The organism is Serratia sp. PL7, assembly GCF_945957435.1.
Window position 1 is genome coordinate 1,874,367 of sequence record NZ_CAMFLB010000001.1, and the last position, 54,139, is coordinate 1,928,505.

Genomic DNA, 54,139 nt, shown 5'->3' on the forward strand with positions numbered 1-54,139 from the left:
TTTCCTGTTCTCCGGCAAGCCGCAATAACCTTGTCCCCTGTAAACCTGACCGTTCGCAGGGGTTTTCTGTCATATTAACGCCGCGCAGAAAGCCTATACTGGTCGTTTGCATACAGAGCACACATTGCTCAGCCTGGCGTCGCCCGTTAGGGCACAGTGATACGGTAGCATAGATTACCTAGTCGTTATAACTGCAATGCATAAGTAAAAATCCATATCCCTGCCTTACGGTAGTGATTGGGCTCGACACCCCCGAAGGGCTGCGCGATCGTTTAATTCATTCGATGGCGTTAGCTGCATCTCCCTTCCGTCACGACAGAGAGGATTTTGAATGACCGATAAGAACACCCCGGCTCAGGAAGCCGTAGCGGAAAACGCTACCCTGCTGAAGATCCTCGGCAGGCTGCTGTCCGCGCTGGACGCCTCAATCAGCGGCAAAGAACGCAGCGTTTTGGTCGCTGAGCTCTCCAACTTTAATCTCGACGGCATTTCTGAAGCGGAAAGCAAGCTGGCCACCGAGCTGATCAAACGGGCGCTGGAATCGCTCGACCACTAACCCTACCGCGCCTGCAAACCATTAAGCCTGCCTGCGCGGGCTTAATGGTTTTTCCTCCGAGCCGCTCGATCATTGTTGCCACAGCAAAAATACAGCAGCCTGATAATGTTGGATAAAAGGCAGAATTTCCCCTCTTCTCCTCACTTTCTTAGTTTAATCGTACCAAAGGGCAATAATTGATCGATTGTTTTCACAATCAGCCTTGGCGTTTTACCCACTAAACACGTTATCATCGGCACACGCGCAGTGCCCCCTATCCCCAGCCTCAGGAGAGCGAAATTTTGGATGCCAGCACCATTAACAGCTTGTTCGTCATCGGTGCCGTGCTGGTGGGGGCAAGCATTCTGCTCAGCTCATTTTCTTCCCGACTCGGCATTCCGATCCTGGTGATCTTCCTGGCGATCGGCATGCTGGCCGGCGTCGACGGCCCCGGCGGCATCGTCTTCAGCAATTACCCGGTCGCTTATCTGGTCAGTAACCTCGCGTTGGCGGTGATCCTGCTCGACGGCGGCATGCGCACCCGGGTCAGTTCGTTCCGCGTGGCACTGTGGCCAGCACTGTCTCTCGCCACCGTCGGCGTGGTGATCACCGCCGGCCTAACCGGCATGGCCGCCGCCTGGCTGTTCAACCTCGATCTGCTGCAGGGCTTGCTGATCGGTGCCATCATCGGTTCCACCGACGCCGCCGCAGTCTTCTCGTTGCTGGGCGGCAAAGGGTTGAACGAACGCGTCAGCGCTACGCTGGAGATCGAATCCGGCAGCAACGATCCGATGGCGGTATTTCTCACCATCACGCTGATTGCGATGATCGCCGCCGGGGAAACCGCGCTAAGCTGGACCTTCCCGCTGCATCTGATGCAGCAGTTCGGCATGGGCATCGTCTTCGGTCTCGGCGGCGGCTGGCTGCTGCTGACGCTGATCAACCACATCAAGCTGGCGGACGGTCTCTACCCGCTGCTGGCGGTGAGCGGCGGCATTCTTATTTTCGCGCTGACTACCGCGCTGGACGGCAGCGGCATTCTGGCGGTGTACCTGTGCGGTCTGCTGCTGGGCAACCGTCCAATCCGCAACCGTCACGGCATCGTGCAAACCTTCGATGGCCTGGCCTGGCTCAGCCAGATCGGCATGTTCCTGGTACTCGGCCTGCTGCTCAACCCGCATGAGCTGCTGCCGATCGCCATCCCTGCCCTGCTGCTGTCGCTGTGGATGATCCTGTTCGCACGCCCGCTGTCGGTGTTTATCGGCCTGCTGCCGTTCCGCAGCTTTACCCTGCGCGAACGCGGCTTTATTTCCTGGGTTGGCCTGCGCGGCGCGGTACCGGTGATCCTGGCGGTGTTCCCGATGATGGCCGGGCTGCCCAACGCCCAGCTGTTCTTTAACGTGGCGTTCTTCGTGGTGCTGGTCTCCCTGCTGCTGCAAGGCACCACGCTGTCTTTCGCCGCCAAAAAGGCCAAGGTGATCGTGCCGCCGGCGCTGACGCCGATCTCCCGCGTTGGGCTGGACGTGCACCCGGAAAACCAGTGGGAACAGTTTGTGTATCAGCTTTCGGCGGAAAACTGGTGCGTCGGCGCCGCGCTGCGCGAGCTGAAAATGCCGCCCAATACCCGCATCGCCGCCCTGTTCCGCGGCAAAGAGCTGCTGCACCCTAGCGGCAGTACCCGGCTGCGCGAGAACGATATCCTGTGCGTTATCGGCCATGAGCACGATCTGCCGATCCTCGGCAAACTGTTTAGCCAAGCGCCGGCCGTGACGCTCGACGAACGCTTCTTCGGCGACTTTATCCTGCAATCCGACGCCCGTTTGAGCGACATCTCACAGGTTTATGGCCTCAACCTGCAAGACGACGTGGACGAGCAGCAGACGCTGGGGCAGTTCGTCATTCAGCTGATCGGCGGCGAACCGGTGATCGGCGACCAGGTGGAGTGGGACGGCCTGACCTGGACCATTGCAGAAATGGACGGCAATCAAGTCAGCAAGATAGGCGTCAGGATCGTGACCGACTGACGCTGCCGCACAGCGGCGCAATCAGATGAGGGAACTTCTGGCCTTAAGAACGTTCTTAATCACTATCACGATGTATGCGATTCGGCGCCGCTGAATTATATCCCTTTGATATAAAAACTTAACAGCGGCGCCCACAGGGATTAAGGGTGTGAACGGCAAGACTCGATTTCTTTCGGTGATGATGCTCATGGCGCTGGGTGTAGCGGCAGCCGATCTCAGCATCGCCGGTTTGGTCCATAGACTTTTAATTGGATAATTTTAACGTGACGCAGCAGGAACAAGAAAAAGACATTCTGGGGAAAATACTGGTGACGGTGTCCGCGCTTTGCCTGATTCTGGTGGCGGCGTTCCTGATCTGGGGATTCGTGCTGGATTGATGCCACGCGACGCTCAGACATAAAAAAAACCGCCGCGGCGGTTTTTTTTATGGGTCAGGCGATCAGATCTTGCAACCTTCGCAGTCCGCTTCGTCTTCGAGGATTTCAGGGACCTCTTTTACCTTCTGCGCCGCTTTTTCTTCGGCTTTCGCCAGTTCGGCATCGATATCAAAATCGAAAATATCATCACTCATCGCTTGGTCCTTATTCTGCTTCATGTTCAAACGCTGAGTATAATCGACAAGCCGCCGGCCGGAAACCTTTCAGTTTGCCGCCGCCAGCTGCGGTGGCTCATCCTGCGGCTTTTTTCCGTATGCCATATCGTACACGTCGTAGAAGTCGATTTCGCCCTTGTTGCCGATGATGACTCGCATCTTCTGTTTCAGCGCGGCGCCGATGGAGGGCTCATCCAGCAATTGCTGCACCGCATAAGGCGACAGCGCGCGCGTGAAGTACCATTCGCCATTGTAGCAAACCCGCAGATCCAGTACCCCGATGTCCTCGAAGCGGTAGACCGGCCGGATCTCGATCAGCAGCATGGCGAACATGAACAGCACGAAGGCGGTGAAGCCCAGGAAGGCATACACCCCCATGTACGGCACCTGATACATCACGGCGATCACCGCAAAGTAGCCGGCGAACATGGCAAGGCACAAATAGCGGTGAGTACGGGCGAATTCGCTGTTGAAGCGCGGCTTGCCGTCACGCCCTTCGCGCCGATTGATCTGCTCAATCTCTTTAACCAAGATGCTTTTAATCGCGTCCATCGTTACAACCTTATGCTGGAAACAGCATTGCCATCAAATCTCACTGCTAAAAGTAACACAAGTACAGTTTTGCCGGGTAGATCAGTTAGCCAACTTAATGATGGCAACTGTTATAGTTTGGCTTCAGCGCGGCTGAGCGGCCTTGCCTTGCGCAAACATGAACATGCGCTGGGCCACATCGTCAGCCTGTTTGATTTTCTGCTTTTGCGGTTCGTTGCTGCGCTGAATGGCGCGGGCGTAGGCGATTTCATGGGCCTGATCGATCATCGCGATGATCCGATCACGTTCGGTCTTCTCCATATTGCCTAACATGGTGGTGATAATCGCCTGATAAGCGTTGGACGCGGCGGTCAGCGCTTTCTCTCTCGCCTCGAGGGCGGCGACGCGTTGCAAGAGTTCCTGCAGTTGATCGGAGTGAGACATATCGACCTCCTGTTGCCGGGCAGCAAGCCTGCCTGATTACAGTTTAGCAAAGGATCGAAAGAGAAAGAGGAAGGAAAGCCAGCGGTTACGGTAAAGCACACCCGAAAATCCCAACGAGGAGCCGATAGTGCAAATCAACCCGGGTGCGCTTTACGGTAAGCGCGATGAGACGAAGGAAGAAAGCTGGCGCGCTATGCAGGACTCGAACCCGCGTCTATCAATTTTCAAGCCAAAACAAGCCATTATAAAACCAATCACTCTGCCAACTGAGTTAATAGCGCGTTCCTTCGCTTCGGGGCGCCATTATCCATAACAACATTATGGATTCAAGCTTTTTTAGCATAATGCCCTGACTTTACGGATAAATCTTAGGTTATCACCAGCATGATGGCCTTACGGCAGCTCAATAATCGGGTAATCGCCGGCGATGAGCGGCTTGCACAAAATCTTGTAGCCATCGCTGTCGAAATGGCTGGCCGCGCTCTGTAGCTGCTCCGCCTGCGCCAGATCGCCGACCGAGCCCAGATAAAACCAATTGTGGATCACATGGTACTGACGCAGCGTCTCGCCCTGCTCCTCCAGCGCCACGCGCCCGGCGAACGGCCAACAGGCGATGCGCAACTGCTCAAGCGCCGCGCCGAGCCGCAGCGCATGCTCCTGCGCCGACTCCACGCCACAGCAGGCGCCCGCGCACTTGCGCAGGCTGTAGCGGAAACAGGCTCGCCCTGCCGGCAGCTTGTCGATCCCCAGCTTGCCGTAACATAAACGATGCTCATCGGCGATGGCGCGCAGCTTTTCCAGCGCGGCGTGGCGATTGGCAAACAGCCCGTAGAGGTGGGGCGTGACGGCGAAGTCGATCTCTTTGGCGTGAGCAATCGTCACCGCATCTGCCTGCAAGCGCAGCGCGCACAGCTGTTTCGAACGCCGCAGACGTTTGTTGAACAGCGGCTGTTGCTGTTTGATCAATTGCGCCTCCAGCAGCAATGCCCCCAACTCGCCTGCGGTCTCGATAAAGCTGATGCGCCGGGTTTGGCGCAGCATTTTAGCCTCGTCCTGCGCGCGGAAGTGCGCCATCACCCGGCTGCGTATATTGACGCTTTTACCGATGTAAAGCGGCAGGCTCTCGCTTTGACCGTGAAACACATACACGCCCGGCCCTTTGGGCAACGGCGCCAGGCAGGCGCGCAGGTGCTCCGGGTATTGGTAAATGTCGAGTTCTGGCTCGAGGCGGTTTGGCATCATGGCGGTGGTGTTATCCTGCTGATGAATGAATACTGGTTTTTTACCCAGTATAACGCCCAACGCAGCCGGTTGCACACGTGGTGGATAATAACTCGCCGTGATCTTTAGCGGGAAAGCCTTTACTATCCCCTTTCCAGCGGGAAAGCGCCTCACGTTTAGCGCCAGTTCAAGCTGGCGCTGCCATGATGGCAGACTGGAACCGCCGCTTTTATCGTTATGGAAAACCTGGGTATGTCATCACTGAAACTCCCCTCCCGCCGTCTGGCGTTGATCGCCGCCATCGTTTTCATCGCCGTCGCCGTCGCGCTGGCCATTTTTTGGCAACGCCCGCCTCAGCAGGATTACGTTACCGCGCCGGCCCGCCTGGGCGATATCGAAAACGCCGTGCTGGCCACCGGGCGGCTGGATGCCATCGAACGCGTCAACGTCGGCGCCCGCGTCTCCGGCGAAGTCAAATCGCTGAAGGTCAAGCTGGGCGATCGCGTCACCAAAGGGCAACCGATCGCCGACATCGACGATCTGCAACAGCGCAACGATCTGCGCAACGCCGAGGCAGCGCTGAACGTAGTCAAAGCCAATATATTAGCCAAACAGGCCTTGCTGAAACAGGCGGAGTCGCGTTTTAAACGCCAGCGCCGCATGCTGAACGACGAAGCCAGTTCGCGGGAAGACTTCGAGACCGCCGAAGCCTCGCTCGCCACCACTCGCGCCGATCTGCAGGCGCTCAATGCGCAGTTGGTGCAATCGCAGATCGAAGTCGAAAAGAAAAAAATCGATCTGGGCTATACCCGCGTGGTTGCGCCGATGGACGGCATTGTTATCGCCGTGGTCACGCAGCAGGGACAAACGGTCAACTCCAGCCAAAGTGCACCGACCATCGTCAAGCTGGCGCGGCTGGATATGATGACCATCAAGGCGCAGATCTCCGAAGCCGACATCACCCGCATTTCGCCGGGACAAAAGGCGTACTTCACTATTTTCTCCGATCCGGATAAGCGGTACGACGCCACGCTGCGCACCATCGAGCTGGCACCGGAATCGGTGATGAAAGACGACTCGCTCGCCGGGACCAGCTCTGCTTCCGGCTCCGGCACCTCGAACGCCTCGGTCTATTACAACGCGCTGCTGGACGTGCCCAACCCGGAAAACCGCCTGCGCATCGCCATGACCGCGCAGGTGTCCTTGCTGCTCGGCGACGCGAAGAACACCCTACTGGTGCCGATCCAGGCGGTGCATAAAATCGATGGCCAAGAGCAGCAGGTGCAGGTGCTGACCCAAGACCAGCGGCTGGAAACGCGCAAAGTGACCACCGGCATCACCAACAACGTCGACATTCAGATCCTCAGCGGCCTGAAAGCCGGTGAAACCGTGGTGCTGTCGCAGCCCGCCGCCAAATCGGCTGAGGATGGCATCTTCCTGTGAACGCGATCATCGAACTAAAAGGCATCAGCCGAACCTACACCAACGGCGGCCAGGCGCTGACGGTATTGAAAGACATCGATCTGACCATCGCCGCCGGCGAGCTGGTGGCGATCATCGGCGCCTCCGGTTCCGGCAAATCGACGCTGATGAACATCATGGGCTGCCTCGACGTGCCGGATCGCGGCGACTACTACATCAGCGGCCAGAACGCCGCCCACCTGTCGCCGGACGAACTGGCCCGCCTGCGCCGCGAGCATATCGGCTTTATTTTCCAGCGTTACCACCTAATGCCCGATCTCAGCGCGCTGGGCAATGTCGAAATCCCGGCTATCTACGCCAACGCCCGGCGCGATCAGCGGCGGCAGCGGGCGGCGCAACTGCTGGCGCGGTTAGGGCTTGAGGGACGCGAAGACCACAAACCCGGCCAGCTTTCCGGCGGCCAGCAGCAGCGCGTCAGCATCGCCCGTTCGCTGATCAACGGCGGTGAGATCATCCTGGCGGACGAACCGACCGGCGCGCTGGACACCCAATCCGGCCAGGAAGTGCTGGCGATCCTGAGCGAACTGAATCAGCGCGGCCACACCGTGGTGATCGTCACCCACGATATGAAAGTGGCGCAACATGCGCAGCGCGTCATCGAACTGCAAGACGGCAAGATCATCGCTGACAGTGGCCGCAAGTCGGCGTCCGGCCCATCGTTGCCGCCGCCGAACCGCAGCCGGCAAAGCGGCTGGCAACGCCTGATCGACCGCACTCGCGAATCGCTGCACATGGCGTTGAAGGCGATGAACGCTCATCGTCTGCGCACCGCGCTGACCATGACCGGCATCATCTTCGGCATCGCCGCCGTGGTCACGGTAGTGGCGCTGGGCGAAGGCGCCAAACAGCGCACGCTGGAAAACCTCAAAGATCTCGGCACGAATGTGGTAAGCATCTATCCGGGCCGCGATTTCTTCGATGACGCCATCGACAGCATCCGCACCCTGGTGCCGGCCGATGCCGACGCGCTGGCACAGCAAAGCTTCGTCGACAGCGTCAGCCCGGAAGTAGACGCCTCCGACAGCATCCGTTTTCGCAGCAAATCCGCCACTGCCTCGATCACCGGCGTCGGGCGCGACTATTTCCGCGTTAACGGCGTCGAGCTGTTACAAGGCGTGACTTTCCGCGACGATCGTAATGCGCTGCAGGAAGTGATCATCGACGACAATGCGCGCCAGGCGCTGTTCGGCGATTTCGGCGTCGAGCCGCTCGGCCAGATCGTGTTTCTCGGCTCGGTGCCGGCCCGGGTGATCGGTGTGGCTAAAAGCAATCGCAATTACGCGCCCAATCGCATCACTGTATGGATGCCCTACAGCACTGTCATGTATCGCATGGTAGGCAAACCGACGCTCAGCGGCATCACCGTTCGCCTAAAGGACAATGTCGCCAGCGAATCGGCCGTCACCGCTATCACACAGCTGTTGACCCAGCGCCACGGCGTAAAAGATTTCCGTTTGTACAACTTCGATAAAATCCGAAAGTCCATCGAACGCACGTCAATGACTTTTAGCCTGCTGATCCTGATGGTGGCATCCATCGCGCTGGTGATCGGCAGCCTGGGGGTGATGAACATCATGTTGGTCTCGGTGACCGAACGCACCCACGAAATCGGCGTGCGCATGGCGGTCGGCGCGCGGCGCAGCGACATCATGCAACAGTTCATGATAGAGGCGGTGCTGGTCTGTCTGATCGGCGGCGCATTGGGCATCGCGCTGTCGTTCGCCGCCGGGTCGCTGTTCACCTCGCTGGCGGGCGGCATGTTCACCGCCATCTATTCCTGGCAAGCTGCCGCGACGGCGTTTTTCTGTTCAACTTTAATCGGCATGATCTTCGGTTATCTCCCCGCCCGTAAAGCGGCAAGGATGGATCCGGTCGTTTCATTGGCCAGCGAGTAACCCATGAAAATTTTATCTCCCCTGGCACTAAGCCTCGTCGCCCTGCTCACCGCCGGCTGCGGCAACGCCCTGAAAAGCGACTACCGGGCGCCGCAGGTCAACTATCCGACGAGCTGGCAGAACGACGCCCACAACGCCGCGCCCACGCCGTTCGACTGGCGCGATTTCCACGATCCTGAGCTCGATCGCTGGCTGCAACAGGTGATGGCGAGCAATAACGATCTGGCCGCCGCCGTACTGCGCGTTTACCGCGCGCAGCTCGAGGCGGAACGCGTCGGCATCAGCACCGCGCCCGGCATCAGCGCCTCATTAGGCAGCGGCATCAATCGCCCGCTGTCCGAGTCCTCCGCGTGGAATAAAACCAGCAACGCGTCGCTCACCACCAGCTATGAAGTCGATCTGTGGGGCAAGCTGGCGCGCCAGCGCGACGCCGCCGAGTGGAGCAGCCAGGCTTCCGTGCAGGATCTGCAGGCGGCGCGCCTGAAACTGTTGGCCGACGCCGCCACCAACTACTGGCGCATCGGTTTTCTCAATCAACAAATCAGCGTCAGCCAGGCGAGCATCGCCTATGCCAAAACGACGCTGCGGCTGGCCAACGCCCGTTATCAGGCCGGCAGCATCTCGGCGCTGGACGTAGTGAACGCGGAACAAAACTTGCTGGCGCAGGAACGCAGCCTGCTGGCGTTACAACACGATCGTCAACAGGCGCTGAACGAGCAGGCGGTGCTGCTGGGCGCACCATCAGGCCAGGCCACCATCGCGCCCGTGCGCCTGCCGACGACGGCGATGCCGCAGATCAACACCGGCATTCCCGCTAGCGTCCTGAGCCGTCGCCCGGATCTCAGCGCTCAAGAGCTGCGGTTGCGCGCCGCCCTGGCCAACGTCGATGAAAAACGTCTGCAATACTATCCTGCGTTCAGCCTGACCGGTTCACTGGGCGCCAGCAGCAGCGCGCTGCTGGAATTCCTGCGTAACCCGACAGGCAGCCTCAGCGCCGGCCTGACGCTGCCGTTCCTGCAGTGGCGGCAAATGGGCGTGGAGATCAAGATCGCCCGCAACGATTATGAACAGCAAGTTCTGGCCTTCAAGCAGGCGCTGTACAAAGCGATGGGCGATGTGAACAACGCGCTGTCACTGCGCACGCAGCTGCTGGCGCAGGAGACGCAGTTGCGCGCCTCATTGGTGTTGGCGCGTAAATCGGAACGGCTGAACGAGGTGCGTTACCGACAGGGCGCCGTCACCATTACCGACTGGCTGAATGCTCAGGAACAACGCCGTCAGGCGGAACTGTCGGTGGATGAAAACCGCTTCGCGCAGTACCAGAATCTGGCGAAAATCTATCTCGAATTCGGCGGTTCATCGGTACCTTAATCCAAACTGCCTGGCCAGTGGGTCAGGCGTTTTTTTTGACGGCAAACACATCAATTTTTCCTGTTTTATCTCCCGTACTCTCTATACTTAAAACATGACCAATTAGACGAAAAATCGTCAAATCGCACATTTATTAGACCATTCTCGCACCAAATCGGTGCAAACACTTAAGTTAAACTGCTGGATTTGATCGCCGCAAGATATAACGTTAAGCTATAGATGCAAAATAATTAGTCACCTAAATGACATAACCTCGGCATAAACGACGGTATTTTGTGATCCACATCCCAACTTAAATGTGGATAATGAATCGTCTTGAACCGCGATTCGATTAGCCGATTTGATAACTCGAAAACAACAGTGAACGGAGATTACGCTTTCACGAACAACGAATAATTCATTAAGGGATGATTATATGAAGTTAAGAAAAAAACGACATAAACCGATGCACATTAACGACATCACCATCATCGATGACAGCAAACTCAAGAAGGCGATCACCGCGGCGGCCCTGGGTAACGCGATGGAGTGGTTCGACTTCGGCGTATACGGCTTTGTCGCCTATGCGCTTGGCCAGGTCTTCTTCCCCGGCGCCTCTCCCGGCGTGCAAATGATCGCCGCACTGGCAACCTTCTCCGTGCCCTTCCTGGTGCGTCCACTCGGCGGCCTGTTCTTTGGTGCCATGGGCGATAAGTTCGGGCGCCAGAAGGTTCTCTCGGTCACCATTATCATTATGGCGGTCAGCACCTTCTGTATCGGCCTGATCCCGTCCTATGCATCGATCGGCATCTGGGCCCCGATCCTGCTGCTGCTGGCCAAACTGGCGCAGGGCTTCTCCGTCGGCGGTGAATATTCCGGTGCGGCGATCTTCGTCGCCGAATACTCGCCGGACCGCAAACGCGGCTTTATGGGTAGCTGGCTGGACTTCGGCTCCATCGCCGGCTTTGTGATGGGCGCAGGCGTAGTGGTGCTGATCTCCAGCATCGTCGGCGAAGCCAACTTCCTCGACTGGGGCTGGCGTATCCCGTTCTTCATCGCCGCGCCGCTCGGCCTGATCGGCCTCTACCTGCGCCATGCGCTGGAAGAAACCCCGGCGTTCCAGCAGCACGTGGACAAGATGGAGAAAGAGGATCGCAACGCCATCGAAAATCCGCCAAAGACCTCGTTCAAAGAGATCGCGGCCAAACACTGGAAAAGTTTGCTGGTGTGTGTCGGTATCGTGATTTCCACCAACGTGACTTATTACATGCTGCTGACTTACATGCCGAGCTACCTCTCGCATAACCTGCACTACTCGGAAGATCACGGCGTTCTGATCATCATCGCCATCATGATCGGCATGCTGTTCGTGCAGCCGGTGATCGGCCTGACCAGTGACCGCATCGGCCGTAAGCCGTTCATTATCGGTGGCAGCATCGGCCTGTTGGCGTTGGCGATCCCGTGCTTCATTCTGATCAACAGCAACGTCATCGGCCTGATTTTCGTCGGCCTGCTGGTGCTGGCGGTGCTGCTCAACTCCTTCACTGGGGTGATGGCCTCCATCCTGCCGGCGATGTTCCCGACGCACATCCGTTACAGCGCGCTGGCGATTTCGTTCAACATTTCGGTACTGATCGCTGGTGCGACGCCGACCGTTGCCGCCTGGCTGGTGGAAGCGACCGGCAACCTGTACATGCCGGCCTACTACCTGATGGTCGTTGCGGTGATCGGTCTTATCACCGGTCTGTACATGAAAGAAACCGCCAACAAGCCGCTGCGCGGCGCGACGCCGGCCGCCTCTGACCGCTCCGAGGCAAAAGAGCTGCTGCAGGAAACCTACGACAACATCGAACAGAAAGTCGAGGACATCAACGCGCAGATCGCCGAACTGGAAAAGAAAAAACAGATCCTGATCGACCAGCACCCCAAACTGGACTGATTCGCTCTGACAAGCAAAAAACCACCCATCCGGGTGGTTTTTTTTGCCTGGCGTGCAGAGAGTGGTAACTTGACCCGGCGGATGCCGAAGGAGAGATGAATGAATCAGTTTCAGGAGATGGCGACCTATATCGCCGTGGTCGAGGCCGCCAACATCAGCGCCGCCGCCCGCCGCTTGGGCACCACCAAGTCGGTGGTCAGCAGACGCATCCAGCAGTTGGAGACGCGCCTTGGGACTGTGCTGTTCGAACGCGGGAAAACGCTTGGGCTGACCGACGCCGGCCACCTGTTCTATCAGCGCGCCGTTCTCATATTAAGCGAAGTGAGCGATGCCGAAGAGTCGGTGCGAACACTGCACGGCCAACTGCAGGGCCCGCTGCGGTTAACCGCGCCGATGGCGTTCAGCATCCGCTATCTGGCACCGCTGTTATCCACCTTTATGGCACAGTACCCGAGCCTCAATCTGGACGTGGAGTACAGCGATCGCCTGGCCAATCTGAATCAGGAGAATTTCGATGTCGCCATCCGTATCGGCCCCTTGGCGGATTCCGACCTGATCGCGCAGCGCATCTGCGCCAACCGCCATTTGATTTGCGCCAGCCCAGCCTATCTTGCCCAGAAAGGCACGCCGATGCACCCGCAACACCTGCAACAGCACCAGGGGTTGCTGTATATTCAGCGCGAACCGACCGGCATGCTGCAGCTCCCCATCGAGGGCGAAATCCGGTCGTTTCGTATCGGTAAACGGCTGCGCACCGATAACGCTTTTCACCTGTTGGCGGCGGCTAAAGCCGGTTTGGGCCTCGCCATCCTGCCCGCATTTATCGCCGCCGACGCGATACGCGCAGGGGAACTGCGCATTGTGTTGGCCGCCTATTCACCCGACGGCGGCGACATTTCCGCCGTCTATCGCCGTTCAAAACGCGCATCCCCCAAGATCAAGGCGCTGGTGGACTTTCTGAGTGAACACATTGGCCATACGCCCAGTTGGGAAACCGCACTCTCCTCTTTCCTGACGTCAACCTGAAAGGTTCGCAGAACGCGAACCCGAGGTTCGAATTTCGCCTGCTTGTTGCTTGTGCTTCAGGGTTTTAGTCTGCAGAACACACACTTTCTGCCCGCTCTGGAGACTCTGCCATGAAAGACTTATCACGCCGTCAGCTGATATCAAAAACGCTTGTCGCTTCAGCCGCCGCCACGCTCGGCGCTTCCACATCGGTTTCCGCATTATCGGCGCAATCACAACCGGCCCAACGGACCAGAGAGACATCCCCTACTTTCGACGTAGTCATCGTCGGCGGCGGTTCCGCCGGCGCGGTGATGGCGGCTCGCCTCAGCGAAAACCCTGCGCGCCGGGTCCTGCTGTTAGAAGCCGGGCACAGTTATGCACCCTACGATTATCCGCGCCTCATCGCGGACAGCGACGTCCTCGGCGCCAATGGCAACCCGGAGTTCGAATGGGGATACCGGACAGAACCCGGCTATGTCAGCCACGCGATCGGCGCTATCCGCGGTAAAGTCCTGGGTGGCAGTTCAGGCGTCAACGGTGCCGTGGCGATCCGCGCCCGTCCGGAAGATTTCAACCGCTGGGATCTGCCGGGATGGGGCTATCAGGACCTGCTGTCCGCCTTCAAAAAACTGGAGACTCGTCATGGCCTGCACGACCGCGCAATCCATGGCGATAGCGGCCCTTTTCCCGTCGTGCAACTCACATTGGATGACATCACGCCAATGCAACGCGCTTTCGTCGCCGCCACGCGCGCCAACGGCTATGACGCGATTGATGATTTTGATGGCCCTTCAGCCAATGGCGTCGGCCCCTACCCGATGAATATCGTCAACGGCGTACGCGTTAACACCGGCATGGCCTATCTGGATGAGAAAACCCGCGCCAGAGACAATCTTACCCTGCGTGCAGATACGCTGGTCGACCGCGTGATATTTGACGGGCAGCACGCGATCGGCGTCCGCCTGGCCAGCGGCGAAGAAATCCATGCCGCTGAAGTGATCCTGAGCGCGGGAACCTACGGTAGCGCCGCCGTTTTGATGCGATCCGGCATCGCGCCTGCGCAACAGTCGAAGCGTCTGGGGATCCCCGTCGTCGCCGATCTCCCCGTCGGCGAAAACCTGGTCGATCACCCCTTTTATTACAATGCCTACGCCGCCCGCCCCGATGTCATCGGCAGCCAATCGCCGGTTATCGGTGCCAAGCTGTGGACCCACAGCAGCCAGGCGGAACCGGGAGAGCTCGATCTGCACATTACCGCGACGCATCTGTTTCCTCATGACCAAAGCCCTACCGGCGTCGGTTTTGTCTTGGCGGTGGCGCTGACTCGGCCACAATCCACCGGACGAGTCTGGCTGGAAAGCCGCGATCCAGCGGCAGCCCCTCACATTGACCTTAACTTCCTGGCGCAAGAGAGCGACCGCGTTCGCTTGCTGGAGGGGGTTAAACTGGCGCGAAAAATAGGGCAAACCGCTCCGCTGTCTACGCTTATCCACAGCGAGCTTGCGCCCGCTGCAGACAGCGACGAGGCCATTCTTGCCTCGATGGCAGCGACGTTGGATACCTATCATCACCCGACCTCTTCCGCGCCGATGGGAAATGCCGGCGAACCGAAGGCGGTCGTTGACCTTCAGGGCCGCGTACACGGCGTATACGGGCTTCGGGTCGTCGACGCATCCATCTTCCCCGACGTTCCCTCCGTCGCCACTAATGTGACGACGATCGCCACCGCCGAGCATATCGCCCGACACTACGCCTGACCGTTTGGCGGCAAGAAAGGCTGTTGAAACCCGGCCGGTCATCCTGATGGCCGGCCTTCGCCATTCCGCAGCGGCACAATCGAAATAACGGCGGCACATTTTATCCTGCCGGGAAACGATGTTACCCTTGTGGCCACCGTCACCTCTGCAAAACATTCTCATGGGCAAAATGGATCTTCCCGTCATCATCGGCATCCTGGTTATGCTAACCCTATGGCTCGGCGCGCTCTTCAACATCGGCGATCTCAGCCTCACTATTTCGCGCCTGTTTCACTGGTTCGAAAGCCAACGTGGATAACCTGGGTTCGCGATAACGCAGGCAGCGAGCAAACATCGGCTATGATTGAAAGACGTTACGTCATTTTCCGAGACTGTCGCTCGCGATAAAGAGGACCGCATCATGACCGACTATGGGTTCTACAATCAAATCCTGACCCGGCTGGCCGCCAATCACCCCGGCACGCTGGATGAGAAAACCTACGAACTGTGGAAGCAGGACGCCACCAGCCCGCACGCCTTCGCCGATCCCTTCGCCTATCTCAAAACCAAGGGGCTGATACAGGCCTATGTGATGAGCGACATCGACGAGAACAACTATGATATCGACCCGCATCAAACGCGGATCACCGCCGCCGGCCTTGAATTCATTCGCAACGGCGGGTTTAAATAAGGGGGATACGCGCCAACAAAAAACCGCCAGACGGCGGTTTTTTTACTCTAAAAGCATCCGGACCGGCTCAGGCGGGGAAAGGCCGATAAAAAATGCGCAGCACTTCGTTATCACCCTGGCGTAAAAAACCGCCTTCCGGCTGCCAGCGCAGATCGCGCGCCAGATTGAGATTTTCCCAGCCGACCGCGCCCCCCACGCCGATGCAAAGATTTTTATTGCCTGCGGCAAATCCCGCGCCGGTACCGATCATGGCATGCAGCAAACGGGGCGCAGCCGCGTCGCGCAGGGAGAATATGCCGATAAAACATCCCTGCGGCGCGCGCAGCATATCGGCCATAGTGCGGATCTCGGTATCATCCGGGCTAACGAAATGTTTGTATTGCTTATCGAACACCGTCTGCCACAACTGCTTGTATTTCGCCTTGCTGAGCGCGCCAGAACGGTGGGCACAAAGCACCACCGCATCCCAGCACATCTCCCCGCTGAGCGAAAGATACTCTTCCGTATCGGTTTGCGGCTTATCGGCGTAATGCCGTGCAAATTCGGCCGCATTCAAATGCGGCGGCACGGCCTGTTTGGCAACGTCACTCTTGTAGCGCTTGAAATTCAACCAATGCATGGGGACTGTCCTCTTCACCCTCTAGATTAATAAACCTGAAGCCGTGGATGAGACGAGCCATCAAATCCAGAGCGTCGTCGGCGATGGCGGTTTCGTCGTCATTCAGCCCCTGTTCCACCGAGCGCTCAATCGCGTTCATCACCGCCGGAGCGCTGGTTTCTTCCCCCTGCGCCACCACGTCTAATACGGCTTTGCCGATCGCCAGACAAAGCTCATGATCAAACTCAACCTCTTTATACGGCTGCATAACCACCCCGATAAATTTTTACCCAAGAATACTAGACCACAATGGCGTATCGCGCCTGTCATCGTAGCGCAGCAAGGTATGCAGCCGAAGAGAAATGCATCAGGCCCCGGGTTGATAGCCCGAAGCCCGATAAAGGCAGGTTATTGCGGGGCTTGATCGGTAGGACGAATGATAAAACACGTGGCGGTTGCCGAGGCCAGCAGCTTCCCTTCCGCCGTTTTGAGCGTGCCTTCGGCGAAAGCGACATTTTTCGACGCATAGACCAGACGCCCCTCGGCGATCAGATCACTCTCCTTTGGCACCGGGCGCAACATTTTAACCTGCAGATCGACGGTGCCATAACCAATCCCTGCGCCCAGCGTACTGTGCACCGCGCAACCGGTCACCGAGTCCAATACCGTAGCGGCGAAACCGCCATGTACGCCCCCCAACGGATTCAGATGGCGCCCGTCTGCTCGCGCCACAATACGGATATACCCCTCTTCAACCGCGTCCGGTTTCATGGGCACCGTTTCAGCGATTGAAGCCGGTGGAATTTTGCCGGCCATCGCAGCCTGTAATAACGCCAACCCCGTCATTTTTGTCGGATCCATTGCTCTCTCCTCTGGTGGTGAACCGGTTATATAGGAGAGGTCTGACCTCTTGACTTGCTTTTTCGTGCTGATGTCGTCAGCCGCCTGCTCTTCAGATTCTCTGAACGTGACCGCCATCACTCTTTAGAGTTAATAACCACAATTTTTTAGCGCCTTTAGATTTAAAACAACTTTCTGCTGTAAACGCCGCCGGAAACTGAACGCAGTTAAGTTCAACATTATTAAGGCGTATCTATCATGGATTTCTTTCTGCAATTAGCGGTTATATTGGCATGCTTGCTGTATGGGGCACGTAAGGGCGGCATTGCGCTGGGGTTACTGGGCGGTATCGGTTTGATGATCCTGGTGTTCGGCTTTCACCTGCAGCCCGGCAAACCGCCGGTAGACGTGATGCTGGTGATCATCGCGGTGGTGGCGGCCTCCGCCACCCTGCAGGCCTCAGGCGGGTTGGACGTCATGCTGCAGATCGCCGAGCGGATGCTGCGGCGCAACCCGCGTTATGTCTCGATCATCGCACCGTTCGTCACCTGCATTCTCACGATCCTGTGTGGCACCGGCCATGTGGTCTACACCATCTTGCCAATCATCTATGACGTGGCGATCAAAAATAACATCCGCCCGGAACGGCCGATGGCGGCCAGCTCGATCGGCGCGCAGATGGGCATTATCGCCAGCCCAGTCTCAGTGGCGGTCGTTTCACTGGTGGCGATGCTCAGTAGCTACACCTTCAATGGCCGCCATCTGGAATTCCTCGATCTGCTGTCTATCACCATACCTTCCACCCTGTGCGGCATTCTGGCGATCGGCATCTTCAGTTGGTTCCGCGGCAAAGACCTGGACAAAGATCCCGAGTTCCAGAAATTCATCTCGGTGCCGGAGAACCATCGCTACGTCTATGGCGACGCCGCTACCCTGCTGGACCGGGTATTACCGCGCAGCAACTGGATCGCCATGTGGATTTTCCTCGCCACTATCGCCCTGGTGGCGGTGCTGGGAGCCTTTTCCGACCTGCGGCCCAGCTTCGGTGGCAAGCCGCTCTCCATGGTCCTGGTGATCCAGATGTGTATGCTGATGGCCGGGGCGCTGATCGTCATCATTACCCGCACCAACCCGGCGTCTATCTCTAAAAACGAGGTGTTCCGTTCCGGCATGATCGCCATCGTGGCGGTGTATGGCGTCGCCTGGATGGCGGAAACCATGTTCGGCGCGCACCTGGCGCAGATAGAAGCCACGCTGGGCGTGCTGGTGAAAGAGTACCCTTGGGCCTATGCGCTGATCCTGCTGCTGGTGTCGAAATTCGTCAATTCGCAGGCCGCCGCACTGGCGGCGTTGGTGCCGGTGGCGTTGGCAATCGGCGTCAACCCGGCCTATATCGTCGCTTCGGCGCCGGCCTGCTATGGCTACTATATTTTGCCAACCTACCCCAGCGATCTGGCGGCGATCCAGTTCGACCGCTCCGGCACCACCCGCATCGGCCGCTTCGTGATCAACCACAGCTTTATTCTGCCCGGCCTGATCGGCGTCAGCGTCTCCTGCGTCTTCGGTTGGATCCTCGCCGCGGCGTTCGGTTTCTTATGAGTTGTACTTCGGAGCCCTGCGGGGCTCCCTGCAAGCAGGATGACAATCCATGGGGATAGGGTATGGCAAGAAAGGGCAGAATGCAGGTGTAATGCGAATTCCAGAAACAAAAAAACCGCCTCTCGGCGGTCTACGACATTACTACTTATTGCTTTGATTATTCGGTATTTTTATTCCCTGGTACCCGGGGCGGGACTTGAACCCGCACAGCCATAAGCCGAGGGATTTTAAATTCATCATGTTATTTATACATATCAATTAGTTAACTTTAAAATTACTAACATGAACAGGATTAAAAATCCGCTCGGGTGTTGTTATTAAAAATCCATGTTAGGAACATGTTGGTGAATAGCCAAGCGCTGATAACTACCATTACACTGTTTACAAATAATTATTTTATGCAAAAATTTATCAACAAGATGAAACACAGCATAAGGTTGCAATAGAAATAATGAGCACAATAAGAGAACAGATAGAGCGCGATGGATTTGTTGTAATTAAGGGGATGTTTACCCAAGAAGAGATGCAGCGTATGAATAGATCGATTAACGATTTCTTCAAACGCAAAGGTGTCACTTATCGGTATGGGCTAACCCAACCCAACATCGCGGTTGAAGAGCCCGAGTTTTCTTGGGTTATCAGTCATCCAAAAGTTATAGAGGCTTATCGTTCTGTTTTTGCACAAGACGATTTTGTCTTTACCTCACATGCTGACATCCATCACAACATGGGTTTCGGCTGGCATAAAGATGATGCTAAAGGTGCCTACTTCTCTGAACCTTACTTCACTCCAGATTGCCGTGTTTACAAGATGGGGATCTACATGAATGACCACTCAACTGATGGCAATGGAATGTCTGTGCGCGTAGGGTCCCATCTGAAGGATAACCTAACCGAGGGAGAGGCTGTAGCCCTAGCAACAAAGCCAGGAGATGTAGTGATTTTTGATGTACGAATCACTCATGCAGGAAAGGAGTATGATTTCTTCGAGAGAGGCCTGCTGAAGATGGGGCGCATGCTGGGAGATTCGACCGGAAAATCAAAAATAGGAAGAAAAGTCAGGGACATTTATTGCGGGTTTAAAGCAGGAAAACCAAAGCGCAGCTTCTTTTTTACATTCGGAGCGCCAAACAATTTCACTAATGACTTTGCTCGTACCAACATGCGCCGACAGCTGGATCAATCTGGCGGGAAAAGATTCACATTACCAGATTCATTGTCGGCTGAGCTTCACAAAAACGGCATTAAGACATTAAGTTTCGACGGCGAACTATGAATTAGCGGCCGGGAATACCGGCCGTAACCTCATTTGCACGCCACATTGGCCGCCATCAACTCACGTTCATACCCAATCCGCTGATGACGCTCAGCCCGCAATGCTCTCATCTGCGCATCGATCGGAGCACCGATAGGTAACTGGTCAACTGCGAACGCTGGGCGCGCCACATCGGCGGTTTTGCATGGCACCGAGATCGGTACTTTCACTTCGACATATGACGGCGCCGGCTGAGTGCTTGAGCAGCTGGCCAGTGCCAGAACAGAAACCACGATCAGCTTTTTCATTGGGCGCGCTCCCAACTCAACTCTGCATCAAACGCAGCAGACGCCGCCGCGCACGCTTCGCCAGTGGTTCGCTCTGCCATAACCTCGTTTGCCCTCTCATAGTCGCCCTGAGCCTCCCTGCGGGCTTTGTCCTGCGCTGCATTTGCCTTGGCTTCAAGCTCATCCCGTTTGCGCTGCAGCGCCTCAATGCCGGCGTTCTGGCTGGCGATCGTCGCCGCCTGTTGCTTGTTGCTGCCTTTGCACTGCGTCAGCGCCTCGTTGAGACGGTCAATCGTCGGCTGATAGTGTCGTCCTGACAGCCAGGCGCCAGCGCCGACAACGGCCGCCAGCGCAAGCAGGATCACCGCCGCAGACGTTATTTTGCCAGGCATAGTGCTCGCTCCTTGTCACGGCGGCTCACCAGGCCGTTTAGCTTTACGCCGCCGGCATATACCCAGCGCGGGAACTGATCGCAGGCGGCCACCGTTTCACCCTGACGGAATAACCTGAACATCGTCGATTTCTGCATCGTCGCACAGCCGGCATTAAACGTAATGCTCACCGCCGCATCGAATGCCCCCTGCGGCAGATTGTCGCCGGCCGCGTAGCGGTTTACACAGTGTTCGGCAGCCAAGATATTCTTTTGCCAGTCGGCGGCGATCTGCTGATCTGACTTGCGCACGCCTTGTTTAACGCCGTGCGTGTTGCCGATGCCATCCGTCCACACATCAGCGGGGCATTTGTACGGTTCACGGAGGCAACCCTCAGCATTGCCGATAAGCTCCAAGCCGGTGCGGCTAGTTTTTACCTCGCCACTTGATAGCACCAGGCCGATGATTACCATCACAGAACAGACGGCGCCAGCGGCGCCACTCTTTTTAGATATGCTCACACCTCACCCTCCCCGCCTGGCAACGGCGTGTACTGGTCCGCCTCGTCAACCGAGGCCGAGGCCCCAGCCCTGCCGCTACGCTTCCCTAAATAGTCCTCATAGAGCGCCGTTCGGCGCTCTTCCTGCTTGCGTTTCGCTCTGGCATCAATACGCCCCAACACAAACGAGAGCACAGAAACCAGCACGCCTATGGCGCCGAATGCGATATAAATAAGATCCTGCGTGGTTATGCCAGCCGCAGATGCAATTGCGGCCAACCAGGCAAAGAATTGCGTAACGATATTTACTGGTTGTTGGTCGTTCATTTTCATACTCCACCTCCGCCGTTTGGCGGCGTTGATTAAGCCGCAGCGACTGAGTTGTCGTAGAATGTTCTCCAAGACGAACCGTCCCAATACACGGGGCAGCCAGTCCCAGAACCAGCCGATTCACCAGCCTTCCTCGCGTTTCTCGCATACACGAAAGCCCCCTTATCTTCGCCGGCGGGGAGTTCTGCAACGAGAAAATTACCCGGTGTTAAATCTCTGATTGAAGTTAACCCGCCAGCATTGGTAACTTTTACGCCTTGCGATGCCCCAGGCGTGCTGAATGCAATACCGCTAACTGACCCACCGCCAGAAATAACAGATTGCGATCCGCTGCTATCCTCGAGAATCAAATTAACCGCAGCAGATGGCCCAGCAAATGAAGACCGTTTGAATGTAAATCCGTTAGAGGAATACATAACCATCTGCACGTTATAAGCGCTCTGCGTCGTCCCTATCTCGATCGTGTTACTTGAATTGTTATGGTAAAGAAGGCTCGGGCCTACTGTTCCAGTGTCTCCACCAATACGAATTCGTGCACCTTTACCGAGGTGAATTGTTTTATTTGCTGCAAGAATTCTAAGATCCCTGTTGATATCCAGCGGACCCGTTGAGCCATCATATGAAACCGTATACGGCTGAATAAATAACGCCGGTGTTTTCGGGCCGCCGTTATAGGTATATAGACCGAGACCTTGCGTAAAATTGGCGGCATACGTGCCAATGCTAAAAACATCATCAAGCCCCATCACAGATCGACCATTGAATCGAATTCTTGGGGTGAATGGGCCGACATCATTTAGTCGCATTTCTGCGCGGCCGCCAAATTGGCTTCCTGAAAGCGATCCCAAGTGATGAGTGCTTGCCCCTTTCTGCATGCGGGATTCGTTATAATCTATCTTCAGGCAATACACATCTGAACGATCTAGATTATCCTCAACCATGCTCGCAAACGGAACCAGCACAGTGTTGCCTAGCGTAACTGCATGCTGCACACCAGCAGTTGCCGCAGCAAAGTTATATTCACCGGCGATGCGCACAAGGCAAAACGTGCGTGCGTTAGACCAATTCAGGTTATAAGCATCGTTAACAGGAAGCTCAGAAACCCAAAGACCGGCCTGCTCTACGTTGGGGTTTTGCTGGTCGAACCGATAGCAGTAGAAAAAAAGTACCTTCGTGAAATCAGGTGAAAATACCGGGCTAACTGGGTTTACACTAAACGGAACTGATGTTTCTACAGGCCCCGTAACCGAAGTTAAGTTGTCCTCCGCAACCCACATCAGCGGCTTTTGAACGCCAGCGAACTGACTTCTGGAGATAATGATAATTTTACCACTATCAGACCGCTTTAAGAAATTAGCCTCAACATGAATAATATTTCCAGCATTTAAGTTGTTTGACGAATCTAGCAACTTAATTTTTGTATATTCATACGTTGATGTGTTGAATACCAGACAACCAAACTCACCATCAATAGAATGATAGCCAACGATCCCCCTGCCATCACCTGTCAATTCAAATCCATGTAAGGCAATGGCTGGATTACCCGCATCACTAAGAAAATTAAAATTCTTAACGAATGACCAATTCACCCCACTGTTAGCTGATTCGTAAATCTCGTAGCGGATTTCTGCATTATCATTCGCCCCCTTTCTGAAGCGAACAAACGCAAATAATTTTGTGCCGGCGGCATCTCTACCGAGCGAGAATGCAGCAGCAGATTCGTTTGATGTATGCGCAGCAATGCGTCGAGGCTGGCTAAAATTCTGGCCGTCGCGTGTCGACGTACACATCGCATCCATATTAATCGATGTGTGATCAGAACCCAGGTTATAGCCGATGAATGCCCGACCGCCAATAGCCACCGCCTTCCCTTGTGGCCAGTTAGCAAAGCCCCAACCCGTATCCGAAACCCGAGCCACCGAGCATGATAATGCACCTGCCAGCGCGTCAGCGGTTGTCTCTCCGTTCCAGCCGATCATGCCGGCGCCGCCAGGTATCGACTGATCAGCCAGTTCGAGGGAAAGATCGGTACCAGAACCACTGTCAGCTGAAACAGCAACCGGCTGCCCTTGAGCATTGATGCCGATTAATTTATTTGCCGTTCCTGATTGTGGGAGAGGCTGTACACCATAGGGGAATCTGACGCTTCGCGTGTTTGAGGATGCAATCTCATTTCGTATGGCAATGTCTTCACGTTGGCGCGCGGCTGCTTCGGCTATATCCCCGGCAATTCTGGCGGCTCTCTCTTGTGCCAGCGCCTCAGAACCGGCCGCGTCTGATTCGGCAATTTTTACCAGCACATAATTTTTGGTCGCCGCGTCTTGCTGGTTTACAGGATCGGCTAAACTCTCGATTCGGTAGCCGTGGGCGTTGAATGGGCCCCCGAGCAGCGGGCGCTGTAGGCACAAACCGAGATACAGGTATGATTGCTGGATTGCCAACCACAACCGATCGAAATCGTTGTTGACAGTGGCCGCGAGCAGATCTCCGTTGTTCTGATAGTTTTGCAGTCGCGTAGCTGGGATTTCGCGAAGATTCATCACAGTTACGTCAGCTGCTGGCGGCGTCAGGAAAATCACATCGCCGCCATTAGTTGTGCCAACACCGGTAATGCTAAAGCCAGAAGTAACAGGCTCTCCATTTAGGGAGACTGTTAAATCCCCGGCATCGAGAATTAAAAACTCATACGGAAATACCGTAGTCACGCCGTTGGCGGTGTAGATGTTGTAAGGAGTTTGGATTGGAACCGCCATCGGGGGAAGCCTCTTAGTAGTCTACGGCGACCTCATGATCACCATCTGATGGCTGCCAATCTTCCCGCCCCTGAGCGGTCGGTTTCCCGACCAATTTTCCGATGCGCACCGGCGTCTCGCTGATAGCCCCCGCCCCAGAATCGATAAAGTCGTCCGGCTGGTTGGTTACCGCCGGGTTGAAATCTCGCATTTGGTCGTAGGCCGGCCCGTCGAGCACGTCGCTATGCGCCCACAGGAAGCGAGACGACAGCGGCGCCTCAAACGCATCGAGGATGCGTTTTTGCTTGTTGGTTATGGTGAACTCCTCACGGACACCGCAGCCGGTACCTTTCAGCGCCTGGCGGAGCAGCTTGCCGGCGAAACTGCCGGGCCCGTTTACCTCGACCACCACCTGCGGTATCTGGTACCCGATCACCAGTTCGCGGATCTGTACCACCTGGCCGCCGGTGATTTTGTCGCGCTCGTCGAACTCGGCCAGATCGCCGATCAGTTCCTTGCACACATGCCAGTACAGGTGCCCGCGTGCGTCGGTCAGCACCAGCGAAAAGGCGCTGGCGTCCGCTTTCGCTTTGCCGGTGGCCACGTCCCACCAGGCGACAGCGCCAACAATCTGCTGGCTGCCCAGCCACATCGATGCAGAGCGGTTCGCGTACCGGATTTCCGGCTGCACGTTGTACTCGCGGATGCGTTCAGGGTCGAGGCGGGATTCGCCGATCGGTTTACTGTGCAGTTGGTACTGGCTGTCCCATTCGTTGACTGTGCGCGTTTCCTGCCGGCGCTTCTCCATCTCGGCCGGCGTGAACCGCTCAGGCCATGCGCATTCGGCGTAGCAGTCCACCGTCGTTCCCGGTGGCTCAGCGAAGGTGATCCCGGTAGCCGTCAGCTGATAGTCAACGCCCTCGGCGAGCAGGCGCGCGCCGATATGGATGCCGACAAAGACGTATTCCGGCCGGAACGGCAGCGCGTAGCTACGCGCCGTCGCCTGTTTTTCATCGATGCGGTGCTCTTTCTCGAAAAGCTTGATCGTCAGGCAGTCGGCGCCCATGGCTTCGACCTCATCGTATAGGCTGTCGTGGGTGTGCGGCGTGCCGATGAAGAGCTTGCGGCCGCCGGGGACGAGGATGTGCGTTTGCTCGCCGAGGCGGTAGCGCAGTTTTTCGCGTGCCTCCGGCGTCTGGATGTTTCGCGGAACTTCGACGTCATCGTTTTGGCATTCGTCGGCGCGGGCCGAGGTGACGTTAGACAGGATGCCTTTCGCGTACATGCTGCCGTTACGCATATCCAGCGATCCGTTAACCCACCACTGCTCAACGGTTCCCTGCCCGTCCGGCAGCATGCCGCGCGTCAGCGGGTGATTGCGCAGCACGTTCTGCGTGTCGCGACTGGTCTTGTACGCCGTGCCGTCGGCCTCTGATTGGTGCAGGATCCGGTACTGGCGATTCTGGTAATAACGCCAGGCGTTATACACCGCCAGAATGGTGGATTTACCGAAGCCACGGAAACAGCGTAGCACCGCCAGATCGCCGCGGTGCTCGAGCCAGTGGCAGGCTCGGTAATGGCAGTCTGGAACATCCCACCCCATCCGCTCCGCCCACATGATGAAAAAGGCGACGAACGAAATCATTTTTTCCGCTGCTGGATACGGTCGAGAACTTCCTGCGCCGCGCGTTCAGCGGCGGATACCCGCTGCCCAAGTAGAAACGCCTCGTCGTCCGGCTCGCCGCCATCTTTCGGCGTGCCGCCGCGCGTGTGCATGCCGATCAGCGAATGCACCTTCACCAGCAGCGTGAGCGACGCCGCCGCGTTCTTCTTGCACCAGTAGCGATCGCCGCGCTCCTGCTTCGTGTGTTTGTCGAGTGGTTTGTCGGCGCCCGGCCAGGTATCCGGATCGGCTTCCTCCAGCACGACGTCGGTTAACTTGTCACTCAGCGCGGTAAGGCGGGTTTTGTAATCGTTGTGCATAAAAAAGCCCCATGGTTGTCATGGGGCTATGATGTGGCGGGTAGTTGGTCGGTTTCCTGACTATTACCACGTAGGGTTGTATACGTTAAATTTGTTGATAGGAAACTGATTTCATACACAGTAACATCATCTACATAACGTTCTTACTTATGCCAAGAGAGATAAAATGAAAAAAAACGTATTGCTGCTTATCGCCTCATTATTCTTCACCTTCATTCCATTGACATCACATGCTGAGTTCACGGTATCTATGTATAGAGATCTGAAGGTATTAACAACATCACCTGATGTAGAAACGGCGAAAAGAACAAAGGAGATGATCAGTACATATCTAATGGGCGTTGCGTCTGGAGCGAATGAAATCAGTCAGTTTGAAAAGGCAAAAAATGGGACTGAAATGCCGTATTGCATTCCAAAAGGAACGCTTCTAACCCCCAGAATGGCTGAAGATATTGTAGATAGAGTATTGGCCGACCGAAGTGTAAAACTAGATAACGTAGACTCTATGGGTATATCAAGAATCTACGTTATTGGTGTATTGCGTTATTATAAGTGCCCTACCTTACTATAAGTACCACGATAGTTAACGCATTCCTGGGTCTATTTGGTTAATCAGTGGCGCGATCCAGAACAAATTATTACCAGGTAGAAGCGTGCGAGCATTGTGTATAACTCGATCTCCGGCGTCGCCGTTCAGCACGCCGGAGGTGACGTCAGTCAGCGTATCCAGCAAACCGAAAGTTGGCCCCAACGCTGAGCCTATAAACCCCCTGCTGGCGTACCGCGACTGCGTTCCCGTCCCGAAAATTGCCCCCAGGCCGACCATGCCACCCGATGCCTTTTCCGCCATGTTGTTGTATTCCATCAGTGGCCCGAGAATACCCGACCGATCCAGACCTTCCAGTACCAATTTTTGAGGCGTCATTTCCACCTCTTTGCCGTTGGCAGCCTGTTTTAATGCGTACGTCAGCGCGCCAAGGCCGATCTGGAAAGCGGTGCCATAGTAGAATTGCGCCGTTCCCTCCTGCAGACCGCCGAGCGTGGCGCGGTTATACGACGCCGTGGCGAAGGATTTAAACTGGAATACCGTCTTACCCAATGGCGTACTGGCCCATAATGGCGTGTCGCCGATGCCCGGTGTAATAACGGTGTTGTTGACGTCCTTTAAAACTGCCGACTGAAATACGCCGGCGACGTGCTGATCGCCCCATTTTTCAAAATTACCAATATGCCAACCGTCGATCACCTCGCCATGCTTCTGGAACTCGCTGCGGATACGGCCGGCCATATTGGGGTTGATCCCGAGCTTCGCAAGTTTCTTCGCGGCGGCCGCCCCAGATAGAATACTGTCCGACGTTATCATGCCATTTACCGACTTGTTCACGTCGTCGAAATGCCCCATCAGCGTCAGCTTGCCGAACACATCGGTAACGCGCTCCATGCCGGCCTCTACGGCCGTAGTACGCGACGAGCTGTCCACCAGGTCGCCCATCGTGCGCGCCCGCGTATGCAAGATGGTTTCCAGACCAACCGCCATTTTCTGCATCTCGGCCCGGCTGGCTTTGAATGCCGGCGAACGGCTGATCAGCGCAGAGTAACCGCGCATGGAGTTACTGAAACCGTTCACCATCACGCCGCGCGCCAAGTCCGGGATGGCCGACACGGTCATGCCGCCCAGCTTTGTGACAAAGTTGGCGCTACGCAGGAAAGCGCCAGCGCGCACAAAGAACGACGATGGATCGTCAGGCATGCCATAGGTGCCAACCAGCCGGTCGCGGAGCGCGGTAATATCGCGAATATCGTTATCCCTGGCTTTCGCCAATTTTGCCTGCTCTGCGGGCTTGCTTCTCATCAGCGCGTCGTATTCGTCCTGAATGTCCTTCAGCTGCTTATCGAGGCTCTTATTTCCGAAGGTGCGGGTTAACTCAACTTCCGCCGACGCCTCGCGGATATGGCGCTGCAGGACGTAATTAGCGTCGCTTTCCAGATAATCTTTCATCAATCGATCAGGAACGCTAAGCGTTCTCGACCTGGTGCTGCCGGCCGCTTTGACCGTGAACACGTTTGCGAAATCCTGCGGAATTTTGGCGCCCACGATTTTGTTAATGGTCGCGTCAGCAGTAATTTCAGCCTCTTCCCTCGACATGGTTTTTTCACCGCGAGACCACCAATCCACCAGCATGTTGCGAAACTTATCGCGCTCACTGATGATCTTCCCGACTTTGTACACGCGCGGGAAGTAACTGGTTTGGCCGATAGCTTTAAGCTCTTCGTCGGCCGGTAAAAGGCCAAGTTTCTGCTGGGCCACCTTCACCCTATCCACCACCATGCGCATCGCGCGCGCCGCATCCTGCACCGCGGCATTGCCGTGAATGTCGCCGTTGCGCATGGCGTTGCCCACCTCCTCCCGGAACGATGCAAATCCGAGATCGCCGCCATCTGCCTTATACTTCGCGTAAGCCTGTTTATTGGTTACCACGACTGCAGCTTCTTCACGACGCCAACCGCGAACGCGGGTTTCCGCCGCGATCGGCGTCTCGATACCTCGCAGGTTACCCTCGAGCGTGAAGTTGTTTTCCGCCAGCTCCAGCGCAGTGCGACGGGCAGTCTTGGATGGTGACTCCATTAAGCGCGTGACCGGCGTCAGATAACTGCCAGCTCTACGGGCGAGCGTACCGATCGCGCCACCTGATACCGGCGTCAAATCTTCCAGCGTCGCCTCGCTTATGCGGGCAGCGCCAACGCTTCCACCTTCCGGCAGAGAGGCGGCGGCGTTGTCCACCGCGCTGGCGACGCTAAAGTTATCCAGAGCGTCGCCGACTTCGCGTGTGGCCGCGGTTCTTACCGATGGAGATATGGCCGTGCCAGCACTGGCGAAAACACCGCTCAGCAACGCACCAGCGGCGACGTGAGCGGCGCTCTCTCCCCATGTGCGCGTAACCTGCTGGTTGTTCAATGCCACTTCACTGAGGGCTGTTCCGGCGGCGCCAATGGCCACTTGAGATCCTATGCGCGCCAGCGCGCCGCCCTGTGCGCCGGGAATAAACATAGAAGCGACTGTCACAGGATCAACAGCACCGGCTGCAATACTGGCCAATGTCCCCACGCCACCCGCTTCAGACAGAGCCCGGCGATCTTCATTTTCATCATCGATCTGCTGTTTGATCCACGCGGTTTCCTGCGGTGAATTTGCATCAGAAAACGCCGTCGCCCATTGCTCATAACCCTGCAGCTCAGTTTTATCAGCATAGGGGTTATAACCCTCCACGGGCTCAAATTGCTTTGTTGGCTGGAACATGCCAGCCAAGACGTTATTCTGGCGAAAAGCAGCGCCCCATACCGAAGGTGTTTCTTCTTGAGGTCGGGGATTTGTGCCTTCAGGTAGAGAAACGTCGAAGCCTGATGGTTGCGTCAGAATACTGCCAGCCGGCGCGAAATCGTTATTCAGTTCATCGGGTTTTGCATATACCGGCATTATTCTGCGCTCCATGAAAAATACTGTTTTTGACGATTTACGCGCTCGTCGTGCAAGCGCTTATACATTTCATCGAGGGCTCTATGCTTGGCTTTGAAGTCACGAACTTCCTGCCCTTTTGAAATCTCTTCCTGATTTTTATCCTCACGCTCTTTTTGCATTTTTTGGTAAGGCTGCCAATCCTGCAAAGAAGGTTTCCAGCGCATAGAACGTCCGTACTTGTCGTAATAAGGCTGCACACTTTCTATGCCGTCTTTATCCTTCGTACGCACCATGATCGCGTAGTCGCCAGTCCTTGGCGTTGAAACATCAGCTGCGATTTCGAGCTCTCCCCCCACTTTAGATTTTGGGGTTTTGGTTTCCACGAAGGCCGTGCGGCCGGAGGTGATCCCAAGACTGGCGCCGCTGGTCTCGATACTTTCTGTACGGTCGCCGTACATCAACTGCAATTTTTCCTCTTTCCACTGAGCGGCCTGCCAGCCTGATGGGCCGTAGTTATGCAATGCTTCCGGGGCGTATTTCATGAACTGCGCATTGCCGTTCACTTCACTGATGCTCCAGGTGCGGGCAATCTGTTGATTGGTCATTTTTTTGGCAACATCTGCATTGCCGCCGGCAGTGCGATAGTTGAGGTCATAGAGCGTCTGGTAATCATTCCTGAAGCGTGCAGCATCTGGCGTTTGATCATCGGCGGATGGATCCCAGCGGAACCATTGCGCCATACTGCTGGCTGCAGAGCCTATAGCTTTGCCACGCTCTTTTTTATACGCTGCCGTCCCCTGCTCAGATGCCAATTGTGCCTTGAGCGCATCCGTTTGGTTGTAGGTGACGTTTTGAGCTTGCTCGATCGCCGCATCGGGCGCCATCCCTGAATCGGTCAATTGCTTGACCGTCATGTAAAAACCCTGCATCTCTTTCGGCATATCACCGACAGAGGCAGGATCCGTGTCGTACAGCCGGCTGAACAGTTCGGCGCCTTGCTTCACGACCTCCGGGCTTTTTGCCCGAGAAATAGCCGTTAGTTGCGTGGTGACCTTTTCAGGGATAACCCCGGTTTGCGCAACCTGCTGCACAACAGCGTCGTGCGTGCTGGCGTCGTTAATGCGAAAATTCTGCGCCGTTGGCGTTGCGTCGGCCGCTTTCTGCATTGCTTTGTCTGTTGGGTCTAGTTTCTCGCCCATCAAAAGTGCATCGTTGAACCGGCTGGCGTCGCGCTGAGCCTGAATTACCGTGTTGCTTTTCTGCACCAGGGCAGCGAGTTTGCCGTAGGCGTCCATCTTGATCGCATAGTCCGGATCGTTCACCTGTGGCTTTACCTTCGAAAGCTCCTGCTGCTGTTGCGCCGGCGATATGTACTGAATGGCCTGGAACGTTCGCGCGCTGTCGATGGCGATGCCGAGCTGCTTCACCATGCTTGAACCCTGCGGCCCATACGCAAATTGAATCGTGGCCCTGTCTGGCATGGCATCCGGCACTTCACCGTTGTATAGCTGCGACATGGTGTTGTTTAGTATCGGGTCAATTTGATTGCGAACCGCTGTGCGCTGTTCTTTAATCTGCGCCTCAGCCATGCTGTCGATTTTATTCACCGATACCGGATCGAGTCCGGTTTTGTTTTTTCGGTACCGCGCCAGCCAGCCGCGAGTCTCCGCCGGGAGATTGCGAATAAATTCAGCTTCGGAAACCTCGCCTTTTCGCGGATCGCCAATCTTGTCGATCAGCTTATCAACCCGGCCCTGCCCCCAATTGTAAGCCGCGCCTGCCAAGGTTTCAGAACCGTATTTTCCGTAAAGTTCGTTGGCGTAATCGCTGGCCAGCAGCGCGTTTTGCTGCTCGTCTTTCGGGTCGTATTGCAGCCCGCGCTTGGCTGCCAACTCCTTGCCCGTGGCCGGCATCAGCTGATATTTCCCCTGCGCGCCCTCTGATGAAGTGACTATGCTCCCGTCGGCATTAAAATGCTTCCCGCCGGACTCAACTATCGAAATTGCCCGCATATCCAATCCATTGCCGCTGTTGGACATGAAATCCCCGTTCAGCCATCCGGTGGGGTTGCTTACGGCATAGTTTTGCGCGCGCCATTCCATGGCCTTTTGATTTGCCTCAGACACTGCCGCAGTGATTTGATCTGCAGACCAGCCTTGCGCCTGGCCATATAGCTCGATCGAATGGCGCCGAGCTCCACGAATCAGCCCCGCCGCTTGAGGATCGTCAAAGGCCGAAGCCTCCTGCTCTACCGAATTTTGCACCGTGGCGTTAAGCTGTTGGCGCTGAGCAGATGCGGTTTGGCTGATTTCGAAATTTTTATATGTGCTGGCACGGCGGATTTGCGCGGCCTTCCACTGCGCATCAAAGTAAATTTGCTGGCTTGGAGGTACTCTTTTTCTGGCCTCGTCATAATCGGTTGCGTCTTGCTTATCCATGTCAACGCCGACGCCAGCGGAATTGAACCCCTGCCGTGTAACAAGTGCGCCTGTTTCGGGGTTTTCCCACCGATCGTTAGACTTCGCTTCAAGGTCGGTAAGGATCGCCTGAGTCGCTGCCAAATCTGCTTTATCTTGGACGCGCTGGATATCGCCAGCGGCCTGCCCAGCCGCGACACCGAGGCCAGACAATGCACTACCAATTGCACCCGCCCCCCTAACATCGACTCGAATAGGATTGGCCTCCGGCACCACATTGCCAAAATTTCCGGTTGGTATCCGCATCAGCGTACCCCCATATTCGAGAACATGTTATTCGACGCCGCAGTGCCGGTGTTTGTCGTCGTTGTTGGATTGGCTTTTTTCCAGCCGGAGTAACCGGTTCCGGCGGCAGACAGTAGCGAGCTGCCCGCATTGATATAGCCGGACGTCGCCGCATTGCGGCCGCTGAGTCGGTCGGCCTGCGCCTGCGCGTTGTACCGCGCGCCGGTGTTCATGCCATTCAAGATCGTCGTGTAGGCGTCCTGCTCTGCGTCGCCAGTGATGCCGGACGTGATACGCAGTGCCGTTCCCTCACCAGTTTCGACGCCGGAGGCAGCCAGCGAGGCGTTTGCCTGTGCGGCCTGCTGCTTGCCGGCGTCGCGTATTTTCTGCGCTTGCACCTTGGCGGCTGAGCGCGCAGCCTGCGCGTCTGCGTCCGCTTGTTCGGCCTGGTAATTTGCCGCCGCTTGAGCGGCGCGCCCTTGTTGCTGCTGCCCCAGCAGCGAAATGGCGGCTCCAGCCAGTGCTACCCATGCCATCATTTGCCTCCTGAAAAAATAATGCCGACATGTTTTAAACCGAGGCGCTCGTACATCTTCCCGGTGCGCTCTTCAGTGATGCCGGTCGTAATCCCCATGTCGATCTGGTCGGCACCCTGGCTGGTCGCCCAATCAACATACGCCTTCGCCAATCGAAACCCCGCCAGGGTACCCCGGTGAGCGGGTTCAACGTACAGCCCAAACTCATACGCAATACGCGCGTCTGCGAAATAGTGTTCAACCACCATTCCCGCAATAGCGCCGATCAACTGGCCATCGCGATCCGCCACAACAACCAGCCCGTCAGGATTGGTTATCAACCGATTAATTAGAGCGGCGAATTTATCGCCGTTGTACGGCAGGCTCCGGTATCGGGATTCCATATGCATGGTCTTGGATAGCCGGATAATCTCCGGGATATCAGTTTTTACAGCGCGGCGTATCATTGTCAGCCCCCGTTACTGGTGAAAGTGGTGATAATGGCCAGAAGGTGGAATGGCAGCGGCTGGCGCTGCTGAATTACCAGCGTGTCCTCGCCCTTCTCCCATCCCAATTTTCCGAAGAAGTGATCGCCGGTGAACAGCGGCGCTGGCTGGTTGAGGATTTTCGGGCCGAAGGTGCGGAACGGGATCACCTGGCCGTTGCACTCGGCGCCGGTAGTTTCGAGGAAACGCATCGTCACTTCGCTGGTGCGCTTCTTGGCGCTCTGCGCTGTGCCCTCGGTGGTGCCAACTTCTGGCGTGAGCGTTTGGATCGTGGATTCAAAATGCAGGCCGATTTCCACACGGTGCGCTTTTCGTGTCAGGGTGACCTGCCCGCCGGAAACCACCTGCGCAGGCATTACAGAACCGTCAGCCACTACATCGACAGTCTGCCCCTCCAGGTGGTTTAACCCTGCCCAGGTCGTTGCTCCGGCCTCGCTGCTGCCGGTTACGGCGGCGTCGGTGTACAGCGTAGAATCGAACACCTCTACATAGCGCACCACCTGGCCGCCAATTTCCCGACGCACCAGTGCGTAAACCACGTCGTTGCTGTCAGACGGGATCGACGCCACCGACTCAAACCCGCCGGCGGTGATTTGGCGAGACCAGGCGATCACCTCCTGAGCCCGGTCTATTGCCATCGTCACCATTGCGCCGTCGGTGCGTACCAGCCAAATAAAGGCGTCGGGCTGCTGCTGGTAAGCCATATCGATCACCCCGCCGGCGGTGATATGTTCCGCCAGCACCGTCATATCGTTGGCGGAATACGAAACAAAACTGTCCGGATCGTAGGCCACGGCGTACAACTTACGGCCAGCACGCTGCATAAACATGATTTCCGTACCAACACGGACGGGGCGAATATTATTGCAGCCGTACGGGCTTGGGTTTTTCACCGAGATATTTGTCGGGGTGATTGCCGCATTGTTGCCTGCGGTGATCGTGAACTCGCCGCCGTACGTCAGCGCGATCAGCGTGTTCATTTGCGCCAGGTGCACAATCGGGTTGAGCTGGTCGGAAGACAGCGTAAAGCTGATCGCCTTATCGTCGTCGGTACCCAGTTCAAATGACAGGTAAACGCCGGTTTCGCTGAACCAGATGGTTTGCGGATACCTGACTGAGCCGGCCAGAACGAGGCGCTGTTGGTGCAGTGTCACCGCGCCAGGGTAGCCGTATTCGTCAGTCCATACCGTATCCTCGCGAGTCCACGCGCCCGGCGATGCCGCCTGTGTGGCGGTTAGGTCAGTGCGGATAACGCCGACGGCAATCTGCTCACTGGTGATGCTCTTGATCAGCACCAGACCGCTGTTAATACGGACGTATGAGCCAACATCCTCGGCAACCCAACCGGGGCCGGTGAATGGTGCCGGATCCTCGCTGTCTTTCGGTGGCTCGTCGTCGCTCAGTGTCAGCGTGATTTCTGAGCCGACAAATTCCTTAACCGACGGCTTGCACCATTTTTCCGGCGTGTCGCGGATTTCGTCGAACGGCTCAACGATAAATGGGCATGGCTCGAGCACCCAATCAAGCTGCCCGCGTCGCTGCAGTCGGTGCGGTTTAACGCCCTGGTGTACCAGAAACATGGTGTCGGCGCCCTGAACGTAATTTACGGCCGGCAGCATGTCGGCGCTGTACGGGCTGGCGATTTCATACGGGGTGTTGTCGTCGTTCACCAGCTGTGCGCCGTTCTGGAAAATCCGCATGTAGCCGTCGCCAAACTCCAAAACGTACGCCTGAGAGCGGTTAAAAACGTAGGGGATCAGCCGGGCGCCGCGGTCGCCGTATTTGGCCGCAGCCGCGTAACGGGTACCAGGGCGACGCATAACACCGCCCTGCACCACACAAACCGCATTCTCGATCTGCTTGGCGCCGTTGGCGTACCGCGAAATATCAACGCGGCCCATCAGGCGCGGGGAAATCTCGCCTGCCGTAAAATTGGTTTTTATCAGGTTAGCGCGCACGGTCAGAACCTCGATTCGTATGTGGGATAGCCGCCCAGCTCTTCCGGCGGATCTTCTTGGCCATCAATGGCTTTGGCCTGGCGCAGCAAATACGCCGCCTCTTGCGTCAGGCTGTCGCGCAGGCTGGCCGAGGCGGTGACAGCGTAGGCAAGCTTTGCCGCCATAGTGGCTTCGGCAAGGTTCACCAGCGCGGCGTCCCAGGTTGATTCATCCTCGTTGCGGAAGATGTAACGCAGCCGGATCACGCTCTGGTTTGCCAGTAGCTTCTTACCCTCGATTCGATACGGGATATCGTCCCAGGCTTCACCCACCGAAAGAATACGCAGCAGGTCACCCGGTAACGGGAACTGAAACGAAAATCCGAACGCCGGTGCGGTGCTGCTCGGTGAGAGCACAACGCGCTTTACTGCGCAATTCCACGGATGTTTTCGCAGCAGGTCGTTACGAACGGTGGGATAAATATTTGAGCAAAGGCGGGCGTGCTCGTTGTTCTCGTCAAAGCTGTTGATTGGGTGCGCACCAAGGGCAAGTAGTGCATTTGAACAGATGCTGATCGCGAAGTTGTTAGCCATAGATCACCTGATAAAAAAGGCCGGGGTGTTACCCCCGGCAAGGGAGCGCTGGCATTAAGCGGTGAAGTCGATCGCGACAACCTTGTTTTCGGCTGCGCGGCCGGCGCCATAGGACGCATCGACAGAAATCTGAATGGTGTTGTTCTTGTCGCGGCGCGGGCCGATATCGGTGTTGTACTCTGCACCGGTACCGAAATGCACCGCGGACTTGCACCAGGCGGCGGCGGTCTTGGTGGTGACAGCCGGATCGCCAGCGCTGGCCGAGTCCAATTTTTCGTATGCCAACCACTTGAAGCCCAACCAGTTGCCGGACACCGCACCTTCCTGCAGCATTTTCACCGCCATAAAGTCGGCGCTGGTCAGGGTGGTGTCGCTCAGGATCTGCGTCAGCATGTCGGCGTTGTACGTGATGAACAGCTCTTCGCCGTTCTGTTCGTCACACTCGTTGCGGCGGAACATGGCCTTAGCGGCGATCAACTTGGCTTTGGTCATGCCGGTACCGCCGGCCACAATCTTCTGAGACGCCGGCAGCGCCACAGGAGCATAGGCGCCAGTGTTCGAGGTTTTGCGCAGGACGGTATCCAGCAACGCGCGATAAATCACGTCGTCCTTTTTGCGGTTTGCGGCCGCCAGCGTCAGCTGCAGATATGGCCCCTGCGGGTCAGCGATCAGCTTGCGCAGGTCGCGTTTTTCCACCGGCACGAACACGCCGTAATCCGCCATCAGCGCGTTACGGGTACCCGCTTCAGGCAGATCCCAAACCGTATCGCCGAAGCGCTCGGTGATTGGGTTCATTTCGATGGTGCCCATATCGTTGATGGTGAACGACGCACCCGTGATCATCCCGCGATCGTGTACGGCAGCCTGCAGGCGCGAGTCCTTCTGCTGCGATGCGATTTCGAAAGAATCATGGAACTGCTGCACAAAGGCGGCGGTGATCATGTTCTTGTTCGGATCAAAAGCCATTTTTTATCACTCCAAAGATTATCGCCTGCGAGGTATCGGTTTCCCGGCTCGGTTCAACGCTGGCCGGTTGGCGCTTACGGGCAGCGGGGAATCAGGTATCCGGCTACCACGCCGGGCTGTTGGAGTGATTTTGTTGCGGTTACGCGGTCGGAATCCCGACCAAATGAAAACGCCAGCGGTTAGGCTGGCGCTTGATGTTGCGGGATGGGTGCTACGCGATGGCCTGATCGCCGTAGGTTTTCTGGTAGAACGCGCGCACCTGGGCAGAAACGCGTTCGTGGTCAGCGTGTTTCGGGTTGGTGTATGCCTCGGACTTCATCAGGTCGCGGATGCTCTGCTGTTCTTCGAGATTGATTTGGCCATTGCCTACGGGGGTATCCTCGCCCATCTCTGCGCCGATTTTCGCCAGCATGCGGATCACCATCGGGTTGTTGCCGATCTCGTCCATCTTGCCCTGGTCGGCAGGGTCGGCCAGCGACATAAACGCGCGGTGCGCCAGCCCGATATTTTTCTGGAATTCCGCATCGGTTTTCCACGTCCCGCGCAGCTCGGTAGCCGCCGCCTCCTGATCCAGCTCTGCAGCACCACCCACCAGCGCCGGGGCGCGGTTCATGTACTCGCCGAGGATGAAGCCCATCTGATCGTTGGTGATGCCCTTGGCGTGCGCCGCCTTGAGGAATCCCTGCATCTCAGGGTCAGCCTTGAACTCGTCCCACTTGAAGCCCTCGACCTCTACCTTCGGGGAATATTCTTCGACAGTTTTCGGCGGAACGTCGCCGCTGCCGAAGCGTTTGGAGAGGTGCGAATACGCATCCGCCAGCTTACGCGCCGAGTCTTGCAGGTTAAATTTTCCATCAGCACCGCTGGTGCGGTACTTCTCAGGAATAAAATCACCCTCGGCCGCCTGGTCTGTGGCACCGGTGCTGAGCAGAGAATTGCCGCCAGCATCACCAGTATCTGGTTTATCCACATCGCCATTCCCCCCAGCGTCAGCGCCTGCATCTGCATTCATGAAAAGGTGTTTAAGCTTCCACATCGTCGTTTACTCCGTCTGCCAGATTAAGCTGGCGCAAAATGAAATCGAGCACGTCACGCTGCCCGGCCTTAAAACAGGTTTGGCGGTCGCCCTCTGGGCCGCCCTTCACAAAAATTGATCCACCGAAGCGCCGGGTTAATTCGTCCAGCACCTCGGCGCCGCCGGCCGTCTCTTCAAACAGCCGCTTGTAATCCAGTGGTGAAACTTTCTTGATGCCCATCAGCCCCCCGCCAGTTGTTGGCCAATTGCTTCACCAGCACTCTGTCCTGCAGCGCCTGCAGCCTGCTGGCCGGCCTGCATCAGCAGAGCCTGTTGCTGTTGTTGTTGCTGCGCCTTGGCGCGCTGGTCGCGCAGTGTGGACACGTCCGCCGACGAGCGCATAACCTTGGCCGGTACGCCGAGCGCCTCGCCGACAACGCGGCTTGCTTCGTCGCTGTCCATGTTGTCGATAATGTCCGGGTAAACCTGCACCAGCTGCATAACGTTCTGGGCGTAACGCTCAATCGCCGTGACGTCCTCCAGCTTCTGTGCGCGAGCCAGCGGCGAGATATAGCGCACGTTGAAGTTGGCGGCGTTCATGCTCTCCGGCGGCTCAGGGAACACGCCAGCGCGGAACGCGATACCGAAACAGCGCTCTACCAGCGGCTGCAGGTATTCCGCCTGGAATCGTCCGTACACCGGCCCCAGCAGCTGGCGGATCAGCGCGACGCGCACGTGCACTTCGGTGGCAGTCATGGCTGGGCCATCCTGCGGCTGCAGCTGGTCGGCCATCATGATCTTGCGGATTGACGCCTGCAGACGTTCCTCAGCGGTGAATGCGACATTGAAGTCTGAACCGGTCAGCAGCGGCTTCATGCTGTCGACGCTGTTGGCCACGATGATGCGGCGCGGCCCCACCTTGACGGTGCGAGGGTTAAGCACGCCGTCATCCTCGGCGATCCACATGCCGGAGATCGCCAAGTCCTGCGCGGCTTTCTCCATGCGTTTGGTTTCGTTCAGCTCCTTGCAGTCCGGCAGCGCGTCATAAACCGGGCCGATGCCGTATGAACCGCCGGGGATTTTCATCCAGCGCGGCACGCAGCACGGGAATTCGTGATAGCCGGATTCGCGCACCACTTTTTTTGCGGTCACATCGATGTTGTACGACGCGAAGCGCAGGTTTTTAGCCAGGCGCGCGTTAACCATGTAATTCGTGCGCGGGAAAATCGCGTGAAGAAAATCAAATTTGTCGTCTGGCTTTTTCTTGGCGGCATCGCGGATCTTCTCGCTTACAGCATCTTGGCCAAACTCGGCTATCGCCTGCTCGGCGGTAAGCTGGTAGCAGCGGAAAATCGTATCGACAATGCCATCCTTGCGGGTCGATGCAACGTAGCACTGCGCCAGTGGCCACTGCTGGAATGAATAGCCGCCTTCGTCCCGGTCTTCATCGACGTACAGCACAAACCAGCCAGCGCACACAACATCGAGATTTGCCTCGTAGCCCTCAGCATCGAAGTTGGCCGCGTGGATGTTTTCCCACACCAGCGTTGCGCAGGTGGAAAGCCACGCCTTGGCATCGTCCGGCAGGGATTCACTATCGAGATTCAGCCACTGCGCGTTAGCCGGCGTCATGCCAGACATGAGAGCGGACGCCAGCATGCGCGAGCTATCGGTCGCCGTGCCGTCCAGCAGCTTGGCAACCTTGTGCTTTGCGCTCTGAGCATCCAGCACCTCAGACGAGAAACCAGCGCCGCGCAGCGGGTACGTGTAGTCGTAGCACTCCCGCCAGACACTTTCATGCATCTGACGGGTGGCCTTGAGCGTATTCACGCGTTTAATCAGCCTTGCGGCGGTGTCGTCCATCAATCACGCCCCTAACGTTGGTTTGCCGCTGGCTCCGCTGGCAAGCAGTGACGAGCCGGAATCAGAAGCCCCTTGCGATCCACTCGCCAGCAGTGACGAGCCCTGCTTACGTTTTTTACGCGCCGAAGCGTCCGCATTAGCTGTGCGGGCCGCCGCGTTGGCTGCTGCATCCGCCTCGGCCTGCGGGTCTGTTTGGTTGATCGTGGGCATCTTGTCTTTCTTGAAAAGCCCGGCAGGATCTAAAACTTTGCCTGGGTCAATGCTTCCACACATGATTTCCCCCTTAGCCTGGTACGTGCCAGCCGTGTTCAGTTAAAACAGGTTTCCCTGCTGCCGGCTGCTTCTTGCCCTCTTCGTTCGTCACCATCGGGCCAGCGCCACCGGTAGCCACATCGGTGGCTTTCTTCACCAGGTTGAGGAATTCGAGGTTATTGGTCAGCGGATGGCCGTTTACATCGATGAAAGCGTACGCTTCAAACTTCGTGATGATGGCGGCTCCCTGCTCGTTGATAGTTCCCAGCAGCGCGTTGCGGGCGGCCAATGCCAGCTCCTCTTCGCTGCGCTGTGGCTCCTGAACGGTAATCACCGTAGCGCCAGCGGTGGCGGCGTTCAGCTGTTCCGGCGTATTTGCTGGTTGCTGCGCGACAGAATTCAACAGCAGTGCGTCAGCGGCGTTTTCTTCCGAGCGCTGATTTTCCTGCCCGGGGGTTTGGATTTCTTTGCGTGGTCGTCCCATTGCGTTTACTCCTTGGGTTGATGAACGGTCATTGTCTGCCTTGCTTGCGGTCGGATTCCCGACCAATTACCGGACGCTTGAACGTCCACCATTGCCGGTAAAGCACCGTCGGCAGGCTGCCACGGTCTGAGCCTGTCGCCTGGCACCAGAGAGCGATCAGCGCCTCACCGTCGCCGTGACGCGGTTCAGATCCCGACTTCCAGCCGAGAACGGCAGATTTCGATACGCCCAATTCCTCGGCGATGCTCTGCGTTGCCATGCGGGTGCGGTTGATATCGGTAATCACGCGAAACCAGTCAGTTCGGAATGTTGCAACGAGAGGCATGATCAGCCCCCTAAACGCGCGCGTGCGCGAGCATAGAGAGGAGTGAACGCGCCGCCGGCCATTGCAAGAAGATGGGCGAAACAGGATTTTGTTCTTTTCCACCGCTGGGCGCCCTGTGACTTTTCGCTATTTCCTGCTGCTCTTAGGGATAGGATTAAATTCTGCATTCGCGCAATTCCTCCACTTCCCTTGTGACTTGTTCCAGCAATTCCAGCTCAGTGCCGTAATTCTCCTCCCATGTTTTTCTTCCTGCGTGTACGGCTATACCGTGGCCGCCAGTGCGGTGATGCGGTGGGCATAACGGGAGGGTTTGCTTATGGGTGGCGCGCTGTGCTGTTCCCTGTCCTGTGCGGATATGGTGTATTTCAGCTGGGGATGGGCCGTAACCCAGATTGCGGCAGACGACGCAGCCAAGATCTGCCACATCGGATAACCATTGCTTTTCGTCTTTGGTCGCCATGGTTCCCCCTATGCCGTGTAGCTGAGCAGTTGGGAGGCGGCGTTTTCTGCAGCCTGCTGATTGGGGAACGAGCGGAACAGGATGAAATTCCAGAGCACGTCGATGGTGGCTTTGTAGAGCTGGGCGAACTCGATATCGTCCATCTTGGCGAACGATACGCTGCGGGGTTCTTTGCGCTCGCTGCCATCCGGCATCTGGTATGCGGTGTAGTGGCCGGATTGAATCGTTACCCAGGCGCGGAATGCCTCGAACGATTTTGCGGCGCTGATATTCCCGGCGCGCTTTTCTGCCACATCCTGCAGATATTCGTCGGCGGCTGCCTGCAGCGTGCTTTCGTTCCCGGCGTAATACGCGAGGAATTTCACGTAACCAGTGACCAGCTCTTTGTCGGTCGGCGATATGGCGCCGCCGGTCGGTTCCCAATATTGGAAGCCGAGATTCAGCAGGGAGAAATATTTGCGGTGAAATGCCGGGTTGCGGGCCTGGCTAAAATCGGCATACAGGACGGCGCCGATCTTCACTTTGGTTTTCAGGAATTCGATCGCGTCCGGGGTGGCCGGCACTAACAAATTTCCTGCGGATTTTACAAACGAATACTGCGCCATGGGCTTTCTCCGGTGGCGCAGCAGCTGTTCAGATTTATGGTGTGCCGGGTGTTCAGTCCAGCCCACTAATTATAGCGTAATCCCGTCCGGTGAAACAACTGAATAACCAGACTGTTTAGCTATGTCAATCAACGCGTTAAGCGATGCTATATGCTCGTTATCTCGAAGTGTTCTCGCGCTCGTTATTCGGCCTCCTTCACACCTCAACAACACGCGCCCGTCAGATGGTAAGTTTTTTATAATATCTTGTTCTATAATCATTTTTTGTTTACTCCCCGGCACAACAAATCTCACGGGAAGATTATGGCACAAAAATACTGTTTATGCGTACAGTGGTTTTGTGTGATGCGTCAAACAAAAAGCCAGAGTGCAAAAATGCACTCTGGAACAAATACAACCACTTGACGTTATCGGTGGCACTCAGTGAATGCCACCTGTAATGCTATTTCAGTTCAGCCAGTACACGAAACTCGTAATCGTTGTCCGCCGCGTGCTGCACGCTCATCTCTGCGTGTTGCTCTGCTGTGATGCGCTCCCAGTCGTGCCAGCAGTTGTGGCCGCTGTTCCAGTAGCGCATTTCCCATGCCACTGGGTTTGCGTTGTCTGGCGCTGGCGGGGCGGTGAACAGAGATTGCACTTGCAGCCCATCACTATTCCAAACTTCAGCAGTTTCGGCATGAACAGTAACTGCCCGCTTGTCGCCGAATACTGTTGTCCACGCCACCGGCTGCGCCTCCCGGTTAGCCAGGAGCTCTTCAAGTAGAGCAATGTCTTGCTGGCGTTCGGCTTTGAGGCTTTCAAGGTATGCAGTGGCGTTAGGGCAATTGCCAGGGTATTTATGCTGCTTCATATCGCGCAGCCGCTCTTTCAGATGACCAATTCTCGCTCTCAACTGCTCAGTCGTTAGTGTCATGCACCCTCCTTAATCATGAGATATACAATCGCCGCCGCCCGCAGCGGGTTCCTGTGCGTAGCGCTCGCTCCCGATTCATGGCTCGCTTGCCATACCGTTTTTCCTGACGGTGACAGGCCGATTTTGTGTTTCTTCATGACATGGAATAGTTCTTCCGAACGCCGAAGAGGGTGGAATCCAGTGGTCTGCACTGTGTTGAGCCAATTCCATGAAAGCTGCGCGCCAGTAGGGTCTATTGGGCTAATGATGGCGCTATATTTTGGCTTGAGGTAATAGGCCAGCCTTACGCTGATTTCACCGTCGCTCATTTTGCTGTAATCGACCATCCTACTCATCCCCCTCTACGGTGAAGCCAGCGGCGCGGATAGCTTCGATAACTTCTGGAATTACCCGTGTGTATGCCACGCCCAGGCGGCCGGAAGTGGTCGGCAACCGCACCGGCGTAGCCAGCTTGGCTTCTGCGGCTTCAAGTCTCGCAGCCATGGTTTCCCACAGATCAGCGTTGCCACCGGCCAGCGCCACCACGCGCTTTTCCCGCTCTTTCAGCGCATCGATAGCCATCATGATCGACTCGTTGTCGGGGTTGCAGCCCAGTTCGTTGCCGATTTCTGTGAACACCTGTGAGGCGTTTGCTCGGATGTCTTCCAGCTCGGCGATGCGCTTCTTGTCATCGTTGCTCATGATAACCAGATGCTTGTTCGCATCCTGCGCCTTCTGGAATTTACCGGCATACTCGGTGGCAATGGCTTCCAGCTCGCCAATTCGCTCATCCTTCGCCTCCAGCTTGGCGCGTAATTCTGCAACCGTTTCAGCATGGCTATCTACGATGTTCGTGATTTCTGCTTCCAGCTCGGCGATGCGCTCACGCAAAACCCCACGCTCACTAATCAGCCTCGCAGCATGCACTCGATGCTCTTGCTTTTTCGCTTCCAGCTCTGCCAGCAGGGCGAGAATAGTTTCTGGGTCAGCTGCTGCAATAAAACGGGCCAGTTCCACGCGGTGGCTTTTGGCATTCAGATCAGATGCGTCGAAACCACTCCAGCCAATAATTTCGATACCTGTATCGGCGCACAGAGTTGCTTGCGTATTGGCTTTGCCGATGAATGCCTTAAATCGCTTGATGGGGCATTTGTCGGCCCGGCGCTTCAGTTCGCTCAGCTTATTGTCCATGCCGGTATTCCTTCATGTAGTCCAGTGCCTTCAGAATTAACCAGCAGTAGAAGCTGAGTAACATGCCAGCGATGAAGTAACCGAAAGGCCCTGTCACAGTGACTTTCATGGCAGAAACCAGAAGCACTGCTGCTACAAAAATTAGTGTGCGAATCACACCGATGAATATGCTCATAATGCTTTCTCCTGGGCCTCGGCCCGCTCAAATTCAGCTCCCGGAACTGTTTCATCAACGCTCGCACCACAACTACGGCAGCGGAACACGGTGATGCCGTTCTCCGGGTAATCTTTCAAGTTAACGTTCAGGCCAGCCAATTTTTTAGCGACACTCTCATCTGGATAGAAAGGGCGCTTCTTATCCGCCCGAAATATCCGCTGAGTGCAGTTAATTTCTATGCTGATAGGCTCGCCGCATCTGCACGCGCTTTCGATGATGTTGCTCTTACGCTTAGCCATGCTGGGACTCCACCAATTTTGAGAAGGCTGAGTAAACATCCTTTTTCATCTTGTCGATATCGCCTTCCATGTCACGAAACTCGACCTGTTTTCTACTGCGCTTCAAGGTGTATCCGCATCGGGCCATATACCACAGGAAGGTATCGACAACGTAGATGTGGCCATCACGCGCGTTGCCATTTTCGTCTGCGTTTTTGATGATGTGGTGCATGGCTTTGAACACATCCTTTTGGTCATGGAAGTCGCGCATGAACTCGGGAAGGTATTCACCACTTTCTAACCAATCGGCCAGAGTTGGCTTCAGTTCATTTGCTGGCATCACGCACCTCCCAACACACGCCTGCCTTAACCAATTTACGGCAGTGAGTAATGATTTCTCGGCGCGTCACATCACCAAACCGCCAAGGGGAATAGAAAGGGGATTCATCAACGGCGTTGTAATTCTCCCAACCGACAGCATCGTGAGCCTTTCTCATGCCGTCCCAGTCGGTGGTTTGCAAAATCAGTGCGTCGTGCAGCAGATAGAACGCATCATAGCTGTCAGCCTCACCCCAATAATCAACAGTGGTTACTTGCCACTGGTCGAAATCAAGGCGGCATTCATAACCACATTCCATTTCAAATGCATCGGCAGGATATTGACGCGGCATAAGTGCAATCAGCAGACGCATCGCTTCAGTGCTGAATTTCTTCTCAATGCGAGCCTTGCGGTTGTCGTATGGGCGCTCTTTCATTTGGCCTCCCGCAGTTCGGCGCCGAATTCGCGAACCATTTTTGAGATAGCCTCACGACTGGAAATCTCATCGTAGAAAAATGCACCTCTCATGATTTGCTCTATTTCCGCGTCGAGTTTTTCAGCCAACTTCTCAACTCCCCGAGCTTCGATAGCTGCAAGTGCTGCGTCAGTGGCTGGGGACGGTAGGTTGATCGCTTTGTCTATAGCTTCGCTGAGAAGGTCACGCTGCCCGTTTTCGTATGCATCACAGACATCGTCCAGAGATTTATTCAGCGCCTGATTCTCCACAGCCAGCGCATTAACTCGCTGCAATGCTTCCTGCTCGCCAACTATTGCATTTCCAAGGTTGTACTCAAGGCGATCGCATTTATCTGCCAGCGCATCGCGCTCAGCCTTCAGTGCCTCATAACTCATTGGCAACGGCTTATCAGTTTTTATACCTTGATTTTCAACGATATTTTTCATTATCAAATCCTTACCTGTGTGTACGTTGGTTCAGTTCTTCCAGCTCTTTGCAGTCGATGCAGAGGCGGACGCCTGGCACGGTTCTGCGCCGTGCTTCTGGGATTTCTTCGCCGCACTCGTCGCACTCATGCGCCGCCGACGGATTGTTGTTTACCCACTCTTTGAATTTTTTCACTGTTCCTTCCCCTCTCTGCGATCACGCCAGTAGTTCAAACGTGCTCTGAAATGTTCCCGGTATTGCTCCGGCGCCTCTTCAATCGCCACCAGCACAGTGGTGCGGGTGATCTTCCTCGCGAATAAATCGCGGACCAGGCCGCAGGCGCGCAGGTCGAACTGCTCTAAATCGCGTTGTTCCAGCGTCCATGCGCCTCGATTGAATGGCAGGCCGGGCGGTAGATAGTCCGATTGCCCGGCCATGGTTTATGCCCTCGATTCGGCCGCCAGACGACGCATGACGTCTTTTTCACGTGGGGGTAACCCACTTGCCACGCTTTTCTGTATTTCGCGGCGTACGGCCGTTATAGGCTTCAGGATGTGCAGCACTCGATCGAGTGGCATGCGGAGCATCAGCGCGATGCTTTCGGGAGAGCGCCCCAGGAGCTGCAGCTCATAGATTCCGGTCATCACCCGGCGGCCGTAGCTGATACGGTCACCGATTTTGACGATTGGGCCGGATTCGGCTGCCGGCCGGGCGACGCGCTGGGGTTTTGGCGGTGGGCAGTACGGCGCGCGGGAACGGGCGCGGGCCGCCTGGTTGATTCTGTCCATGATGGCCGGCAGGTGATCGCAGCCGTCATCCATCACAAACCGCTTATCGCGGATCATTTCGTTGATAGTGCTCATGGTCTTTCCTCGTTTTGGTCGTTCAAGCGCTGGTCAGGCGCCGGTTAAAATGGCTTTGTCGCGTAACGTCGTTCTTTCGGTTTGGGTTGCTGTGCCTCCTTCTGGATGCGTGTTGCTTCCTGTGCCACTACCTGATCGCAGGCGACGAAGTGGCCGTTTTTAAACTCCTGGTAAACCGTACCGCCGGGGCCGAATCGGTTTTTACCAACGATGATTTCTGCGTAGCGCGCCGCCGGGCCGTCCGGGTTATAAACCCCGTCGCGGTACAGCAACACGATGCTGTCGGCGTCCTGCTCAACCTTGCCGGATTCGCTGAGGTCGGACATTGTCGGCCGCCGGGCAGTGACCGGGCGATCATCGACTTTTCGCGATAACTGGCTCAGCGCCAGCACCGGTGTTTTGCTCCGCATGGCCATAGTTTTCAGGCTGCGGGAAATATGGCCCATGGCCAGATCATTTCGCTCCGCTTTGGGCTTGGCGATCAGGCCCAGATAATCGACCATGGCGACGGCCAAATGCGGGTAGCGGCGTTTGTGGGTTTCGGTGATTGCGCGGATCTGGTCAACGTTCAGATCGGTTGCGTCAACGATCCAGATATCGCGATTGTTCAGCACCTCGAGCGCCGTGTGTATCCGCCCCCAATCTTCGTCACAGAGCGATTCCGGCTTACGCAGCTTCGACACTGACAGGTTTCCGGCCCCGGCGACGGAGCGCTCTACCATCTGCAGCGCCGCCATTTCCATGCTGAAAATCAGCGCCCCGCCGCCGTCGCGCGTGGCTCCTTCGATCACTTTCAGAGCGAACTCTGTTTTACCCATCCCCGGGCGGCCGGCGACCACAATCAGATCCTGCGGGTTCCAGCCGCCGGTGATCGCATCCAGCTCAGCAATCCCGCTGTACAGGTTGCGCATTTCGGCGTCGCCCTTCATGCGGCGATCCATCAAATCCATGTAACCGCCCAGCAGCTCACCCAAGTGCACCGGCACCACGCCGCCGGTATCGGCAGACATTTCGATCAGCTTGGTTACGGACGACTGGATCGCTGCGTCGCGCTGTTCTTGGTTTCTGGCGTTGCGGATGCTGTCGGCGCCATCCTGCAGCAGCGTGGCCATTTGGCGGCTGCGCCAGCCCTTGGTTGCCAGCGTCGCGAAGCCTTTCAGGTTGGCCAGCGTGCCGGGCATGCGGCTGACTTCCACCAGCGAAGCCAGGCTATCGCCGCCGAGCGCCTCGCTGATCAGCACCACGTCGATCACGCCATGCGTCAGCGCCTGTTTTTTAATTTCCCGGTAAGCCTCGCGGTAAAACCGGATGCTGAAAGCGTCCTCGGGCATGGTGGCGATTACGTCCAGCGCGTCAGGCGTGGCGCCGCCAACCAGCAGGCCGCTCAGCACGGTCGCTTCCATCTCCTGCGGCGTCATAGCGAACCCTCGCGGGTTTTAACCAGCACTTCGGAGCGGAGCAGATAATCGAACCCAGCGCGCCAGCCACGGTTGTTGTCGCCGAAGTAAAACGGCCCTGCAGTGTCGGCGAACGTCTCGAGGTAGGCTTTCACCGCGTCGAGGGTCGGTTCATGCAGCTCACTCAGCAGGCGCTTGATTTGGCGTTTTCGCTTGTCGTTCAGCTCCTGAACCTTCGGCAGCCGATCACCCAGGATTTCGTTGTAGGCGTCAGCCACGTCCTGATATTTAATTTTTGACTTGTCCGGCGCGCCAGCGTCGTCCCCCTCCTGGGGGTTAGGGGGTGATTCATTGACTGGTTCAAAAGACTGACTGATTCTGGGTGCAGGAGCTGCACCACCCCCTGGTGCAGGAGATTCACCACCTGGTGCAGGAGCTGCACCATAGGGTGCAGGATTTGCACCACTGCCAGATAAGGTGATGTGGTAAACATTTGAGCGATTAAGTCCGTTCTCAGCCAGGCGTTTTTCGATGCGCACCAGCCCATCCTTGACCAGCCGCTGAATGTGATTTTGCACCGAGCGCTCGGAGATTTCGCACTGCTCAGCGATGTAAGGCACCGACGGCCAGCATTCACCCTGATCGCTGGCATTGTCGGCCAGTTTCAGCAGCACCAATTTGCGCAGCGGGTTGCCAACTTTGATTTTCATGGCCCGCACCATCAGTTCCATGCTCATGATCAGATCCCCAGCGAGTCTGCAAGCTGGCGGTACGCGTCCTGGTACTGCTCCGGCGATAAGTTTTCTTCACGCAGCGCGGCCTTGCCCTGCTCGTATTGTTCCCACAGCGAGAGCGCTGCCTCCCGGCGCCCCTCGAAAATTGGCTCGACCTCTTCAATCGCCGCTGGCGCACCGTTGATGCGGAATCCGTTGCGCCATGTGATGCTTTCTGTCGTTCTCAGCATGATGCAACCCTCAAAAAAGTTGGCCTTTGGCAGAGCGGGTTTTGTTCCGCTTGCCGTATTTGACGAATGTTTTGGCGTGGTGCAGGCAGTCGGCAAAGATCCCCTGACGGGAAGAAGCCTTTGAGGCTCGGCGGTAGTGGTCTACGGCCTCGCTTGCCCCCCCCCTGCGCCGCCGCTTCGCTGTAGCCATCTTTCAGCAGCTCAGCAACGACATGTTTGTGAATAAATTCTTCTGGTCGCATTGGTCTTTCCTCGGTACAAAGTTTTTACGCGGCGCTGGTCAGGCGCTGGGTTTCCTGCAGGGCGATTAACGCCCCTGCTATTCGCTGCGGGGTGTCGCAGGCGCCGAGCAAAATGGCGATGATCGCCGCGGCAAATTCACGGATGGCCACTGACAGCAAATATTGCTGAGTCGGGCCAGATAACCGGGCGCGCCGTTCCGCCGGCAGCGCGGCGAGCATGGCGTCGGCCAGCTCCTGCACCTTCTCACGCGCGGCTTTCGACTCGCTGCGCATATGGCGGAAAATCGCCTGCCGGTTGGTGTTGATCGCTCGCCAGTCGGCGGCGCCGGTTTCATCCTCGATCGGATACAGTCGAACCCGGTCACCGTCGGCGCCGAGCTGGAACCATGCGCGGGTGATCTCGATGGCAACGTGTTCCTGCCCCTGCTCCGCCGCCCAGCTCACGATCTCGTTTTTCAGTTTCTCGATGTTTTCCACTTCGCGTCTCCTGTCGCTCGAAAACCAATTTTGCTTAATCAGCTTTCGGTGGGGTTGGTTGTTAAGCTGCACCCTTGTTGAGCACGTCACGGTTTTGGTAAAGCGCAGGGTCATACTTCAGCGCGCCTTCCGTGATGCGTTCTAGGCGAGCAGCGCGGCCTTCTGGCACCAACTCACCCCATGCGTAAACCGTGGGTTTTTGGACTCCGGCGGCGGCGGCTAAGGCTGCTTTCGTTTTGAAAAATGCGATTGCATCTGCGGTATACATGCGAACACCTCCTGTTAGATTTTCCGAACAAATTAGATGTTCAAGATAACGAAGTCAAGAGAATTTAGAATTATCTAACTATGAAATTACCCGGCGAGCGCATACGTGCGCGTAGAAAAGAACTGAAGTTAACCCAGCGCGCTCTCGCGAAGATCGTGCCGGTGTCACACGTCACCGTTTCGCAGTGGGAAACGGGCGATAGCGAACCCGGGGGAAAGAACCTATTCGCCCTAAGCAAAGCGCTTCAATGCTCCCCCACCTGGATTCTCTACGGGGACGATAACCAGCAGCCAGGAGAACCAGAGGAGTCACCGCCACAACTTGATGAGCGAGAAAAAGAACTGTTGGATCTATTCAAGGCTCTACCTGAGTCTGAGAAGGAATCTCACCTTTCAATGCTTCGCGATAAAGTTGATGGATTCAACCGCCTGTTTGAAGAACTGCTAAAAGCCAGAAAATCCAAATAAGAAAATCACCCAACATTTCAATGCGTTGGGTTTTTTATTACCCTTTTTGTTCGTTTTTTCTAATTTTATCGTTGACCAATCAGTTAGATTTATCTAAATTAAGCCCATCAACAGCGCACTAACCCTGCAGCGGTTGTTCAGAAATGTTCCGCCAGCCGGGCGATACGCGGCAAAGAATCCCAGAGGTAAACGTGCTGTGTTGTCACACTTAGCCCGGTTCGCCGGGCAGTTTTTTCACAGCAGGCAATGAATTAAGTGAGACCCTTCAGTGAGAACTGAAGCCCTCGAACAGAGGGAACCCCGCGAGGAAAGACCAAGGGCAAGACCAGCCCTGACCTGACGGCCGGGAAAGACCGGCACCAAATTTTAGGCAGTAAAAAGCCCGCACGAGGCGGGCTGATTACCCCGAGTTTACATCTCGGGGAGATGGATGAAAGGGGACCAACCCAATCATCAGGTTGCGTAGGGGACCAACCCTACGCAGAGGAAAGACCAGCTGCTTGCGCTACTGATCAGCAAGCAGTATATCAGGAGTCGCTATGAAAGCACTACAGATACCCGTCACGCTGTTTATCCACGCGAACGTTAGCCAGTACACCCAAGAGAAAATCTCCGTGTTCACCATGGATATGTCTCAGTACCCGGAATACGTGCTGCTGGAAACCCGCACAATCCACATCGACGTTAATCAGCCTGAACCGATCGACATCATCGGGAAACAGGTTGAAGCGTTGCAGCTGGAAAAAGCCCGTCTGGCCGACGCCACTTACAAACGCATTGCCGAGATCGACGATCAGGTGCAGCAGCTGCTTTGCATTGAGCACTGCCCTGTCGACGCCGACGAACTCCCGTACTGAGGGCGCGGCCATGAATATCGAAACCCACAATCTGAGCGCCGAGCTGGCGCTGTGGCAACGCCATGAAGAGGCCGGGCAGCGCGACCAATTCGAAGCCGCGGCGACGCACGGCTATTCCGACGAGGCGATCGAAGTTTTCACCCACATCGACGGCACCGCCGCCGACACCCGCGACCGCCTGCTGATGGCCGTAATGATGGCGACGCCGGACACCCTGCAGCAGCGCCAGCGTGAGCTTTACAGCTGGTATTGCGACAACGTGAAAGCCGTAGCGCGCGAGAAGTTTTAACCCACCCCGGCGCCTGACCAGCGCCGGTTTTTAACAGAGGAAAGACCAAAAATGCCTATCTACATTTCACTTTTTGAGCCGAAGAAAAAGGCCCAGGTTAACGGCGCCGTGCCGCTGGTGATCGCGTTGGAGGCGCCAAACAAGCGCGCAGCCGAAAGCATCGCCACCGGCAAACTGTACGAAGCCTACCCCGAGGGCGGCGACAACTTCTTCAACCCGAAAACCGTCGAAGATCAGACCGGACACCCTCGCCCGGCCGTCGGTCAGTTCGATGAAAAGTTTGCCTCTGAGAACGTGTTCGACGGCAACGCGTGGACGCCAAAAGAGCCAGAGCCGGAAGTGCCGGCCGGTCCTATCGACCTGATGGCGCAGCCTGCCAACGTTCGGATCGCCGCCGTTGTGATGTACGGTGATGCCGAGATCGATGATAGCCAGTTATCGCTTGTTGTGGATTTGCTCAATGATGAGGAAACGCCAGATGATACCGGCATGCGCGCGGTGATCGACGGGCTAGTATCAGTTCCCGCTGTCGGCGCCATGTACCCCGCATCCGTCTACAAATTGGTTTCAGCGCTGTTCCAAAACACTACTGCCATGCCGACCGAAGAAGCCACCACCGCATTCGCGCAGGCCTGGGTCGGCAAGCCTGACGATCGTGAAAACCTCACGCAGAACAGCACCAGCACCAGCACCAGCACCAGCACCAGCACCAGCACCAGCACCAGCACCGACAATGCCGGCGGCGCGGCCGACTACAACACCCTGAGCATGCACACCGCACTGTCGATCTTGGGCGTTAATCCTGCGGATGCGAAAGCGGCTGACGTGAAGAATGCGAAAGAGATTATCGCCAACCGCGATAACGCCTGGCGCGCGTGGGACAAAACGCTGCGTGTGATAGTCGGCATTCTCAACGTCGAAACGGACGTGCGCCACGGCATCATTTCCGACGGTCTGAAAAACCTCAAGCTGATCAGCGACGACGCCGAACGCCTGCACTTCGTGAAATCCCGTCTTGCTGGTCACCCTGCATGTCCTGAGCTGGAGAGCTACGGAAAGAACGCGCCACCGGTAGCAGTGGAAAATCTCGGCGGCGGCCGCTTCTCTATCGAAGGTCTGATCGGCAACGGTGAGCAGCAGCATGCGGATCCAGACACGGCGCAATCTGCCCCCTCAAATCAGGGTGAAAAAACGGAAGTGGCGCAGCAGCAGCAAGTTACCGATGCAGCAGCGGCGCAGGCCAAACAGCAACTGGATCAGATGGGCTATGGCGTTTACGCCAACGCGCCAGCGGAGAAATCCCCGCAACTGCAGCAGGCGGAAGAAAACGCCGACCACGCCGAAGCGCTGGCGCAGCAGCTGAAAGCCGACGATTTCCAGCAGCGCGCCGCGCAGGTTGCGCAGGTGATCGCTGAACAATCAGCAGAAGATGGCGACAACCTCGGAATCTGGAACCGCGTTTATAAGACCGATGCCAAGTTTACCAAGGCATTCAGCAATAACGGCGGCGGCACATCGATCAACGGCACATACATGGTGATGCAGGCCACCAAAGTATTCGGGCCGCAGGGCATTAACTGGGGTGTAGAAATCATCGAAGAGCGTTTCGACAATGGCGCACCGCTCATGCAGAACGTTAAACAAGCCGATGGGGGCTTTATCAAGTCCATAATTTCAAACGGCGCCGGCGGTTATCTGTGTGAGGTAAACCACACCGTGAAAATCCGCCTGTGGTACAAGCACGGCGGAAAAACTGGCGAAGTGCTCTCTTATGGCTGCACACCTTACATCTACGCAGCGCAGGGCGGCCGGTACTTGAGCGACGGCGAAGCGCCGAAAAAGTCCCTCACCGATGCAACTAAAAAAGCGCTGTCTCAGCTCGGATTCTCCGCCGATATCTTCCTCGGCCTGTACGACGATCTTACCTACCGCCAAGAGAACGATGCAGAGTTCGCGCTTAAGAACGCTAGCGAGAAAGCCGAGGGCGTAACCCGCATGCGCGAAGAGTTGGACGAGCATCTGGCGAAAGTGGCTGAGACCCTCAAAGGCGCGGTTACGGCGAATGAAGCGACCAAGGTTCACGGTTCTGTCGCCCGTGAGATTGAAGCCCATCGCAAGGCCGCCGACGGCAAAGGCGATAAAGAGTTTGCCCAATACCTGGCCGGACGACTGCGCCGACTGACCGCCCTGAAAGATGAACGCATCGCCGCATTGACCGAGGAGAAAGCATCATGAGCATTAACGCCATTGCATTAGCAGCTGATTACGCCAAGTTTCAGGAGCTGATCGAAACCTCCGACGATCTGACGCCGGAGATGATCGCCGACACGCTGGAGGGTATCGAGGGGGCGCTCGGCGACAAACTGGACGCTGCTTTTATCCACGTTCGTAATATCGAGGGGCAAGCCGACACGCTGGCGGCGGAAATCAATCGCCTGACCGACCGTAAAAAGTCATTCGAGAACCGCGCAAAGTCGATCCGCAAGTATGTGCTGGCGTGCCTGCTGGCCAGCGGCCAGGGCTCCATTAAAACCACGGCGAACACCTTCACGGCGAGAAAAGGCTCCGCCAGCGTGGTAGTCGACAATGCCGACCTGCTGCCGGATGAACTGGTGACGGTGCAAACGGTGGTTGCACCGGACAAGAAAGCCATCAAAGAGGCAATCGAGAACGGCGTGGAAGTCAAAGGCGCGCATATCGAAATCGGCGAACCATCGCTGCAGGTACAGTAATCACCCGGCCCCGGCAACGGGGCCAATACTGAGGATCTCACATGCTGAGAATGTACCTGGCCAAAGGCGACGCTGTGCGCGTGCAGTTTTCCGACGGCACTACCGGCACTATCTGGGTCGAAAGCCGCAGCGAGCTGGTGTTTGACTTCCCGAACACCGAGCGGTTTAAGCGCGAGAAACAGGCGTTTAAAAAACCGATTACTCCAAATCAGAAATAACCACCACCGCCATGTTTGCATTG

Annotated in this window: 66 protein-coding genes and 1 tRNA gene (1 of these 67 running past the window's edge); 21 read left to right on the forward strand and 46 right to left on the reverse strand. The window is 56.5% G+C overall.

What is annotated here, in order from left to right; translation table 11 throughout:
* The 4 genes from mdoC to N6G83_RS09020 all read left to right on the forward strand — a co-directional run.
* A protein-coding gene (mdoC, locus tag N6G83_RS09005; protein ID WP_043141764.1) for a glucans biosynthesis protein MdoC crosses the window boundary here: on the forward strand, positions 1-28 show its end. It extends 1,103 nt beyond the left edge of the window; only the last 28 of its 1,131 coding nucleotides appear in the window; its start codon lies off the left edge, out of view; the stop codon is at positions 26-28.
* Between the two features lie 303 nt (positions 29-331).
* Positions 332-556 carry a hypothetical protein gene (locus N6G83_RS09010; RefSeq protein WP_033633376.1) on the forward strand — a complete coding sequence of 75 codons (225 nt, stop codon included), beginning with the start codon at positions 332-334 and terminating at the stop codon, positions 554-556.
* A gap of 281 nt (positions 557-837) precedes the next feature.
* Positions 838-2,559 (forward strand): potassium/proton antiporter, encoded by a 1,722-nt coding sequence (locus N6G83_RS09015; protein ID WP_015377414.1) that lies wholly within the window; start codon positions 838-840, stop codon positions 2,557-2,559.
* A 248-nt stretch (positions 2,560-2,807) separates the two neighbouring features.
* On the forward strand, positions 2,808-2,936 hold the full coding sequence (locus tag N6G83_RS09020) for a hypothetical protein (protein WP_016928228.1): 129 nt from the start codon (positions 2,808-2,810) through the stop codon (positions 2,934-2,936).
* Positions 2,937-2,998: 62 nt separating this feature from the next.
* Here the strand turns inward: N6G83_RS09020 and N6G83_RS09025 are convergent, their stop codons facing one another.
* The 5 genes from N6G83_RS09025 to cho form a co-directional block, all read right to left on the reverse strand.
* Entirely contained in the window at positions 2,999-3,130 is a 132-nt protein-coding gene (locus N6G83_RS09025) for a hypothetical protein (RefSeq protein WP_256376330.1), read from the reverse strand.
* A gap of 69 nt (positions 3,131-3,199) precedes the next feature.
* Complete coding sequence (locus tag N6G83_RS09030) at positions 3,200-3,703, reverse strand: YlaC family protein (protein ID WP_043141770.1); 504 nt, start codon at positions 3,701-3,703, stop codon at positions 3,200-3,202.
* A gap of 123 nt (positions 3,704-3,826) precedes the next feature.
* Positions 3,827-4,126, reverse strand: a complete 300-nt coding sequence (locus tag N6G83_RS09035) for a sigma-S stabilization anti-adapter protein IraP (protein ID WP_025302380.1) — start codon at positions 4,124-4,126, stop codon at positions 3,827-3,829.
* A gap of 184 nt (positions 4,127-4,310) precedes the next feature.
* Positions 4,311-4,407: transfer RNA gene (locus N6G83_RS09040), tRNA-OTHER, on the reverse strand.
* Between the two features lie 112 nt (positions 4,408-4,519).
* Positions 4,520-5,368, reverse strand: coding sequence for an excinuclease Cho (cho, locus tag N6G83_RS09045; RefSeq protein WP_049205152.1), 849 nt, complete (start codon positions 5,366-5,368; stop codon positions 4,520-4,522).
* A gap of 216 nt (positions 5,369-5,584) precedes the next feature.
* Here cho and N6G83_RS09050 point away from each other — a divergent pair, with 216 nt between their 5' ends.
* From N6G83_RS09050 to N6G83_RS09085, 8 genes are all read left to right on the forward strand, one after another.
* Positions 5,585-6,790 (forward strand): efflux RND transporter periplasmic adaptor subunit, encoded by a 1,206-nt coding sequence (locus tag N6G83_RS09050; protein WP_080352482.1) that lies wholly within the window; start codon positions 5,585-5,587, stop codon positions 6,788-6,790.
* Positions 6,787-8,724 (forward strand): MacB family efflux pump subunit, encoded by a 1,938-nt coding sequence (locus N6G83_RS09055; protein ID WP_033642649.1) that lies wholly within the window; start codon positions 6,787-6,789, stop codon positions 8,722-8,724. Before N6G83_RS09050 ends, N6G83_RS09055 begins: the two co-directional genes overlap by 4 nt.
* Before the next feature lie 3 nt (positions 8,725-8,727).
* The gene (locus N6G83_RS09060; protein WP_049205107.1) at positions 8,728-10,095 is read left to right on the forward strand and encodes a TolC family protein; all 1,368 of its coding nucleotides are present in this window, start codon (positions 8,728-8,730) and stop codon (positions 10,093-10,095) included.
* Positions 10,096-10,510: 415 nt separating this feature from the next.
* Positions 10,511-12,013, forward strand: coding sequence for a glycine betaine/L-proline transporter ProP (gene proP, locus N6G83_RS09065; protein ID WP_025302375.1), 1,503 nt, complete (start codon positions 10,511-10,513; stop codon positions 12,011-12,013).
* A 99-nt stretch (positions 12,014-12,112) separates the two neighbouring features.
* The gene (locus N6G83_RS09070) at positions 12,113-13,039 is read left to right on the forward strand and encodes a LysR family transcriptional regulator (protein WP_025302374.1); all 927 of its coding nucleotides are present in this window, start codon (positions 12,113-12,115) and stop codon (positions 13,037-13,039) included.
* A gap of 110 nt (positions 13,040-13,149) precedes the next feature.
* The gene (locus N6G83_RS09075; protein ID WP_260515143.1) at positions 13,150-14,778 is read left to right on the forward strand and encodes a GMC family oxidoreductase; all 1,629 of its coding nucleotides are present in this window, start codon (positions 13,150-13,152) and stop codon (positions 14,776-14,778) included.
* Between the two features lie 169 nt (positions 14,779-14,947).
* Positions 14,948-15,076 (forward strand): hypothetical protein, encoded by a 129-nt coding sequence (locus N6G83_RS09080; RefSeq protein ID WP_256376329.1) that lies wholly within the window; start codon positions 14,948-14,950, stop codon positions 15,074-15,076.
* Between the two features lie 102 nt (positions 15,077-15,178).
* Entirely contained in the window at positions 15,179-15,448 is a 270-nt protein-coding gene (locus N6G83_RS09085; RefSeq protein WP_025302371.1) for a hypothetical protein, read from the forward strand.
* Between the two features lie 67 nt (positions 15,449-15,515).
* Here N6G83_RS09085 and N6G83_RS09090 read toward each other — a convergent pair whose 3' ends face one another.
* From N6G83_RS09090 to N6G83_RS09100, 3 genes are all read right to left on the reverse strand, one after another.
* Positions 15,516-16,067 carry a hypothetical protein gene (locus tag N6G83_RS09090; protein WP_025302370.1) on the reverse strand — a complete coding sequence of 184 codons (552 nt, stop codon included), beginning with the start codon at positions 16,065-16,067 and terminating at the stop codon, positions 15,516-15,518.
* A complete protein-coding gene (locus N6G83_RS09095; protein WP_025302369.1) occupies positions 16,033-16,314 on the reverse strand; it encodes a hypothetical protein in 282 nt (93 codons plus the stop codon). The genes N6G83_RS09090 and N6G83_RS09095 overlap by 35 nt, the downstream gene beginning before the upstream one ends.
* Positions 16,315-16,454: 140 nt before the next feature.
* Positions 16,455-16,907, reverse strand: coding sequence for a PaaI family thioesterase (locus tag N6G83_RS09100; RefSeq protein ID WP_025302368.1), 453 nt, complete (start codon positions 16,905-16,907; stop codon positions 16,455-16,457).
* A 237-nt stretch (positions 16,908-17,144) separates the two neighbouring features.
* Here N6G83_RS09100 and N6G83_RS09105 point away from each other — a divergent pair, with 237 nt between their 5' ends.
* Positions 17,145-18,485: an anaerobic C4-dicarboxylate transporter gene (locus tag N6G83_RS09105; RefSeq protein WP_025302367.1), complete on the forward strand. Its 1,341-nt coding sequence runs from the start codon at positions 17,145-17,147 to the stop codon at positions 18,483-18,485.
* 451 nt (positions 18,486-18,936) lie between these two features.
* Complete coding sequence (locus tag N6G83_RS09110; protein ID WP_260515145.1) at positions 18,937-19,761, forward strand: phytanoyl-CoA dioxygenase family protein; 825 nt, start codon at positions 18,937-18,939, stop codon at positions 19,759-19,761.
* A gap of 29 nt (positions 19,762-19,790) precedes the next feature.
* Here the strand turns inward: N6G83_RS09110 and N6G83_RS09115 are convergent, their stop codons facing one another.
* The 7 genes from N6G83_RS09115 to N6G83_RS09145 are packed head-to-tail and all read right to left on the reverse strand — an operon-like array spanning position 19,791 to position 25,942.
* Positions 19,791-20,048 (reverse strand): hypothetical protein, encoded by a 258-nt coding sequence (locus tag N6G83_RS09115; protein ID WP_260515146.1) that lies wholly within the window; start codon positions 20,046-20,048, stop codon positions 19,791-19,793.
* On the reverse strand, positions 20,045-20,419 hold the full coding sequence (locus tag N6G83_RS09120) for a hypothetical protein (protein ID WP_260515147.1): 375 nt from the start codon (positions 20,417-20,419) through the stop codon (positions 20,045-20,047). Before N6G83_RS09120 ends, N6G83_RS09115 begins: the two co-directional genes overlap by 4 nt.
* Positions 20,404-20,871 (reverse strand): lysozyme, encoded by a 468-nt coding sequence (locus tag N6G83_RS09125; protein WP_260515580.1) that lies wholly within the window; start codon positions 20,869-20,871, stop codon positions 20,404-20,406. Before N6G83_RS09125 ends, N6G83_RS09120 begins: the two co-directional genes overlap by 16 nt.
* Positions 20,872-20,915: 44 nt before the next feature.
* Positions 20,916-21,230 (reverse strand): hypothetical protein, encoded by a 315-nt coding sequence (locus tag N6G83_RS09130; RefSeq protein ID WP_260515148.1) that lies wholly within the window; start codon positions 21,228-21,230, stop codon positions 20,916-20,918.
* 29 nt (positions 21,231-21,259) lie between these two features.
* The gene (locus N6G83_RS09135; RefSeq protein WP_260515149.1) at positions 21,260-23,980 is read right to left on the reverse strand and encodes a hypothetical protein; all 2,721 of its coding nucleotides are present in this window, start codon (positions 23,978-23,980) and stop codon (positions 21,260-21,262) included.
* 13 nt (positions 23,981-23,993) lie between these two features.
* Complete coding sequence (gene terL, locus N6G83_RS09140; protein WP_260515151.1) at positions 23,994-25,604, reverse strand: phage terminase large subunit; 1,611 nt, start codon at positions 25,602-25,604, stop codon at positions 23,994-23,996.
* Positions 25,601-25,942, reverse strand: coding sequence for a hypothetical protein (locus N6G83_RS09145; protein WP_260515153.1), 342 nt, complete (start codon positions 25,940-25,942; stop codon positions 25,601-25,603). Before N6G83_RS09145 ends, terL begins: the two co-directional genes overlap by 4 nt.
* A 166-nt stretch (positions 25,943-26,108) precedes the next feature.
* Here N6G83_RS09145 and N6G83_RS09150 point away from each other — a divergent pair, with 166 nt between their 5' ends.
* The gene (locus N6G83_RS09150) at positions 26,109-26,513 is read left to right on the forward strand and encodes a hypothetical protein (protein WP_260515155.1); all 405 of its coding nucleotides are present in this window, start codon (positions 26,109-26,111) and stop codon (positions 26,511-26,513) included.
* 12 nt (positions 26,514-26,525) lie between these two features.
* On the opposite strand, the gene N6G83_RS09155 is transcribed toward N6G83_RS09150, so the two are convergent.
* The 31 genes from N6G83_RS09155 to N6G83_RS09305 all read right to left on the reverse strand — a co-directional run bounded on the left by N6G83_RS09155 (position 26,526) and on the right by N6G83_RS09305 (position 49,553).
* Positions 26,526-29,417, reverse strand: a complete 2,892-nt coding sequence (locus N6G83_RS09155; protein ID WP_260515156.1) for a hypothetical protein — start codon at positions 29,415-29,417, stop codon at positions 26,526-26,528.
* A complete protein-coding gene (locus tag N6G83_RS09160) occupies positions 29,417-32,122 on the reverse strand; it encodes a transglycosylase SLT domain-containing protein (RefSeq protein WP_260515158.1) in 2,706 nt (901 codons plus the stop codon). The genes N6G83_RS09155 and N6G83_RS09160 overlap by 1 nt, the downstream gene beginning before the upstream one ends.
* A complete protein-coding gene (locus N6G83_RS09165; RefSeq protein WP_260515159.1) occupies positions 32,122-32,640 on the reverse strand; it encodes a hypothetical protein in 519 nt (172 codons plus the stop codon). Before N6G83_RS09165 ends, N6G83_RS09160 begins: the two co-directional genes overlap by 1 nt.
* Positions 32,637-33,083, reverse strand: coding sequence for a GNAT family N-acetyltransferase (locus tag N6G83_RS09170; protein WP_260515160.1), 447 nt, complete (start codon positions 33,081-33,083; stop codon positions 32,637-32,639). Before N6G83_RS09170 ends, N6G83_RS09165 begins: the two co-directional genes overlap by 4 nt.
* A gap of 2 nt (positions 33,084-33,085) precedes the next feature.
* Positions 33,086-35,080 (reverse strand): hypothetical protein, encoded by a 1,995-nt coding sequence (locus N6G83_RS09175; RefSeq protein ID WP_260515162.1) that lies wholly within the window; start codon positions 35,078-35,080, stop codon positions 33,086-33,088.
* 2 nt (positions 35,081-35,082) lie between these two features.
* The gene (locus N6G83_RS09180; RefSeq protein ID WP_060426428.1) at positions 35,083-35,652 is read right to left on the reverse strand and encodes a hypothetical protein; all 570 of its coding nucleotides are present in this window, start codon (positions 35,650-35,652) and stop codon (positions 35,083-35,085) included.
* Between the two features lie 54 nt (positions 35,653-35,706).
* On the reverse strand, positions 35,707-36,618 hold the full coding sequence (locus tag N6G83_RS09185) for a phage capsid protein (protein WP_060431587.1): 912 nt from the start codon (positions 36,616-36,618) through the stop codon (positions 35,707-35,709).
* A 211-nt stretch (positions 36,619-36,829) separates the two neighbouring features.
* Positions 36,830-37,654: a hypothetical protein gene (locus tag N6G83_RS09190; RefSeq protein WP_260515165.1), complete on the reverse strand. Its 825-nt coding sequence runs from the start codon at positions 37,652-37,654 to the stop codon at positions 36,830-36,832.
* Positions 37,641-37,874, reverse strand: coding sequence for a hypothetical protein (locus N6G83_RS09195; protein WP_047568214.1), 234 nt, complete (start codon positions 37,872-37,874; stop codon positions 37,641-37,643). Before N6G83_RS09195 ends, N6G83_RS09190 begins: the two co-directional genes overlap by 14 nt.
* On the reverse strand, positions 37,874-39,496 hold the full coding sequence (locus tag N6G83_RS09200; protein WP_060426440.1) for a portal protein: 1,623 nt from the start codon (positions 39,494-39,496) through the stop codon (positions 37,874-37,876). The genes N6G83_RS09195 and N6G83_RS09200 overlap by 1 nt, the downstream gene beginning before the upstream one ends.
* Before the next feature lie 3 nt (positions 39,497-39,499).
* Complete coding sequence (locus tag N6G83_RS09205) at positions 39,500-39,769, reverse strand: hypothetical protein (protein WP_409529434.1); 270 nt, start codon at positions 39,767-39,769, stop codon at positions 39,500-39,502.
* 10 nt (positions 39,770-39,779) lie between these two features.
* Positions 39,780-40,232, reverse strand: coding sequence for a hypothetical protein (locus N6G83_RS09210; RefSeq protein WP_260515166.1), 453 nt, complete (start codon positions 40,230-40,232; stop codon positions 39,780-39,782).
* A 28-nt stretch (positions 40,233-40,260) separates the two neighbouring features.
* The gene (locus tag N6G83_RS09215) at positions 40,261-40,557 is read right to left on the reverse strand and encodes a hypothetical protein (RefSeq protein ID WP_060433296.1); all 297 of its coding nucleotides are present in this window, start codon (positions 40,555-40,557) and stop codon (positions 40,261-40,263) included.
* 154 nt (positions 40,558-40,711) lie between these two features.
* A complete protein-coding gene (locus N6G83_RS09220; RefSeq protein WP_260515167.1) occupies positions 40,712-41,017 on the reverse strand; it encodes a Ref family protein in 306 nt (101 codons plus the stop codon).
* An 8-nt stretch (positions 41,018-41,025) separates the two neighbouring features.
* Positions 41,026-41,622 carry a DUF1367 family protein gene (locus N6G83_RS09225; RefSeq protein WP_060431583.1) on the reverse strand — a complete coding sequence of 199 codons (597 nt, stop codon included), beginning with the start codon at positions 41,620-41,622 and terminating at the stop codon, positions 41,026-41,028.
* Positions 41,623-42,064: 442 nt separating this feature from the next.
* Positions 42,065-42,535: a hypothetical protein gene (locus tag N6G83_RS09230; protein WP_260515168.1), complete on the reverse strand. Its 471-nt coding sequence runs from the start codon at positions 42,533-42,535 to the stop codon at positions 42,065-42,067.
* Positions 42,532-42,861 carry a DUF2591 domain-containing protein gene (locus tag N6G83_RS09235; protein WP_260515170.1) on the reverse strand — a complete coding sequence of 110 codons (330 nt, stop codon included), beginning with the start codon at positions 42,859-42,861 and terminating at the stop codon, positions 42,532-42,534. The genes N6G83_RS09230 and N6G83_RS09235 overlap by 4 nt, the downstream gene beginning before the upstream one ends.
* A 1-nt stretch (position 42,862) precedes the next feature.
* Positions 42,863-43,705 carry an ead/Ea22-like family protein gene (locus tag N6G83_RS09240; RefSeq protein WP_260515171.1) on the reverse strand — a complete coding sequence of 281 codons (843 nt, stop codon included), beginning with the start codon at positions 43,703-43,705 and terminating at the stop codon, positions 42,863-42,865.
* Positions 43,695-43,880 carry a hypothetical protein gene (locus N6G83_RS09245; protein ID WP_260515173.1) on the reverse strand — a complete coding sequence of 62 codons (186 nt, stop codon included), beginning with the start codon at positions 43,878-43,880 and terminating at the stop codon, positions 43,695-43,697. The genes N6G83_RS09240 and N6G83_RS09245 overlap by 11 nt, the downstream gene beginning before the upstream one ends.
* Positions 43,877-44,161 carry a hypothetical protein gene (locus N6G83_RS09250; RefSeq protein WP_260515175.1) on the reverse strand — a complete coding sequence of 95 codons (285 nt, stop codon included), beginning with the start codon at positions 44,159-44,161 and terminating at the stop codon, positions 43,877-43,879. The genes N6G83_RS09245 and N6G83_RS09250 overlap by 4 nt, the downstream gene beginning before the upstream one ends.
* A complete protein-coding gene (locus N6G83_RS09255; RefSeq protein ID WP_260515176.1) occupies positions 44,154-44,480 on the reverse strand; it encodes a hypothetical protein in 327 nt (108 codons plus the stop codon). The genes N6G83_RS09250 and N6G83_RS09255 overlap by 8 nt, the downstream gene beginning before the upstream one ends.
* Positions 44,467-44,895: a hypothetical protein gene (locus N6G83_RS09260; protein WP_260515177.1), complete on the reverse strand. Its 429-nt coding sequence runs from the start codon at positions 44,893-44,895 to the stop codon at positions 44,467-44,469. The genes N6G83_RS09255 and N6G83_RS09260 overlap by 14 nt, the downstream gene beginning before the upstream one ends.
* Positions 44,892-45,362 carry a hypothetical protein gene (locus N6G83_RS09265; protein ID WP_260515179.1) on the reverse strand — a complete coding sequence of 157 codons (471 nt, stop codon included), beginning with the start codon at positions 45,360-45,362 and terminating at the stop codon, positions 44,892-44,894. The genes N6G83_RS09260 and N6G83_RS09265 overlap by 4 nt, the downstream gene beginning before the upstream one ends.
* A 10-nt stretch (positions 45,363-45,372) precedes the next feature.
* On the reverse strand, positions 45,373-45,537 hold the full coding sequence (locus N6G83_RS09270; RefSeq protein WP_409529435.1) for a TraR/DksA C4-type zinc finger protein: 165 nt from the start codon (positions 45,535-45,537) through the stop codon (positions 45,373-45,375).
* Complete coding sequence (locus tag N6G83_RS09275; RefSeq protein WP_260515181.1) at positions 45,534-45,779, reverse strand: hypothetical protein; 246 nt, start codon at positions 45,777-45,779, stop codon at positions 45,534-45,536. Before N6G83_RS09275 ends, N6G83_RS09270 begins: the two co-directional genes overlap by 4 nt.
* Before the next feature lie 3 nt (positions 45,780-45,782).
* The gene (locus N6G83_RS09280) at positions 45,783-46,205 is read right to left on the reverse strand and encodes a hypothetical protein (protein ID WP_260515182.1); all 423 of its coding nucleotides are present in this window, start codon (positions 46,203-46,205) and stop codon (positions 45,783-45,785) included.
* A 44-nt stretch (positions 46,206-46,249) separates the two neighbouring features.
* Positions 46,250-47,623: a replicative DNA helicase gene (locus tag N6G83_RS09285; RefSeq protein WP_060435319.1), complete on the reverse strand. Its 1,374-nt coding sequence runs from the start codon at positions 47,621-47,623 to the stop codon at positions 46,250-46,252.
* Positions 47,620-48,339, reverse strand: a complete 720-nt coding sequence (locus tag N6G83_RS09290) for a helix-turn-helix domain-containing protein (RefSeq protein WP_260515185.1) — start codon at positions 48,337-48,339, stop codon at positions 47,620-47,622. The genes N6G83_RS09285 and N6G83_RS09290 overlap by 4 nt, the downstream gene beginning before the upstream one ends.
* 2 nt (positions 48,340-48,341) lie before the next feature.
* Positions 48,342-48,566, reverse strand: coding sequence for a hypothetical protein (locus N6G83_RS09295; RefSeq protein WP_260515187.1), 225 nt, complete (start codon positions 48,564-48,566; stop codon positions 48,342-48,344).
* Between the two features lie 266 nt (positions 48,567-48,832).
* A complete protein-coding gene (locus N6G83_RS09300) occupies positions 48,833-49,285 on the reverse strand; it encodes a toxin YdaT domain-containing protein (protein WP_260515189.1) in 453 nt (150 codons plus the stop codon).
* Positions 49,286-49,346: 61 nt separating this feature from the next.
* Complete coding sequence (locus N6G83_RS09305; protein WP_060424678.1) at positions 49,347-49,553, reverse strand: Cro/CI family transcriptional regulator; 207 nt, start codon at positions 49,551-49,553, stop codon at positions 49,347-49,349.
* An 80-nt stretch (positions 49,554-49,633) separates the two neighbouring features.
* On the opposite strand from N6G83_RS09305, the gene N6G83_RS09310 reads away from it, so the two are divergent.
* From N6G83_RS09310 to N6G83_RS09335, 6 genes are all read left to right on the forward strand, one after another.
* Positions 49,634-50,020, forward strand: a complete 387-nt coding sequence (locus N6G83_RS09310; protein ID WP_260515191.1) for a helix-turn-helix domain-containing protein — start codon at positions 49,634-49,636, stop codon at positions 50,018-50,020.
* 539 nt (positions 50,021-50,559) lie between these two features.
* A complete protein-coding gene (locus N6G83_RS09315; RefSeq protein WP_060435313.1) occupies positions 50,560-50,877 on the forward strand; it encodes a hypothetical protein in 318 nt (105 codons plus the stop codon).
* Between the two features lie 10 nt (positions 50,878-50,887).
* Positions 50,888-51,166 (forward strand): hypothetical protein, encoded by a 279-nt coding sequence (locus N6G83_RS09320; RefSeq protein ID WP_260515192.1) that lies wholly within the window; start codon positions 50,888-50,890, stop codon positions 51,164-51,166.
* 51 nt (positions 51,167-51,217) lie between these two features.
* Positions 51,218-53,401, forward strand: a complete 2,184-nt coding sequence (locus N6G83_RS09325) for a hypothetical protein (protein ID WP_260515194.1) — start codon at positions 51,218-51,220, stop codon at positions 53,399-53,401.
* Entirely contained in the window at positions 53,398-53,898 is a 501-nt protein-coding gene (locus tag N6G83_RS09330) for a siphovirus Gp157 family protein (RefSeq protein ID WP_260515196.1), read from the forward strand. Before N6G83_RS09325 ends, N6G83_RS09330 begins: the two co-directional genes overlap by 4 nt.
* Positions 53,899-53,939: 41 nt before the next feature.
* Positions 53,940-54,116, forward strand: coding sequence for a hypothetical protein (locus N6G83_RS09335; RefSeq protein WP_199559748.1), 177 nt, complete (start codon positions 53,940-53,942; stop codon positions 54,114-54,116).
* Positions 54,117-54,139: the final 23 nt, after the last annotated feature.

Bases quoted from the DNA above. Each gene is read 5' to 3' on its own strand.
- N6G83_RS09010 (WP_033633376.1), top strand. From the start codon at position 332: ATGACCGATAAGAACACCCCGGCTCAGGAAGCCGTAGCGGAAAACGCT.
- N6G83_RS09025 (WP_256376330.1), bottom strand. From the start codon at position 3,130: ATGAGTGATGATATTTTCGATTTTGATATCGATGCCGAACTGGCGAAA.
- N6G83_RS09030 (WP_043141770.1), bottom strand. From the start codon at position 3,703: ATGGACGCGATTAAAAGCATCTTGGTTAAAGAGATTGAGCAGATCAAT.
- N6G83_RS09035 (WP_025302380.1), bottom strand. From the start codon at position 4,126: ATGTCTCACTCCGATCAACTGCAGGAACTCTTGCAACGCGTCGCCGCC.
- cho (WP_049205152.1), bottom strand. From the start codon at position 5,368: ATGATGCCAAACCGCCTCGAGCCAGAACTCGACATTTACCAATACCCG.
- N6G83_RS09050 (WP_080352482.1), top strand. From the start codon at position 5,585: ATGGAAAACCTGGGTATGTCATCACTGAAACTCCCCTCCCGCCGTCTG.
- N6G83_RS09060 (WP_049205107.1), top strand. From the start codon at position 8,728: ATGAAAATTTTATCTCCCCTGGCACTAAGCCTCGTCGCCCTGCTCACC.
- proP (WP_025302375.1), top strand. From the start codon at position 10,511: ATGAAGTTAAGAAAAAAACGACATAAACCGATGCACATTAACGACATC.
- N6G83_RS09070 (WP_025302374.1), top strand. From the start codon at position 12,113: ATGAATCAGTTTCAGGAGATGGCGACCTATATCGCCGTGGTCGAGGCC.
- N6G83_RS09075 (WP_260515143.1), top strand. From the start codon at position 13,150: ATGAAAGACTTATCACGCCGTCAGCTGATATCAAAAACGCTTGTCGCT.
- N6G83_RS09080 (WP_256376329.1), top strand. From the start codon at position 14,948: ATGGATCTTCCCGTCATCATCGGCATCCTGGTTATGCTAACCCTATGG.
- N6G83_RS09085 (WP_025302371.1), top strand. From the start codon at position 15,179: ATGACCGACTATGGGTTCTACAATCAAATCCTGACCCGGCTGGCCGCC.
- N6G83_RS09090 (WP_025302370.1), bottom strand. From the start codon at position 16,067: ATGCATTGGTTGAATTTCAAGCGCTACAAGAGTGACGTTGCCAAACAG.
- N6G83_RS09095 (WP_025302369.1), bottom strand. From the start codon at position 16,314: ATGCAGCCGTATAAAGAGGTTGAGTTTGATCATGAGCTTTGTCTGGCG.
- N6G83_RS09100 (WP_025302368.1), bottom strand. From the start codon at position 16,907: ATGGATCCGACAAAAATGACGGGGTTGGCGTTATTACAGGCTGCGATG.
- N6G83_RS09105 (WP_025302367.1), top strand. From the start codon at position 17,145: ATGGATTTCTTTCTGCAATTAGCGGTTATATTGGCATGCTTGCTGTAT.
- N6G83_RS09110 (WP_260515145.1), top strand. From the start codon at position 18,937: ATGAGCACAATAAGAGAACAGATAGAGCGCGATGGATTTGTTGTAATT.
- N6G83_RS09115 (WP_260515146.1), bottom strand. From the start codon at position 20,048: ATGAAAAAGCTGATCGTGGTTTCTGTTCTGGCACTGGCCAGCTGCTCA.
- N6G83_RS09120 (WP_260515147.1), bottom strand. From the start codon at position 20,419: ATGCCTGGCAAAATAACGTCTGCGGCGGTGATCCTGCTTGCGCTGGCG.
- N6G83_RS09125 (WP_260515580.1), bottom strand. From the start codon at position 20,871: ATGGTAATCATCGGCCTGGTGCTATCAAGTGGCGAGGTAAAAACTAGC.
- N6G83_RS09130 (WP_260515148.1), bottom strand. From the start codon at position 21,230: ATGAAAATGAACGACCAACAACCAGTAAATATCGTTACGCAATTCTTT.
- N6G83_RS09135 (WP_260515149.1), bottom strand. From the start codon at position 23,980: ATGGCGGTTCCAATCCAAACTCCTTACAACATCTACACCGCCAACGGC.
- terL (WP_260515151.1), bottom strand. From the start codon at position 25,604: ATGATTTCGTTCGTCGCCTTTTTCATCATGTGGGCGGAGCGGATGGGG.
- N6G83_RS09145 (WP_260515153.1), bottom strand. From the start codon at position 25,942: ATGCACAACGATTACAAAACCCGCCTTACCGCGCTGAGTGACAAGTTA.
- N6G83_RS09150 (WP_260515155.1), top strand. From the start codon at position 26,109: ATGAAAAAAAACGTATTGCTGCTTATCGCCTCATTATTCTTCACCTTC.
- N6G83_RS09155 (WP_260515156.1), bottom strand. From the start codon at position 29,417: ATGCCGGTATATGCAAAACCCGATGAACTGAATAACGATTTCGCGCCG.
- N6G83_RS09160 (WP_260515158.1), bottom strand. From the start codon at position 32,122: ATGCGGATACCAACCGGAAATTTTGGCAATGTGGTGCCGGAGGCCAAT.
- N6G83_RS09165 (WP_260515159.1), bottom strand. From the start codon at position 32,640: ATGATGGCATGGGTAGCACTGGCTGGAGCCGCCATTTCGCTGCTGGGG.
- N6G83_RS09170 (WP_260515160.1), bottom strand. From the start codon at position 33,083: ATGATACGCCGCGCTGTAAAAACTGATATCCCGGAGATTATCCGGCTA.
- N6G83_RS09180 (WP_060426428.1), bottom strand. From the start codon at position 35,652: ATGGCTAACAACTTCGCGATCAGCATCTGTTCAAATGCACTACTTGCC.
- N6G83_RS09185 (WP_060431587.1), bottom strand. From the start codon at position 36,618: ATGGCTTTTGATCCGAACAAGAACATGATCACCGCCGCCTTTGTGCAG.
- N6G83_RS09190 (WP_260515165.1), bottom strand. From the start codon at position 37,654: ATGTGGAAGCTTAAACACCTTTTCATGAATGCAGATGCAGGCGCTGAC.
- N6G83_RS09195 (WP_047568214.1), bottom strand. From the start codon at position 37,874: ATGGGCATCAAGAAAGTTTCACCACTGGATTACAAGCGGCTGTTTGAA.
- N6G83_RS09200 (WP_060426440.1), bottom strand. From the start codon at position 39,496: ATGGACGACACCGCCGCAAGGCTGATTAAACGCGTGAATACGCTCAAG.
- N6G83_RS09205 (WP_409529434.1), bottom strand. From the start codon at position 39,769: ATGTGTGGAAGCATTGACCCAGGCAAAGTTTTAGATCCTGCCGGGCTT.
- N6G83_RS09210 (WP_260515166.1), bottom strand. From the start codon at position 40,232: ATGGGACGACCACGCAAAGAAATCCAAACCCCCGGGCAGGAAAATCAG.
- N6G83_RS09215 (WP_060433296.1), bottom strand. From the start codon at position 40,557: ATGCCTCTCGTTGCAACATTCCGAACTGACTGGTTTCGCGTGATTACC.
- N6G83_RS09220 (WP_260515167.1), bottom strand. From the start codon at position 41,017: ATGGCGACCAAAGACGAAAAGCAATGGTTATCCGATGTGGCAGATCTT.
- N6G83_RS09225 (WP_060431583.1), bottom strand. From the start codon at position 41,622: ATGGCGCAGTATTCGTTTGTAAAATCCGCAGGAAATTTGTTAGTGCCG.
- N6G83_RS09230 (WP_260515168.1), bottom strand. From the start codon at position 42,535: ATGACACTAACGACTGAGCAGTTGAGAGCGAGAATTGGTCATCTGAAA.
- N6G83_RS09235 (WP_260515170.1), bottom strand. From the start codon at position 42,861: ATGGTCGATTACAGCAAAATGAGCGACGGTGAAATCAGCGTAAGGCTG.
- N6G83_RS09240 (WP_260515171.1), bottom strand. From the start codon at position 43,705: ATGGACAATAAGCTGAGCGAACTGAAGCGCCGGGCCGACAAATGCCCC.
- N6G83_RS09245 (WP_260515173.1), bottom strand. From the start codon at position 43,880: ATGAGCATATTCATCGGTGTGATTCGCACACTAATTTTTGTAGCAGCA.
- N6G83_RS09250 (WP_260515175.1), bottom strand. From the start codon at position 44,161: ATGGCTAAGCGTAAGAGCAACATCATCGAAAGCGCGTGCAGATGCGGC.
- N6G83_RS09255 (WP_260515176.1), bottom strand. From the start codon at position 44,480: ATGCCAGCAAATGAACTGAAGCCAACTCTGGCCGATTGGTTAGAAAGT.
- N6G83_RS09260 (WP_260515177.1), bottom strand. From the start codon at position 44,895: ATGAAAGAGCGCCCATACGACAACCGCAAGGCTCGCATTGAGAAGAAA.
- N6G83_RS09265 (WP_260515179.1), bottom strand. From the start codon at position 45,362: ATGAAAAATATCGTTGAAAATCAAGGTATAAAAACTGATAAGCCGTTG.
- N6G83_RS09275 (WP_260515181.1), bottom strand. From the start codon at position 45,779: ATGGCCGGGCAATCGGACTATCTACCGCCCGGCCTGCCATTCAATCGA.
- N6G83_RS09280 (WP_260515182.1), bottom strand. From the start codon at position 46,205: ATGAGCACTATCAACGAAATGATCCGCGATAAGCGGTTTGTGATGGAT.
- N6G83_RS09285 (WP_060435319.1), bottom strand. From the start codon at position 47,623: ATGACGCCGCAGGAGATGGAAGCGACCGTGCTGAGCGGCCTGCTGGTT.
- N6G83_RS09290 (WP_260515185.1), bottom strand. From the start codon at position 48,339: ATGAGCATGGAACTGATGGTGCGGGCCATGAAAATCAAAGTTGGCAAC.
- N6G83_RS09295 (WP_260515187.1), bottom strand. From the start codon at position 48,566: ATGCTGAGAACGACAGAAAGCATCACATGGCGCAACGGATTCCGCATC.
- N6G83_RS09305 (WP_060424678.1), bottom strand. From the start codon at position 49,553: ATGTATACCGCAGATGCAATCGCATTTTTCAAAACGAAAGCAGCCTTA.
- N6G83_RS09310 (WP_260515191.1), top strand. From the start codon at position 49,634: ATGAAATTACCCGGCGAGCGCATACGTGCGCGTAGAAAAGAACTGAAG.
- N6G83_RS09315 (WP_060435313.1), top strand. From the start codon at position 50,560: ATGAAAGCACTACAGATACCCGTCACGCTGTTTATCCACGCGAACGTT.
- N6G83_RS09320 (WP_260515192.1), top strand. From the start codon at position 50,888: ATGAATATCGAAACCCACAATCTGAGCGCCGAGCTGGCGCTGTGGCAA.
- N6G83_RS09325 (WP_260515194.1), top strand. From the start codon at position 51,218: ATGCCTATCTACATTTCACTTTTTGAGCCGAAGAAAAAGGCCCAGGTT.
- N6G83_RS09330 (WP_260515196.1), top strand. From the start codon at position 53,398: ATGAGCATTAACGCCATTGCATTAGCAGCTGATTACGCCAAGTTTCAG.
- N6G83_RS09335 (WP_199559748.1), top strand. From the start codon at position 53,940: ATGCTGAGAATGTACCTGGCCAAAGGCGACGCTGTGCGCGTGCAGTTT.